The sequence below is a fragment of the Gilliamella mensalis genome, assembly GCF_900103085.1.
GTDB classification, from domain to species: Bacteria; Pseudomonadota; Gammaproteobacteria; order Enterobacterales; family Orbaceae; genus Gilliamella; species Gilliamella mensalis.
The window spans coordinates 57,672-115,342 of the sequence record NZ_FMWR01000012.1 but is presented as its reverse complement, the minus strand read 5'-3'; the positions used below and the strand labels follow the sequence as shown (position 1 = coordinate 115,342).

General features: G+C 35.6%; 42 protein-coding genes, 1 pseudogene, 1 CRISPR repeat array and 1 riboswitch (2 of these 45 cut by a window edge). Of the genes and pseudogenes, 19 read left to right on the top strand and 24 right to left on the bottom strand.

What is annotated here, in order from left to right; genetic code table 11:
- Positions 1–104 carry the 5' end (the start) of an outer membrane lipoprotein gene (locus tag BQ5209_RS06930; protein ID WP_085247812.1) on the bottom strand. Its footprint begins 397 nt before the window's first position, so 104 of the gene's 501 nt are visible here — the first part of the coding sequence; it begins with the start codon at positions 102–104; its stop codon lies off the left edge, out of view.
- A gap of 166 nt (positions 105–270) precedes the next feature.
- Between BQ5209_RS06930 and BQ5209_RS06925 the strand changes: the two genes are divergently transcribed.
- The 4 genes from BQ5209_RS06925 (at position 271) to yccS (ending at position 5,192) form a co-directional block, all read left to right on the top strand.
- A complete protein-coding gene (locus tag BQ5209_RS06925) occupies positions 271–456 on the top strand; it encodes a hypothetical protein (RefSeq protein ID WP_085247811.1) in 186 nt (61 codons plus the stop codon).
- A 22-nt stretch (positions 457–478) separates the two neighbouring features.
- A complete protein-coding gene (locus BQ5209_RS06920; RefSeq protein ID WP_085247810.1) occupies positions 479–982 on the top strand; it encodes a hypothetical protein in 504 nt (167 codons plus the stop codon).
- 102 nt (positions 983–1,084) lie between these two features.
- On the top strand, positions 1,085–2,722 hold the full coding sequence (pgm, locus tag BQ5209_RS06915) for a phosphoglucomutase (alpha-D-glucose-1,6-bisphosphate-dependent) (protein WP_085247809.1): 1,638 nt from the start codon (positions 1,085–1,087) through the stop codon (positions 2,720–2,722).
- Between the two features lie 328 nt (positions 2,723–3,050).
- Complete coding sequence (gene yccS, locus BQ5209_RS06910; RefSeq protein WP_208609977.1) at positions 3,051–5,192, top strand: YccS family putative transporter; 2,142 nt, start codon at positions 3,051–3,053, stop codon at positions 5,190–5,192.
- A 94-nt stretch (positions 5,193–5,286) separates the two neighbouring features.
- Here yccS and nfo read toward each other — a convergent pair whose 3' ends face one another.
- Together nfo and yejK are read right to left on the bottom strand one after the other, a co-directional pair.
- On the bottom strand, positions 5,287–6,132 hold the full coding sequence (gene nfo, locus BQ5209_RS06905; RefSeq protein ID WP_085247807.1) for a deoxyribonuclease IV: 846 nt from the start codon (positions 6,130–6,132) through the stop codon (positions 5,287–5,289).
- A 31-nt stretch (positions 6,133–6,163) separates the two neighbouring features.
- Complete coding sequence (yejK, locus tag BQ5209_RS06900; protein ID WP_085247806.1) at positions 6,164–7,168, bottom strand: nucleoid-associated protein YejK; 1,005 nt, start codon at positions 7,166–7,168, stop codon at positions 6,164–6,166.
- Positions 7,169–7,553: 385 nt separating this feature from the next.
- Here yejK and BQ5209_RS06895 point away from each other — a divergent pair, with 385 nt between their 5' ends.
- Positions 7,554–8,933, top strand: coding sequence for an MATE family efflux transporter (locus BQ5209_RS06895; protein ID WP_085247805.1), 1,380 nt, complete (start codon positions 7,554–7,556; stop codon positions 8,931–8,933).
- 328 nt (positions 8,934–9,261) lie between these two features.
- On the opposite strand, the gene BQ5209_RS06890 is transcribed toward BQ5209_RS06895, so the two are convergent.
- Positions 9,262–10,143, bottom strand: coding sequence for a DMT family transporter (locus BQ5209_RS06890; RefSeq protein ID WP_085247804.1), 882 nt, complete (start codon positions 10,141–10,143; stop codon positions 9,262–9,264).
- A gap of 11 nt (positions 10,144–10,154) precedes the next feature.
- Positions 10,155–11,021, bottom strand: a complete 867-nt coding sequence (locus BQ5209_RS06885; RefSeq protein WP_085247803.1) for a YicC/YloC family endoribonuclease — start codon at positions 11,019–11,021, stop codon at positions 10,155–10,157.
- A gap of 160 nt (positions 11,022–11,181) precedes the next feature.
- On the opposite strand from BQ5209_RS06885, the gene rph reads away from it, so the two are divergent.
- The 4 genes and pseudogenes from rph to BQ5209_RS06865 all read left to right on the top strand — a co-directional run.
- Positions 11,182–11,898, top strand: coding sequence for a ribonuclease PH (gene rph / locus BQ5209_RS06880; protein ID WP_085247802.1), 717 nt, complete (start codon positions 11,182–11,184; stop codon positions 11,896–11,898).
- 13 nt (positions 11,899–11,911) lie between these two features.
- Positions 11,912–12,562, top strand: coding sequence for an orotate phosphoribosyltransferase (pyrE, locus tag BQ5209_RS06875; protein WP_085247801.1), 651 nt, complete (start codon positions 11,912–11,914; stop codon positions 12,560–12,562).
- Between the two features lie 270 nt (positions 12,563–12,832).
- Positions 12,833–14,617, top strand: coding sequence for a DUF262 domain-containing protein (locus BQ5209_RS06870; protein WP_085247800.1), 1,785 nt, complete (start codon positions 12,833–12,835; stop codon positions 14,615–14,617).
- A gap of 371 nt (positions 14,618–14,988) precedes the next feature.
- Positions 14,989–15,976: a CRISPR direct-repeat array (repeat unit 28 nt; unit sequence TTTCTAAACTGCCTACACGGCATTGAAC).
- Between the two features lie 526 nt (positions 15,977–16,502).
- Positions 16,503–16,691, top strand: a pseudogene (locus BQ5209_RS06865) (type I restriction endonuclease subunit R, EcoR124 family); the annotation flags it as partial.
- A gap of 85 nt (positions 16,692–16,776) precedes the next feature.
- On the opposite strand, the gene BQ5209_RS06860 reads toward BQ5209_RS06865, so the two are convergent.
- The gene (locus BQ5209_RS06860; RefSeq protein ID WP_085247799.1) at positions 16,777–17,481 is read right to left on the bottom strand and encodes a GntR family transcriptional regulator; all 705 of its coding nucleotides are present in this window, start codon (positions 17,479–17,481) and stop codon (positions 16,777–16,779) included.
- A gap of 176 nt (positions 17,482–17,657) precedes the next feature.
- Between BQ5209_RS06860 and BQ5209_RS06855 the strand changes: the two genes are divergently transcribed.
- A complete protein-coding gene (locus BQ5209_RS06855; RefSeq protein WP_085247798.1) occupies positions 17,658–19,547 on the top strand; it encodes a glucose PTS transporter subunit IIA in 1,890 nt (629 codons plus the stop codon).
- A 13-nt stretch (positions 19,548–19,560) separates the two neighbouring features.
- Positions 19,561–21,000 (top strand): 6-phospho-beta-glucosidase, encoded by a 1,440-nt coding sequence (locus tag BQ5209_RS06850; protein WP_085247840.1) that lies wholly within the window; start codon positions 19,561–19,563, stop codon positions 20,998–21,000.
- 74 nt (positions 21,001–21,074) lie between these two features.
- On the opposite strand, the gene dinB is transcribed toward BQ5209_RS06850, so the two are convergent.
- Positions 21,075–22,130 carry a DNA polymerase IV gene (dinB, locus tag BQ5209_RS06845; RefSeq protein WP_085247797.1) on the bottom strand — a complete coding sequence of 352 codons (1,056 nt, stop codon included), beginning with the start codon at positions 22,128–22,130 and terminating at the stop codon, positions 21,075–21,077.
- Positions 22,131–22,529: 399 nt separating this feature from the next.
- Between dinB and BQ5209_RS06840 the strand changes: the two genes are divergently transcribed.
- A complete protein-coding gene (locus BQ5209_RS06840; RefSeq protein ID WP_085247796.1) occupies positions 22,530–27,467 on the top strand; it encodes a PDDEXK-like endonuclease domain-containing protein in 4,938 nt (1,645 codons plus the stop codon).
- 74 nt (positions 27,468–27,541) lie between these two features.
- Here BQ5209_RS06840 and thiQ read toward each other — a convergent pair whose 3' ends face one another.
- Genes thiQ through thiB form a run of 3 tightly spaced genes read right to left on the bottom strand, consistent with a single transcriptional unit; the run spans position 27,542 to position 30,823 of the window.
- The gene (thiQ, locus tag BQ5209_RS06835) at positions 27,542–28,258 is read right to left on the bottom strand and encodes a thiamine ABC transporter ATP-binding protein ThiQ (protein WP_085247795.1); all 717 of its coding nucleotides are present in this window, start codon (positions 28,256–28,258) and stop codon (positions 27,542–27,544) included.
- Positions 28,236–29,813: a thiamine/thiamine pyrophosphate ABC transporter permease gene (gene thiP / locus BQ5209_RS06830; RefSeq protein WP_085247794.1), complete on the bottom strand. Its 1,578-nt coding sequence runs from the start codon at positions 29,811–29,813 to the stop codon at positions 28,236–28,238. The genes thiQ and thiP overlap by 23 nt, the downstream gene beginning before the upstream one ends.
- A 14-nt stretch (positions 29,814–29,827) precedes the next feature.
- Positions 29,828–30,823, bottom strand: coding sequence for a thiamine ABC transporter substrate binding subunit (gene thiB, locus BQ5209_RS06825; protein ID WP_085247793.1), 996 nt, complete (start codon positions 30,821–30,823; stop codon positions 29,828–29,830).
- Between the two features lie 40 nt (positions 30,824–30,863).
- A riboswitch (TPP riboswitch) is annotated at positions 30,864–30,972 on the bottom strand.
- Positions 30,973–31,501: 529 nt separating this feature from the next.
- Between thiB and argS the strand changes: the two genes are divergently transcribed.
- The gene (gene argS, locus BQ5209_RS06820; protein ID WP_085247792.1) at positions 31,502–33,235 is read left to right on the top strand and encodes an arginine--tRNA ligase; all 1,734 of its coding nucleotides are present in this window, start codon (positions 31,502–31,504) and stop codon (positions 33,233–33,235) included.
- 71 nt (positions 33,236–33,306) lie between these two features.
- On the opposite strand, the gene BQ5209_RS06815 is transcribed toward argS, so the two are convergent.
- Positions 33,307–33,597 carry a putative quinol monooxygenase gene (locus BQ5209_RS06815; RefSeq protein WP_085247791.1) on the bottom strand — a complete coding sequence of 97 codons (291 nt, stop codon included), beginning with the start codon at positions 33,595–33,597 and terminating at the stop codon, positions 33,307–33,309.
- A gap of 457 nt (positions 33,598–34,054) precedes the next feature.
- On the opposite strand from BQ5209_RS06815, the gene BQ5209_RS06810 reads away from it, so the two are divergent.
- The gene (locus BQ5209_RS06810) at positions 34,055–35,071 is read left to right on the top strand and encodes an amidohydrolase family protein (protein ID WP_208609975.1); all 1,017 of its coding nucleotides are present in this window, start codon (positions 34,055–34,057) and stop codon (positions 35,069–35,071) included.
- A 129-nt stretch (positions 35,072–35,200) separates the two neighbouring features.
- Here the strand turns inward: BQ5209_RS06810 and BQ5209_RS06805 are convergent, their stop codons facing one another.
- The 4 genes from BQ5209_RS06805 to rnm all read right to left on the bottom strand — a co-directional run bounded on the left by BQ5209_RS06805 (position 35,201) and on the right by rnm (position 39,493).
- Positions 35,201–36,589, bottom strand: coding sequence for a hypothetical protein (locus tag BQ5209_RS06805; RefSeq protein ID WP_085247790.1), 1,389 nt, complete (start codon positions 36,587–36,589; stop codon positions 35,201–35,203).
- Positions 36,590–36,862: 273 nt separating this feature from the next.
- Positions 36,863–37,867 carry a 23S rRNA pseudouridine(2605) synthase RluB gene (gene rluB, locus BQ5209_RS06800; protein WP_085247789.1) on the bottom strand — a complete coding sequence of 335 codons (1,005 nt, stop codon included), beginning with the start codon at positions 37,865–37,867 and terminating at the stop codon, positions 36,863–36,865.
- Between the two features lie 81 nt (positions 37,868–37,948).
- Positions 37,949–38,569, bottom strand: a complete 621-nt coding sequence (locus BQ5209_RS06795) for an L-threonylcarbamoyladenylate synthase (RefSeq protein WP_085247788.1) — start codon at positions 38,567–38,569, stop codon at positions 37,949–37,951.
- A 90-nt stretch (positions 38,570–38,659) separates the two neighbouring features.
- Positions 38,660–39,493, bottom strand: a complete 834-nt coding sequence (gene rnm / locus BQ5209_RS06790) for an RNase RNM (protein ID WP_208609974.1) — start codon at positions 39,491–39,493, stop codon at positions 38,660–38,662.
- 70 nt (positions 39,494–39,563) lie between these two features.
- Here rnm and rraB point away from each other — a divergent pair, with 70 nt between their 5' ends.
- Entirely contained in the window at positions 39,564–39,959 is a 396-nt protein-coding gene (rraB, locus tag BQ5209_RS06785) for a ribonuclease E inhibitor RraB (protein WP_085247786.1), read from the top strand.
- 75 nt (positions 39,960–40,034) lie between these two features.
- Here the strand turns inward: rraB and BQ5209_RS06780 are convergent, their stop codons facing one another.
- The 5 genes from BQ5209_RS06780 to prfA all read right to left on the bottom strand — a co-directional run bounded on the left by BQ5209_RS06780 (position 40,035) and on the right by prfA (position 47,467).
- The gene (locus tag BQ5209_RS06780; protein ID WP_085247785.1) at positions 40,035–42,713 is read right to left on the bottom strand and encodes a beta-N-acetylhexosaminidase; all 2,679 of its coding nucleotides are present in this window, start codon (positions 42,711–42,713) and stop codon (positions 40,035–40,037) included.
- A gap of 9 nt (positions 42,714–42,722) precedes the next feature.
- Positions 42,723–44,063: an OprD family porin gene (locus BQ5209_RS06775; RefSeq protein WP_085247838.1), complete on the bottom strand. Its 1,341-nt coding sequence runs from the start codon at positions 44,061–44,063 to the stop codon at positions 42,723–42,725.
- A 614-nt stretch (positions 44,064–44,677) separates the two neighbouring features.
- Positions 44,678–45,532 carry a 3-deoxy-8-phosphooctulonate synthase gene (gene kdsA / locus BQ5209_RS06770; protein ID WP_085247784.1) on the bottom strand — a complete coding sequence of 285 codons (855 nt, stop codon included), beginning with the start codon at positions 45,530–45,532 and terminating at the stop codon, positions 44,678–44,680.
- A gap of 16 nt (positions 45,533–45,548) precedes the next feature.
- The gene (gene prmC / locus BQ5209_RS06765) at positions 45,549–46,385 is read right to left on the bottom strand and encodes a peptide chain release factor N(5)-glutamine methyltransferase (protein WP_085247783.1); all 837 of its coding nucleotides are present in this window, start codon (positions 46,383–46,385) and stop codon (positions 45,549–45,551) included.
- The gene (prfA, locus tag BQ5209_RS06760; protein ID WP_085247782.1) at positions 46,382–47,467 is read right to left on the bottom strand and encodes a peptide chain release factor 1; all 1,086 of its coding nucleotides are present in this window, start codon (positions 47,465–47,467) and stop codon (positions 46,382–46,384) included. Before prfA ends, prmC begins: the two co-directional genes overlap by 4 nt.
- Before the next feature lie 535 nt (positions 47,468–48,002).
- On the opposite strand from prfA, the gene BQ5209_RS06755 reads away from it, so the two are divergent.
- Positions 48,003–48,542, top strand: coding sequence for a guanyl-specific ribonuclease (locus BQ5209_RS06755; protein WP_167370324.1), 540 nt, complete (start codon positions 48,003–48,005; stop codon positions 48,540–48,542).
- 10 nt (positions 48,543–48,552) lie between these two features.
- Entirely contained in the window at positions 48,553–48,939 is a 387-nt protein-coding gene (locus BQ5209_RS06750; protein ID WP_208609972.1) for a barstar family protein, read from the top strand.
- 953 nt (positions 48,940–49,892) lie between these two features.
- Here BQ5209_RS06750 and lpdA read toward each other — a convergent pair.
- The 3 genes from lpdA to aceE are packed head-to-tail and all read right to left on the bottom strand — an operon-like array spanning position 49,893 to position 55,608.
- Positions 49,893–51,317 carry a dihydrolipoyl dehydrogenase gene (gene lpdA, locus BQ5209_RS06745; protein WP_085247779.1) on the bottom strand — a complete coding sequence of 475 codons (1,425 nt, stop codon included), beginning with the start codon at positions 51,315–51,317 and terminating at the stop codon, positions 49,893–49,895.
- Between the two features lie 16 nt (positions 51,318–51,333).
- The gene (aceF, locus tag BQ5209_RS06740; protein ID WP_085247778.1) at positions 51,334–52,929 is read right to left on the bottom strand and encodes a pyruvate dehydrogenase complex dihydrolipoyllysine-residue acetyltransferase; all 1,596 of its coding nucleotides are present in this window, start codon (positions 52,927–52,929) and stop codon (positions 51,334–51,336) included.
- Between the two features lie 12 nt (positions 52,930–52,941).
- A complete protein-coding gene (aceE, locus tag BQ5209_RS06735; protein ID WP_085247777.1) occupies positions 52,942–55,608 on the bottom strand; it encodes a pyruvate dehydrogenase (acetyl-transferring), homodimeric type in 2,667 nt (888 codons plus the stop codon).
- Between the two features lie 363 nt (positions 55,609–55,971).
- On the opposite strand from aceE, the gene lipB reads away from it, so the two are divergent.
- Both lipB and lipA read left to right on the top strand, forming a co-directional pair.
- A complete protein-coding gene (lipB, locus tag BQ5209_RS06730; RefSeq protein WP_143421867.1) occupies positions 55,972–56,592 on the top strand; it encodes a lipoyl(octanoyl) transferase LipB in 621 nt (206 codons plus the stop codon).
- Between the two features lie 10 nt (positions 56,593–56,602).
- Complete coding sequence (gene lipA / locus BQ5209_RS06725) at positions 56,603–57,562, top strand: lipoyl synthase (RefSeq protein ID WP_085247775.1); 960 nt, start codon at positions 56,603–56,605, stop codon at positions 57,560–57,562.
- A 38-nt stretch (positions 57,563–57,600) separates the two neighbouring features.
- Here the strand turns inward: lipA and BQ5209_RS06720 are convergent, their stop codons facing one another.
- Positions 57,601–57,671: the 3' portion of a DUF3413 domain-containing protein gene (locus BQ5209_RS06720; RefSeq protein ID WP_085247774.1), read on the bottom strand. 1,702 nt of this gene lie beyond the right edge of the window; only the last 71 of its 1,773 coding nucleotides appear in the window; its start codon lies off the right edge, out of view; its stop codon occupies positions 57,601–57,603.

Sequence of the window (57,671 nt, the reverse complement as noted above, 5' to 3'; positions counted from 1 at the left end):
TTTGCTTGATCCGCTGTATAGACATCACCTGAATAAAGATCACTATTGCTACACCCAGATAAAATTGCAGCCAATATAGTTAAGCTAAAGATTTTTTTCATAATTTATTCCTCATATAATATTTGCATAAACCTGTTATTCTTAGCTCAGAATAATATTGTTTCAAAAAAACGACAATACCATTTTCATTATTTTATCAATAGCCAATACAATTTATGCTTAAGTTGGGTTATACTCAGCTCAATAGTTTATCAAGCATATAATGAGTATATGAAACGGTTATTTTTTCAATTAATATTATCAGTTATGATAACTGCTTGTCATGATACAAATCAAACACGCCAAAAAACCGATAGCGTTGTCTTTAAGCAGTCATCAAATGATTGTTCAGATAACAAATCAGCTCATGATTCGCTTTTTGACAAAATTCCTGCTTTAGGATGTTCAATAAAATAATTTAATAGGCATATGTAACATAATGAAAACTATCGAAATCGACGAAGAATTATACCAATTTATTGCAGGCCAAACTAAACACATTGGCGAAGACGCATCAAGTATATTACGACGTTTATTGAATATAAACCAACCTACATTGGCAAAACAACAAACAGCCACACGAAAAGAAAATCATTATCCCCTTTTTAATGACTTATTAACTAGCGACACTTTCACACACGAAAAATCCATTATTAGTCGCTTCATACTATTGCTTAGTGCGCTGTATAACTATAACCCAGCACTTTTTGCTATTGCCGCTACATCATTACATGGCAGCAAACGACAATATTTAGCCAAAGATAAACAATTACTTGAAACATCGGGAAAAAATACCAAACCCCGCGAAATAATTGGTACACCTTATTGGGTGATTAGTAACACCAATACTGCCAGAAAGATGTATATTATTGAATCGATAATGAGTGATATGGGCATATCTGAAGCCATGATAAACCAAGTCACCAATGCTTTTTTACCGTAATGGTTAAATAAAAATAAATATAAAGGTAAAAATTTGATATTAACTCAGTCAATTCACGTTTTTAGCATATAAACAATATTATTTTATGAAAGAGGAGTAAAAATGGCCAAGCAAAACCGCTCAGGAATGTTAGCTCAACCATCGGATCTTATTAACGTTGAAACATTACGAAATAACTATTACCAAATCCAACCTGATACGGACAATGCTAGCCAATTAGTCATTTTTGGTACATCAGGTCATCGCGGAAGCTCTAATAAAGGTACATTTAATGAAGCACATATATTAGCCGTTGCCCAAGCGATTGCCGAATACCGCAAAACAAATAACATTACAGGCCCTTGCTTTATTGGTCAAGACACCCATGCCTTGTCAGAACTTGCACTAAAATCCGTACTTGAAGTGTTTGCTGCTAACGAACAAACAGTAGTGATGGCGCGTAATTGGGGCTATACACCAACGCCTGTCATTTCGCATGCTATTTTAACCTATAATCAAGGCAAACAATCACAACTTGCAGACGGCATTGTTATTACCCCATCGCACAATCCACCTGAAGATGGTGGCATAAAATATAATCCAATCAACGGCGGGCCTGCGGATACCGACATCACCAAACAAATTGAAAACCGTGCTAACGAACTACTAAAAAACAAACTCAATGGCGTAAAACGTATTACCTTAGATAAGGCTATAAATTCAAATTATATCCATACCAAAGAATACGAAACCGACTATATTAACGATCTTGAAAATATTTTAGATCTGTCACTAATCAAATCATCATCGCTTAAAATTGGTGTTGATCCTCTCGGAGGTGCAGGCATTACTTATTGGCCTCGGATTGCCGAAAAATATGGTATTAATCTTAATATTGTGAATAACAACGTCGATCCAACTTTCAGCTTTATGCATCTAGATCATGATGAGGTCATTCGCATGGACTGCTCAAGCCGTTGGGCTATGGCTGGGTTATTAACATTAAAAGACCAATTTGACTTAGCCTTTGGCAATGACACCGACTTTGACCGTCATGGCATTGTGACGCCAAAAGGACTAATGAACCCAAATGCCTACCTTTCCACCTGTGTTAATTACTTGTTCCAAAACCGCCCACAATGGCACAAAGATATCGCAATTGGTAAAACGCTAGTCACAAGCTCAATGATTGACCGAGTGGCAAATAGCTTAAACAAACAGTACTTAGAATATCCAGTTGGCTTTAAATGGTATGCCGATGGGCTTTACCACGGCAAACTAGGCTTTGCTGGAGAAGAAAGTGCTGGCGCATCGTTTTTAAGAACCAACGGCAAAGTGTGGACAACAGATAAAGACGGCATTATTTTATGCCTACTTGCTGCTGAAATGACGGCGAAACTAGACAAAAATCCGCAAGAGCAGTATCAACAACTCGAGGCTAAATTTGGTGGTTCTTATTACGGACGAATCCAAGCCCCCGCATCGTTTAGTGACAAACAAAAACTAGCTAAACTTGATGCAAGCCAATTGACTACTGACAAGTTAGCAGGCGAAAAGATCACCCAATGTTTAACCACAGCACCAGCTAATAATGCGCCAATTGGTGGACTTAAAGTGATCACTGAAAACGGTTGGTTTGCAGCTCGCCCTTCAGGAACAGAAGATGCCTATAAAATTTATGCTGAGAGCTTTATAAGCAACGAGCATTTAAATATACTTCAACAAGAAGCTCAACAAATTGTAACTAAAGCGATTAACTAGAATATTACTAAAAACAGCAGCTGTATGGCTGCTGTTAAAAGTCAGTGTCTCTTCAATAAAGATTATCGACATATATTATTAATTTTATTTCGCTATTTTCCATAAAATCAGCATGTTATATTATTGATTTGTGTTTATAACGTAGGTAGCTTTTGATTATCTTTAGCTTTGAATAAAAAGCTGAAATTTTGGTCACAAAGTGTGTAGAAATTATGAGCCTGAGTATAAATTGTTGATTGTTTATCTTTAAAAATCCTCTCTTCCCCAACGCCTCCCAATATAGTATTCTAATCGTTATCATATACACTCACAAAAAGCCCAATACACCGTGCACGCATCTATTTTGACTTTACGTAAAGTCTTTTACAGCAGTAATCTTCTTTTCAGTCTTCGAATGTTAATAAGTTTAACCGGTTCGACTTTGGTTCCTTGGTATTTGGGGCAAACATCGCTTGTGATTCCCCTTACACTTGGGGTGGTTGCGGCAGGATTGACCGAGATTGATACGCGTTTATTAAGTCGCTGTATTAATTTAGTCCTGACGTTGATCTGTTTTGCTATTGCGACTTTTTCAGTCGAGTTACTATTTGATTATCCACCTTTGTTTATTATTGGTTTAGTGTCTTCAACGTTTATTTTTATTATGCTTGGCTCGCTTGGGCAACGTTACGGGGTGATTGCTTTTGGGTCGCTTTTGATTGCGGCCTATACTATGCTTGGACACAATTTATATACCGATAATTATACGCTGCCTTGTTTTTTGCTGTTAGGTGCACTTTGGTATAATGTTGTTTCATTTGTTGAATCTATCATCCAGCCCATTCGCACAACCCAACAATCGTTATCAACCTGTTTTATTTATTTAGCACAATATCTTGACGCTAAGGCAGCAATGTTCGACCCAGATGAATCCAATGGTTTTAAAAAGCAAACTTTGCAATTAAACCATAGCAATAATCAACTCATTAGTGCTTTTAATCACACCAAACGTTCGCTATTTAATCGGCTAAAAAGCTATCGTGGACAGGCTTATATTAGGAAGATGCTAAGCGACTATTTTGTGGCACAAGATATCCACGAGCGCGCAAGTTCGGCACATGGGAATTATCAAGCACTGAGTGTGCATTTTAAACATAGTGATATCTTGTTTCGGTTTGCACGTATTTTAAATTTGCAAGCTAAAGCTTGTGCACAACTGGCAATGACAATTAAATTAAATCAGACTTATCATCATGACTCGCTATTTTCACGTTATTTTTCGTATCTTGAAGAGGCAATTAACCAGTATGATACTAGCGGTAAAGCCAATATGTTAATGGTTAAGGCGCTTAAAAGTTTGCATCAAAATTTGTTGTCTATCGATCTATTACTTGCCAATATTGATACTGAGCAGCATCTGTCAAAAGATCAAGAAGATAATCAGTTAATTGACGAGGAGTTAACCCGTTTTCATGATATTTTTATCAAAATCAAAGGAAATTTGACGGCTAAATCGGCTCTGTTTCGCCATGCAATCCGTATGTGTGTGGTATTTTTTGTGGGTTATATGGTTATTTGTTTTTCTGATTTACCACATGGATATTGGATTATTTTAACCAGCTTGTTTGTCTGCCAGCCTAACTACTCCACCACAAAACACCGCCTAAAATTGCGTGTAATGGGGACGATTTTGGGGATCATAGTGGGTATTCCATTAACGTTTTTATTTCCAAGCGTACCTGAACAGTTAGTGTTAATTATTATTACCGGTTGGCTATTTTTTCTATTTAAGAATTCGCAATATGCTTACGCGACAGCATTTATTACATTACTGGTGTTTTTTAGCTTTAGTCTGATTGGCGAAAGTAGCATTGCGGTGGCTGTTTCGCGCATTATTGCAACGTTGATTGGTTGTTTTATTGCTTGGTTTGCCGTTAGCTTTATTTGGCCTGACTGGCAGTTTAGAAATCTGCCTAAACTCGTTGATCGTGTTTGTCATGATGATAGTCACTATTTGGCGTTAATTGGACGCCAGTATTTGTCTGGCAAAACTAATGATCTACAATATCGATTAGCAAGACGAGCTACGCATGATAGTAATGCTGATTTATCGTCGTTAATTAGTTTGATGACCAAAGAGCCACATATGAATCCAGTGGTTATTGATCAGGGATTTCGTCTATTGACGCTTAATCATACGTTAATTAGTTATCTTTCAACTTTAGGCGCACATCGTGATAAATGTATCTCAAAACAGACGCTCGATCTGTTTGACGATTTGTCGGTCTATATTATTAATCTGTTAAGCGATAAAAAGATAGATGGCGAATACCAATCCATTAAGAAGTCTGTTATCGACTATATCGAGAAAATTTCGGTTATTTCAACTGATGATGACAAAGCCAATAATGATCTGCTTGTAATGCAACAATTGGCTTTAATTTTGGATATTTTGCCGGAAATAATTGAACTTGTAGCGCAATTGGAATAATGAAACATGTTTAAACATTTATGCAATGTTTAACCTAGTTTGTGGGTAAGCATTACCCACTTTGTTTATAGTCAAGTAGAAAATATAATAATTTTTATGCAGTTACCTGCTGCTTTAACCAGTTTATTTCTTGCGCCCAGATATCGGGATCAATGGTTTCTAAAATAAGGGGAATTTCATCAATTCTTGGATCTTGCATAATGTATTTAAAAGCTGCTTCGCCAATATTGCCTTTGCCTAGGCTATGATGACGATCGACATGGCTGGCAAATTCGCTTTTGGCATCGTTTAAGTGCATGCCTCGCAAGTATTGAAAACCTACAATTTTTTCAAATTCGGCAAAGGTTTCTTGGCAGGCTTTTTCAGTACGCAAGTCATAGCCAGCAGCAAAGGCGTGGCAAGTGTCAATACAAACGCCAACTCGGCTTTTGTCTTCAACTTGGTCAATGATCTGGGCAAGATGTTCAAATTTATAGCCTAAGTTAGATCCTTGTCCAGCAGTATTTTCAATAACGGCAACCACATTTTGTGTTTTATCAAGTGTGATATTAATCGATTCGGCAATACGTGCTAAACATTCATCAACTGAAATCTGTTTTAAGTCACTACCAGGGTGAAAGTTAAGTAATGTCAGCCCTAGCTGTTCGCACCGTTGCATTTCGTCTAAAAAGGCGGTACGTGATTTGTCGAGCTGTTCTCGATCTGGGTGACCTAAATTAATTAAATAACTATCGTGTGGTAAGATCTGTTTGCTAGTAAAGCCATATCTTTCGCAACGTTTTTTGAAGCTGTCGATAATTGTGGGCTCAAGCGGTTTGGCGTGCCATTGTCGTTGATTTTTGGTAAATAGCGCAAATGCGGTTGCGCCAATTTGATAAGCGTTAATTGGGGCATTGTCTACCCCACCTGCTGCACTTACATGTGCACCAATGTATTTCATGTTGTGTCCTAATAACGTTGTTGGTTGATAATTAGTTGGAACCGCTATTGCGTTGTAGCTGATCACGTAAATTAGGTGGAACCCCTTTAATCACTAGGGAGTCAGTTTGCGGATCCCACTTAATGCGTTCACCTAATAAATTCGAATCAAAGCTTAACGTTAATCCCCCACCACTACCGGAGAATTTTTTAAGCTGACGCAGTGCACTGCGATCAACGGGAAATGTTTCTTCTAAATCATATTCACTGTTTTTAATAAATTCAATAAAGTTATTGTCAACACTGGCAGGTAGTTCGTTGGCTAGATTTTTCAGTTCAATTTCTTCACCTGCTTGTAATTGGGCTTGGCAGTAGTTATAAACGTTTTCGCGTGCGCTGGTTTTATCTTGTTTGTCAAATTGCATTTCTTGGCAGTAATCATCAACCGCTTTAACCAGTGTTTTATTTTGCGCTTTTGCATCTAATCCTTCGCTAGCACCTAAATAGTCCATAAAAAAGTCAGATACTTTGCGCCCTACTCGTCCTTTTAAGAAAGTTAAATAACGTTTTGAGTCCGCTTGGGTTTCCCATTCGGTAATATCGATACGGGCAATAATATCAGCATGAGCAATGTCTAAATATTGTGTTTCACTGATATCTAAATCTTCATTCACTAGCATACTCAAACAACTATTTAATACGGCAATAATCAAGTACTCAACCGCCAAATAACGGTACTGACAAAATACAACCGTTCCCCCTTCAGCAAAAGGGTATTTAGCCAATTCGTTGCGCAGTTGTTTGGTCGATTCTTGGCTAAAATGTAAAAAGTCTTGATTGCCAAGGCGTAGTTCTTTTAGTGATTGTTCGAATAAGCTATCGCTATTAAATAGTCCATAGGCTTTACTTTTGTTGTTGTAGATGCGGTTGATATCTTCGATTAGATTAACAACGGCTTGTTCATTACCTAACATTGATTCGCGAAGTTGTAATTCGATTTCGGTGTCACTTTTTCTAATTAATTTATGCAGTATGATCTTTTCTATTTGTACGCTCATTGGTGAGGTTCCTATTGGATCGCAATAATCATTAAGGACGTTATTCTATCAAAGCACCAAAAAAGTGCTATTAACAATTTAACAGTCTGTTAAACTAGTACTGTTAAATTGCATCAAATTTATACTCAAACGCATGGTTACCTGAAACTTTTTGACAACATTCAACTGCATACAGTTATGGTAGAAAAGTTTAGATAATCACTATAAGTGATAATTATTAAAAATAAGTAAAAATAGTAAATCCAGTATATTATTTTGGTAATATATCCAACACGCAGCCATGAGCATATCATGGATAATTCAAATAATAATGATACTGTCTTATACTCAAACGTATAGCTACCTGAAACTTCTTTACAATATTTAGCAGCGGAAAAATAAAGCAATGGCTCACTCTCTTGATGTTTATAATGATTTTAAAAATAAAAAAATCAGTTCACTATTTTGGCAATATGCACTGCCTGCGGTAATTGGCACAATTGTAAATACGCTGTATAACATTATTGACGGTATTTTTATTGGCCATTGGATTGGTCGTGAAGCATTGAGTGGTGCAGGCATTATTTTGCCAGTTATGAACCTAACTGCAGGCATTGGTATGCTGGTAGGTATCGGCTCGGCGAGCCGGATTTCGATTTTTTTAGGTCGTGGCGAAAACGACAAAGCCGAAAAGGTCGCGGGCACATCGTTTATGTTAACGGCCGTTTTAAGTGGCTTAACTTTGGCGTTATTGCTCTATTTTGTCGATCCCGTTTTACATTTTGTCGGCTCTAGTGCGACTAATCATGTATATGCTCGAGAATTTTTAGAGGTTTATTTACCGGGTAGTATTTTTATTACGTTAACGTTTAATTATAACAATATGATGCGCGCCAGTGGTTATCCATTTAAAGCAATGGTTACCATGTTTATTAGTGTAATTGCCAATATTATTTTGGCACCGATTTTTATTATTGGTTTAGGCTGGGGAATGCGTGGAGCAGCTTTTGCAACCACGTTATCCATGTTTATTAGCTTCTTATTTGTTATGCAACACTTTATCAGCAAGCACAGTAATATTAAGCTATATTGGCGAAATTTCACCCTTAACTTGACTTATGTTAAATCAATTATATCAATCGGTATGTCGCCATTTGCCATGCAGGTTGCAGCCTCTATAGTGGTGGTTTTTATCAACTGGCAATTAGTACATTATGCACCACTGTCTAACGATTTAAGTGATGATGCCATTGCAGGCTATTCCAATGCCAACCGATTGATCACATTAGTGATTATGATTGTTATTGGGATTAATCAAGGTATGCAACCGATTATTGGTTATAATTACGGAGCAAAAAACTATTCGCGTGTCAAAACCACCTTTTTCTATGCCGTTAAAGTAGCGACCGTAATTACCAGTATTGGTTTTATTCTTGGATTTTTTATTCCGGATATTTTAGTTCGTGCATTTAGTGCTGACGAGGATTTAATCTCAATATCAGCCATTGCACTACGCTATACCACTCTTTCTTTTGCTTTTATTGGTTTTCAAATGGTGACCACAAGCTTTTTCCAATGCATTGGTATGGCAAAAGTATCGATTTTACTTAGCCTTTCTAGACAGATCCTCATTTTATTGCCAACACTCTATATTTTGCCATTATTCTTTGGGCTTGATGGCGTTTGGGCATCATCACCCATTGCGGATTTATTATCTGCAGGTATCGCGTTGACTGTACTTATTTGGTATTTTAAATCAATTAAAACTAGAACCCACGATAATTAATTACAATGATGGTTAATATAAGGGTGGCTAATATAAAATTTTAAAAAGGATGACTTCATCAGGTAGTAAATTTTTTAGTGAAGTTTTATCGATGTCAGCATTAACAAAGTAGCTAGAATAGAAATAATAAATCTGTGATTAATCACTTTTTCATATTTTTCTATTTGATCGTAATATTGATATCTTTATATTAACATTGTTGTTTTTTTTACTTAAAATTTTATCAATACTTGTTTAATTGACCAATCGATAGAGATTATTTTTAGTGATGAGTAATAAAAACCAAAAAGCATAATGCTACTTCTTGCTCTTCCTTACTTTTGATAACTTACTTAGTTATGTCAATTGTAATTAAAGTAAGACAAATAAGAATAAATAAAATACCGCTACACCCTATTACAGACAACCTTTCACCCACCACCAAAATAGCTAAAACTGCCGCTATTACAGGCTCAAGCAAAGTGATAGTTGTTGCAGTACTAGCAGATATTTTTGATAAACCAAATCCATAGCAAAGGTATCCCAAGAACATGGGAATTAATGCCATATAAACACAAACTGAAATATTCGTTAATGAATCAAACAAACCAGAACCTGTGAGCACCATGACCGGTATTAATAATATGCCACCACATCCAAAGGTTGCCCCCATGGCAGAAGTGGTTGATATTGTCTTTAACATTAATTGACGCGCTGACCATGAATATAAAGCATAGGTAAATCCAGCTATTAAACCAAGTAAAATGCCAAAAATAATATGATTATTTTCAATAGTTATTGAATGATTTTCTGAAAAAGACAATAGTATCATTCCCAAAATGCCAAACATTGCGCCAATGAACCATCGCCTAGTTAAACGAAAGTCACCTTTCACATATTCAATTATAGCCGAAAGAATCGGCGCCGAACCAATAGAGACAACTGTACCAATTGTCACACCCGATAATCGCATTGAAGAATAAAAAGCTAAGGGATAAATCATTACGGCAACGGCTCCAACAATAAGAAAAGAAATATGTTGAATTAACAAGTCACGCTCTTTGATAATTTGTGGGATAGCTAACACACACTGCAAAATCCCACCAATCCCCATTGCAACTGCACCAATAAACAAAGAAGAAAGTGAAGGGGCAAACGTGGCTACAGTGCCAGTTGTCCCCCACAAAATAGAAGCTAATACAACAGCTAGACTACCAAGATATCTACTCATTAATCAAGCCATTATTCAATATTTTGTACTTGCTCTCTAATCTGTTCAATAAGTACTTTAAGTTCGATTGCACTCGCTGTTACATCCGCATTAATTGATTTAGAGGCGATAGTATTCGATTCTCGATTAAATTCTTGCATCATAAAATCCAACCTGCGACCTATTGCTTCGTTTTTCTTTAAGATTGAGTAAGTTTCTTTAACATGCGTCATCAGGCGATCAAGCTCCTCGGCAACATCAATTCGCTGAGCAACCATTACTATCTCTTGTTCTAGGCGCGAATGATCAAGCTCAATATTAGCTTCAGCCAATTTGCTATTTAAGCGTTCTTTTTGCCATTCCAGTATTTGGGGCATCCAATTGCGAATCTTATCGACTTCTACAGTAATAGCTTCCAAGCGCTTAACAATTAAATCACTAAGTGCTTTACCCTCACGCTCGCGAACGGCTATAAACTCATCGATAGCGAAGTCAAGCAGGGTCAGGATTTCTTGTGATATGCTGTCAAGATTTTGTTCTTTAGCTGATAATACGCCCGGCCAACGCAGTACATCAATGGGATTGATTTGACCTGATTGATGCGTTGTTTGAATCCAGTTAGCAGCATTTAAAATTTGCTGGGCAAGCTCTTTATTTAACGACAGTTCTTGATTCTGTGCAGCTGGATCTAACTCAAAGCGTAAATTACATTCAATTTTACCACGAGTTAAACGTTTACGGAGTCGCTCACGTATCATCGGTTCAAGCGATCGGAACTGTTCCGGTAGGCGAATATAGGTTTCTAAATAGCGTTGGTTAACTGAACGAAGTTCCCATGAGGCCGTTCCCCACGGTTGATTTAACTCTTTTCTTGAATAGGCGGTCATACTGGAAATCATAATAGCGTCCTAAATTTGTAAAAAACTTGCTGGGCATTGTATCACATATTCTGTATAATACGCTCCTAGCTTAGGCTAAGCATCAACCTTACCTTATTGATGTCCTTCTAAATAATTATTTCACAAAGATATTTTTTAATTGTAACAATTGGAGAATTGCATGCGTCCGTCTGGTCGATCTGCGGAACAAGTCCGCCCTATAAAAATAACCCGTCATTATACTAAGCATGCAGAAGGTTCTGTATTAGTTGAATTTGGTGAAACTAAAGTACTTTGTAATGCCACTGTTGATGAAAGTGTACCGCGTTTTTTAAAAGGTCAAAATCAAGGTTGGGTAACGGCTGAATATGGCATGTTACCGCGTGCAACTAATTCACGTACCCAGCGCGAAGCGGCTAAAGGCAAACAAACTGGCCGCACCATGGAAATTCAACGCCTGATTGCCCGTTCATTACGTGCCATGATCGACCTTAAATTATTAGGCGAATACACTATCACGTTAGATTGCGATGTCATTCAAGCCGATGGTGGTACTCGAACTGCATCAATTACCGGTGCATGTGTGGCACTTAATGATGCAATAAACAAAATGGTTGTAGATGGTAAAATAAAGCAAAATCCAATTAAATCATTGGTCGCTGCTGTTTCTGTCGGTATTGTTGAAGGTGAAGCGCTTTGTGATTTGGAATATATAGAAGATTCAAACGCACAAACCGATATGAATGTTGTTATGACAGATGATGGACGAATCATCGAAATACAAGGTACCGCCGAAGGCGAACCATTTAGTCATGACGAATTATTAAAACTGTTAGAATTAGCAAAAAATGGCATCGCAACAATTATTGATGCGCAAAAACAGTCCTTAAAAGATTAATTGGAGAAAATCGATGAAATCATATAAAAGTGAATTTATTGAATTTGCTTTAAATAGACAAGCATTAAAATTTGGTGAATTTACCTTAAAATCGGGACGCAAAAGCCCCTATTTTTTTAATGCGGGACTGTTTAATACCGGTAAAGATCTGGCTTTATTAGGTCGTTTTTATGCTGCAGCACTCATGGATGCCAACTTAGAATACGACGTTATTTTTGGTCCAGCTTATAAAGGTATTCCTATTGTTTCATCAACCGTTGTTGCACTTTCTGAACATCATAATATTGATGTGCCTTATTGCTTTAATCGCAAAGAAGCCAAAGACCATGGTGAAGGGGGTAACTTAGTAGGTAGTTCGATCTATCAGCAACGCGTTATGCTGGTTGATGATGTTATTACTGCTGGTACCGCAATTCGGGAATCGATGAGAATATTAGAAGATAACCAATCTAAACTCGCTGGTGTACTCATCTGCCTAGACCGTCAAGAAAAAGGTCGTGGTGAACTATCTGCAATTCAAGAAATTAAACAAACCTATCATTGTGATGTTATTTCAATTATCACGCTTGATGATTTGATCCAATACCTTTACCAAGATCCATCACGAAAAGATCAAGTAGTACAAGTTGAGGCTTATCGGGCTGAATATGGGATAAAGTACTAGCAATCTACTATTCTATTTTATAAAAACTAAAGCATCGAAAGGTGCTTTTTATTTTCAACTTTTATCTAAAAACTATTTTTTATCATTAGTATATATTTCACAATAAAATAAAAATAAGTGATGTTATTCTTTTAGATTTAATAATCATATCAAGCCTTTTAAATATTATTAATCATGATATTTAATTTATATAAAACAAGTAAATTGCTAGAACAACTAATTATTAAATGTTTTTAAATTAAATAAACAGAAATATAAGTAGGTATAAATATGGAAGACTCTTTTAAACCCCGTAGTTTATCGATTAGTGAATTATTTGGTGATACAAAAAATCTTTATAAAATACCGAAGTATCAAAGACCTTATAAATGGGAAAGTGAGCAAGTTGAACAGTTATGGGACGATATTTTAGAATCATATGAAAATGATGTACCAAATTACTTTCTAGGCTCTGTTATTACAGCAAATTCTTATGATGAACCTAATTCCCCTTATATTGATGTTGTTGATGGGCAACAAAGATTAACAACTTTAATGATACTATTTTGCGTTATACGTGATTATTTTCCAAATCTTAATCTACATGATAATTTAAATCCCCTTTCTGTAAATATTGATATTATTCGTTCCGCAATAATTTTTAATAGCCGAGCTTCACGTTTAAGGTTACACACCCATAGCTCTCATCAATCTGATTTTGAAGCATATATTATAAACGATGGAGCAACAAAAATATTACCGCCTCCATATAAGTATCAAATTAAAAATGATCAAGAACCCAAATTTAAATTTATTAATACAGCACTAATTTTTAAAGAAAAATTAAATTGTTTACCTGAAAGTAAACTTGGTGAGTTAATTAATTACTTGTTTTACCAAGTTAAAATTATACGTATTGATTGTACCAGCCGTGATTTCGCTATTAAATTATTTCAGGTGCTCAATAATAGAGGTTTAGATCTAACTTCTGCTGACTTAATAAAAAGTTTTTTATTAGAAAAGCTTTATAAAAAATATAAAGATGATTTAGCTACTTCAGAATTAAAAGAAGATAGTTTTATGTCTGATTGGCGTGAAATGGAGCAGCTTATTAAACAATGTGATGATATAAGTTTAAATGATTTATTTATTATTTATGCACATTATTTATTAGGATCAAATCAAAAAAAATCATACACTGAAGAACTACAAAACTTATTCGAAAATCAAGATCCTAATCAAGTAATAGCCTCATTAAAACAATTTGTGATTAATTATTATGAAAAAATATATTGTTCAAAAGATAAAAACATTTATTCGTTCCAATATTTGAGATGGAGTAATTACTGGAAAGCGATATTAATGACAGCCATTACAACAGATTACAAAGATTTCTATGAATTAGTTTTTGAACTAAGACGTTTTTATTATTTATATTGGATTGCAGGAAAAACATTATCGCAAGTAAAGCAAACTTCTTTTAATATTATTAAAGCACTGAAAGAAAAAAAACATATCAATTATTTAAAAGCAATCTTTTCAAATAAATTAAATTCTGAAAAGATTTATGAATTAGCAATATCTCAACTAACCTCTAATATGGTTGATAAAGAAGCATGGATTAAACCTCTTTTGATTTTAATTGAGTATGATCTAACCGATCAATCTAATCCTATTTTATTAAAACTTAATAATGACTTACATCTTGAACATATATTACCCAAAAAATATAAAAATATTGCCGAATGGAGTCATATAACAGAAGAAGTAAAAAACAGATGGTTACATAGTATTGCTAATCTGACACTATTAAGTGGTAAAAAGAACATTGATGCTAGTAATAATCCTTTTAATGCCAAAATGATTGTATATCAGGGCACTCATACTAATAATACGACTGCTTTTCGCCTTTCTCAAAAAGTATTAGATGATTTTAATCAAAAAACGTTTAACCAACAATGGCATGAAGATGCATTAAAAGATCGGTATAATTGGATACTTGCACGATTAGAAAAATTATTAGCTATAGATTTTACATCAGTGAAACAGATAGATACTCTCAAAATGGCAAAATAGGGAGCAATCAGCTAATATAATGTGTAGAAATCACTCGCGTCGGTTACAGTAGTAAAAAAACGACTGTACTGAATATACATAAAACAAAATTATCGCCGTATCATCAACAAGTGCTATGGCGATAATACCCTAGAAAAAATAACCGTCATTGATTTGGCTAAACATGTTATGGTCAGTCATCCAACCATTGATAATACCCAAAAACCTAATTAAGCATTAACTAACATGATACCCATTGCATATACAACACAAAAACAAGCAGCGTAATTTTTTACTAAGTTGTATGCCCATTATGAAGTAGTTACACAAGTGTCACGTTTTAGGCTATATTTTTGTAAAAAATATTCAGGATTCTATACCGTTTCGTGATTAATTAAAACTGCCTACACGGCAGTGAACCAGGAGAACCAATCAAAAAATGCTCGGCAAGATTTCTAAACTGCCTACACGGCATTGAACATTTTTTGCCATTCCATTTACAGAATTCGAACTTTCTAAACTGCCTACACGGCATTGAACTGATTTTCACCGATCCGCCATTTGACATGAGTTTTCTAAACTGCCTACACGGCATTGAACTAAATTACGCCAATACGTGTTCATTGATGGAGTTTCTAAACTGCCTACACGGCATTGAACTGTTACACTATTGGATAGCTCAAATGGCGGCATTTCTAAACTGCCTACACGGCATTGAACAAATGCAACTAATGCCGAAGATACGCCAGCATTTTCTAAACTGCCTACACGGCATTGAACATGAACGGCAATGCGGCTGACATTGTCGTTAATTTCTAAACTGCCTACACGGCATTGAACGTTGAATCAAATCTTTTCTAGTATTTGAATACTTTCTAAACTGCCTACACGGCAGTGAACGTCATTAAGAAAAATACAAGTGTTTCTATAGGTTTCTAAACTGCCTACACGGCAGTGAACGTAATTGATGACAATTTTAATAATGGGTACGATTTCTAAACTGCCTACACGGCAGTGAACCATAGAATCAAGCGTTTCGTAATCCCCGCCTGTTTCTAAACTGCCTACACGGCAGTGAACACCGCATTTGCGTACAAATCACTCTGTTTCTTTTTCTAAACTGCCTACACGGCAGTGAACAATTTCTGTCAACTAAAAATCAATTTACAATTTTTCTAAACTGCCTACACGGCAGTGAACAAAAACTGCTCCGCTATTTTTTTTATGTACATTTTCTAAACTGCCTACACGGCAGTGAACTGATCGGTTATTGCACCCTTTTCTTTCAGGTTTTTCTAAACTGCCTACACGGCAGTGAACTCTTAGCCCAAAAATCGGCTTTCACTGATTCGTTTCTAAACTGCCTACACGGCAGTGAACTAGAAGTTAATATACTATCAATATTGTATGTAAAAAGGCAAATAGCTATTTAGACTTTAAAAACCCTTTTTTGAAGGACGTTTTTAATTATTTGATTTTATTTATTTTTAAAATATGGCAAAAAAAAGGGTTCTGGTTTTTAGTTTTTGGACTTTATTATGACGTAGTACAACCCAAACCTAAAACTCAAAAGACCAATTTGCTTAGATTTTTAATAAAAACCTTAAAAATAGCGTTAAGCGTTTTCGAATTTTATCTACCTATAAATAGAAAAATAGCCTATATCAATTAACTTTCTTTCTATTTTTCTTAAAAGATATTAAATAATGTTCATCAACAACTTTCAATCAGTAATAGAATCAAGGAGCGCGACCAGATCGATGTTTTTTTGATACGTGAAAAATGGAAGAAATTATTAACCTTAGATTTATTCAAAATAAAGCAATAAAAAAGCCCGCAGATAGAAAAATAACAACAAATCAGCTATGATATAGCACCTATAACGGTTAGCGATAAAATGACTAATGCTATCACAAAACGCTATATCACCTCGTCGTTAAAGCGAGAGTATGCAACTGAAAATGGCACTGAGCTGAACGAGATTCTACCTAAAATGAGTCCACTTAATCCTCAATATTTAATTAAAAAGAACCGTGTCTTTGAAAAAATCGCCGCACTGGTTGAAAAGTTTAAGGGTGTTGGTAGTGAAATTTAATTGTTAACAGTTAAATTCGCTAATAATTAAAGGAAGATGAATGATCGATTTCTTATTCATCTTCCTAATAACTCATCACTGAAACTTACTTTGAGTGATTTTGTATGCAAAATCTTGCATTTTCATAATGATAAATGATTTTTGAAAAATCAAAAGGTTCACCTGATGAAGTATAAAATATTTCTTCAACACAAAGTGCAGGCTCACCGGCTTGCAGCCCTAAATATTGCGCCATTTCAGCATCAAGCTTTATTACTTGCATATATTTATCAGAAAAACCAATATTAATATTATAATTTTCTTGAATATAATTAAAAATTGAATTTTCAACGATCTCTTTATTTAAATAACAGATGAGTTTTTTGCGATAGTATGACTGCTCTAAGCCATATAATTTGCCTTCAACGTAACGTAGTCGTTTAATAAAATAAACTTCTTCCTGATCATCGCATTGTAGATTCTCTTTCACTTTGGAACAAGGCTTGATAATATCGACATTAAAAACTGTCGATGAGCCATAAACATCTTCTAAATCAATGGTAAAACCATGACTTTGTAAAAAATTGAGGTAGCCTCTTTTTTTGCGTTCACGAACAAAAATACCACTGCCTTGCACTTGATAAATAACACCTTGTCGTTCCAGACAATTGAGCGCTTTAATAATTGTGCTACGACTTACCTGATACTGATTAATCAATCCTTCAATATTGGCAAGTTGAGTGCCTTTAGCTAATTGCTGCTTATAGATCATCTGTTTAATTTTTTTGGCAACATCTTGATATTTAATCATTTATATATCTTTTTATTGAGTAAGTAATTTAACTATTATTTTATACAGATTAGGTTAACTTTTAAATTAAATGATATAAAAAGTCGATCTAGATCACAAACAATATAATTGGTCATTAACAATTTTGAAATTGTCTATAAGATAACCATACTAAATTGCTTTTAGGAGTATTATGGATGTCATCAAAAATTAGAGATTATAACAAACTAGCCGTTGATATTTTAAATGAATTAGGCGGTGAAAAGAATATTGTCACCATTTCTCGCTGTGCAACGCGTCTTCGCCTTGTTACCCAACATACACCAGATCACGCAAAAGAGAACATTGCTAAATTGCCGGGTGTGATTACTGTTGTTGAAAAAGGCGGTCAAATCCAAGTGGTTATTGGTACGCATGTTGATAAAGTTTATAACGCTTTTACTCAACTAGTTAATATTGACAATAAAGTTGAAGCAGGAAATGATAGCAACATATTAAATCGCATCATTGCAACCATGTCTGCCGTATTTGCCCCTTTTGTTTATATTTTAGCGGCATCAGGGATTTTACAAGGCATCTTGATTTTACTTAAATTGGCATGCCCTGAATTAGAAAAAACTGGCACCTTTGAGGTATTCAATTTCATCTCTTGGGCCCCTTTTGTCTTTTTACCTATCTTTATTGCCATTACCGCTTCACAGCATTTCCGTTGCAACCTTTATATCGCAGTTGCTTGCTGTGCAGCGCTGTTATCGCCGACATGGACTGAGTTTGCAAAACTAATAAGCGAGGGGCAAGAAATTGATCTATTTGGCATTGCGCTATCGAAAACCACCTATGCCTCAACTGTTTTACCACCACTGTTTTTAGTTTGGTTACTCTCTTATTTAGAGCGTTTTTTAGAACCTCGCTTACACAGCATTATAAAACCGGTTCTATTGCCATTATTTAGTCTTGTCATTATGGTACCTTTAACATTACTTGTTGTTGGTCCATTAACCGCAAATGGTGCACAATACATTGCCAATGGCTATAATTGGTTTGTCAGTCTAGCACCTTCAATAGCTGGTGGGATTATCGGAGCCGTTTGGCAAGTCTTTGTTATTTTCGGCGTGCATTGGGGGATCACACCTGTTATCGTTGAAAACTTTAAACAGTATGGTCAAGACTCTTTCCAAGCATTTCAAACCATTGCCGTTATTGGTCAAGTCGGGGCAGCATTTGGTTTTTATTTAAAAACCAAAACACAAGAGATGAAAGGCGTTTCGTTATCCGCTTTTATCACTGGCTTATTTGGTATCACCGAACCTGCTATTTATGGCGTTAACCTACGTTTTAAAAAGCCATTTATTTATGGTTGTATCTCGGCTGCTTGTGGTGGTATTGTGGCTGGATTTTTTGCACCTCACTATGTTGCTTATGCAGGTTTGCCAGGTCCTTTAACTATCGTCAATGCGATTAGTCCTAATAATCCAGGGTCATTTATGGGTGTCTTAATTGGTGCGCTTATTGCTTTTTTTGGACCGGTAGTTTTAATCCAAATTCTGGGCACAGGCGAAACCTTACAAGATACAGTTAATAAACAAGAAAATATCAATATCGAAGATGATAACCCTAAAATTCTTCTTGATGAAGTTGACATTACAAGCCCAATGACAGGTCATGCTTTACCATTAAGTGAAGTGCCCGATCCTGCTTTTTCACAAAAACTCATGGGTGAAGGGATTGCAATTGAACCTACTGATAATCACGTTTATGCGCCTTTTGATGCCGAGGTAACTGCGGTATTTGAAAATTCTAAACATGCCATTGGATTAACATTAGATAACGGCGTTGAGTTACTAATTCATGTGGGGATTGATACGGTTAATTTAACCAATAATGAGTTTGCATATCACGTTGAGTTACACCAAAAAGTGAAAAAAGGTGATTTACTAATCAGCTTCAATCCTGAGGCAATCAAGCAAGCTGGTTACCCGTTAATTACCCCAATTATTATTGTTAATACCGATCAATACCAATTCATTTCATTAACCGATAAAACAGAAGTAACAGTTGATGATATCATATTTAAAATTAAGCAATAACAAGGAATCAAAAATGACTAAAAAACCATTTTTATGGGGCGGTGCTTTAGCCGCTCACCAATTTGAAGGTGGCTGGAACGAAGGCGGTAAAGGACCAAGCGTGGTTGATGTTATGACTGCAGGCGCTCATGGCGTTGCAAGACAAATCACCCAAGATATCGAAGCAGGTAAATTTTATCCAAATCATACTGCAATTGATTTTTATCATCACTATAAAGACGATATCAAACTATTTGCCGAATTAGGTCTTAAATGTTTACGTACCTCGATCGCCTGGACTCGAATTTTTCCAAAAGGTGATGAGCTTGAACCAAACGAAGAAGGACTTCGCTTTTATGATAACGTTTTTGATGAATTAATTGCTCACGGCATTGAACCTGTTATCACCTTATCGCATTTTGAAATGCCGTTACACATTGCACGCCAGTATGGTGGTTTTAGAAACCGTAAAACAGTCGAATTTTTTGAACGTTTTGCCACTGCATGTTTTGAGCGTTATAAAAATAAAGTCAAATACTGGATGACATTTAACGAAATCAACAATCAAATGGATACCAGTAACCCTATCTTCTTTTGGACTAACTCGGGCGTACAAGTTAAACCGGGCGAAAATCCGCAAGAAGTCCTGTACCAAGTTGCTCACTATGAACTATTAGCCAGTGCTAAGGCAGTGATTGCTGGTAAAAAAATCAATCCAGATTTTCAAATTGGTTGTATGGTGTCACATGTGCCAATTTATCCATATTCTTGTAACCCTGAAGATATGATGGCATCAGAAATTGCTATGCATCAACGCTTCTTCTTTCCTGATGTTCACGTTCGTGGTTATTACCCTGCTTATGCTTTAAAAGAGTTTGAACGTGAAGGCTATAAGCTAGATATCACCGATGAAGATCTGACTTACTTAAAACAAGGTACCGTTGATTACATTGGTTTTAGCTACTATATGTCAACGGTTGTAAAAGCGGATGCCAAAAATGATAATCGCGATAACATCGTTAACGGTGCACTACCCAATGCAGTTGAAAATCCTTATATTAAAAGCAGTGATTGGGGCTGGCCAATTGACCCTGAAGGTTTACGTTATACACTCAATCGTTTGTATGATCGTTATCAATTACCACTGTTTATTGTGGAAAATGGTTTTGGTGCAATTGATGAACTTGAAAATGGCAATCAAGTGCACGACAAACCACGTATTGAATATCTAGGTGCACACATTAAAGCCATGCAAACCGCGATGGATTATGATGGCGTTGATGTGATTGGCTATACCGCATGGGGAATTATTGATGTCGTATCATTCACCACTGGCGAAATGAAAAAACGTTATGGCGTGATTTATGTTGACCGTGACAATGCTGGTAACGGTAGCATGAAGCGTTATAAAAAAGATTCATTTGAGTGGTATAAACAAGTGATTAGCACTAACGGTGCAAATCTAAAGTCATAATTAACAATTAACAGTATATTAAAAGGATGCATTAAGGTTTTGCCTGCATCCTCATTTTTTATAATGAAAAAAAACTAAAACGGAAAAATTAACTGTTTTTCAACTTGTGGATCAATTAACGTTACATGAAAACCAATTAACCGAACACCACGACCATTACGTCGTTCTAACCAAACTTTATGCGCTTGTTCAATCAAATCGGCTTTATCTAATTTAGACCATACATGTTCTTGTGTTGTCAGCTGAAAATCGTCAAACTTAAATTTGACACCCTGCCGAGCGATCGACAAATCAGCACGCACTTTACTTAACCGTTTTTCTATCTCTTCAAATAATGGGTCAAACTGCAATAAACACTCATCCCAACTATGAATATCGTCAGTTAAGGTGCGCTCTACCCCAACCGATTTACGTTGCCTGTCGTTACACACTTCGCGCTCATCAATACCTTGACATCTTTCATATAATATTCGCCCAAACTTACCAAATTGAGTGAGTAATTTAGAAACATCATAATTAACAACATCATTACATGTAAATAGCCCTAATTGTGCTAGTTTTTTTTCAGTGACTTTACCCACTCCCGGAATTTTTTTTAAGGGAAGCCCCTCAATAAAGCCGTCTACTTCATCGGGAGTTATCACATATTGGCCATTAGGTTTGTTCATATCTGAAGCTATCTTGGCAAGAAACTTAAGTGGAGCAACACCAGCCGATGCGGTTAATTCAAGTTCGTTATAAATAGCTTGGCGGATATCTTGAGCAATCAAGGTAGCCGAACCATAACAAAGCTTGCAATCGGTCACATCAAGATAAGCCTCATCGAGCGATAGCGCCTCAATAGAGTCAGTATAACGCCTAAAAATTTGGTGGATCTGTTTTGACACTTCTTTATACACCGCATGCCTACCGGGTATAATTTTAAGATTAGGGCACAGTTTAATCGCTTGTGCCATTGACATAGCACTGTGTATACCATATTGACGAGCTAAATAATTGGCAGTGGCAACCACACCGCGTTTACGCGGATCGCCGCCTACTGCAATAGGCAGATTGCGATAACGGGGATTGTCTCTCATTTCAACGGCGGCATAAAAACAATCCATATCAACATGAATAATTTTTCGCATAAACGGATTTACGACACTTAAAATACAACTGTATAAATATACAATATCATACCTTAAACAGCTCTGTAAACAACCTGTGGCGATTACTTAGTAGTAAGAAAACACCGAGTTGTTTAAACTTCTAATAGACATAGGTTTTAAAATTTATTTATTATATTTTAAATATTGTATTTAATATTCAAAGATATCTCACAACCATTTACTTCAATTAAAATTTTTTTAAATTTCAATCTAAATAGGTTAAAGAACAAACTTTATTAACAGTAGTTATTAAGATAAAATACATTAATAAAAGTTCCATGCCGATCATTAATCAGTTATTTCCCTAATTATAAAAATTGCTTTTAATATAATTTTATAATTTATTAAAAAAGAGTAAACAACGTGGAAAAACCCAATATGAAACCAATAAACATTCAATATCAGCGCCTTTCCTCTTTGATTGAGTTTACCAAACAAACTGCCTTATTAGATAAATCACCTGTCAAGAATATTTCTCAGCACAAAAAAGAATTTTGTCTTCTGGAAGAAGAAATTAGAGGGCTGCCAGGAATAACTTTTAATTGTAATAAAGTTGAATGTGATGAAATTTGGTTTTGCATAGATAGATTACGAGAAACCCCGCCACCAATTCCCGAAAAAAAACTTCTTAAAATATGGATTGATCTATCTCAAGAACCCAACAAAGAACCATCTATAAAAGATCACGTTATACGCCAATCACTTATAGATATAGGCGCACTAACCATTACATCAAATAATCCGATTATAAATGATGAAACAGTCGAAGAAGATGTTAATTCTCATCCGATAAAATTTAAAGATTTTGATGATAAACAACTAGTTAAAGAACAATTTAAGTCATACATTGAAGAGAAATGGAAACCGTGGGCGACGAAAGAAAAAGAAAATAGAAAAAGCATAAAACTGTATTCAGAGCTATTTATGTTGTCCCAAAAAATACAAGATAATTTAGCTAATGCACAGCTGGAGTTGGTTTTAGGAGTAGGTATTGCTTTATGGAAGTTACCTACAGGGGATATTACATATCCTTTATTGACCCAATTAGTAGAAATTTCACTCAATAAAACAACAATGTCCTTAGAAATAAGACCCCGTTCATCAAAACCACAATTAGAAGTTGATATATATGAATCGATGTATAATCCCTCTATAGCTCAACTTTTAGAAGAAAGTAAAAAGTTTTTTGAGTCGACAGGTGGTATTCTTAATCCTTTTGATCCAAGTACCTTTAAGCCATTACTGAACTCTGCAGTCACGCATTTAGATTCATCTGGTACCTATTGGCCATCACAAACCACTGCAGATGATAGATCACTCCCAAAATTGACAGAAAATTTAGTAATTACTGATACTTGGGTTATATTAGCTCGTCCACGTACAAATAATATGCATATTCAAGATTTGGAACGCTTTGAAAACAAACTGAGTGACAATTCTTCAGAGTCTTTATCAGATGTTGTGTTATCATTGTTAACAGAGCCTTCATCCGAAAATAAAGAAGTAATTCTACCTCCATTTCGTGGTTTATCTATGGTTAGTGGTAGCATCGATTTCAATAAACTCGATACTGCTCATGTATCAGAGCTATATTTCCCAATGCCTTATAATGATGAACAAGTTAAAATTATTCAAATGCTAGAAGCTTATAATGGAGTAGTAGTACAAGGTCCCCCAGGAACAGGGAAAACACATACTATTGCCAACGTAATCTGTCATTATCTTGCATCTGGTAAACGGGTGTTAGTTACTTCAATGAAATCCCCTGCACTTACCGTTTTACAAGAAAAAATCCCTAAAGCCATTCGACCTCTGACAATCAGCTTACTGACCAGTGAAGCAGAGGATATAAAACAATTTGATTTTGCGATTGAAAAAATTTCCACAAAAATATCTCTAATTGATCCAAAAGATTATCGTAGAAAAATTGAAGATATTGACAAGCAAATTGATTCGCTACACGCACGCATTTCCAAAGTCGATAAAGAAATAGAAAATTGGGCAAATCTAAATCTCAATAATGTACAAATGGATGAAGAAACCATTACCCCTAATGACATTGCTAAAGAGGTTGCAGATAATCAAGATGAAATAAAATGGTTCACAGATATTCTAACCATTGAGCCTATTTACAAACCTCAATTTGGAAAAACTGAAATTACAAAATTACGTGAAGCTCGACAAGCTGTAAATGATGACTTAGCTTACCTAAGTAAACATATCCCCAACATTGATAACTTTCCCTCATCAGAAAAGCTATTGCAAATTCATCAAGATTTGGTACTTTTAAATGAATTAAAAGCTAAAGAGTCTGATGGTACTGTGCCAAACATAGATCGCTTTACTCCCGAGGCTATGAAATCAGTAGCTATAACAGTTGAAAAAATATCAAGTCTAAAACTGTTACTTCAAGAAATTGACAATGTTCAGCAAACATGGATTAGTGATTTGCAACGATATTTACGTTGTAACTCAAAAAATAAAATTTTAGATTTATTCCTAGAGCTTAGAAATGAAATCGTCACAATACTAGGCACACGTACGCAATTTTTACTTAGACCTGTAATATTAACAGAAAATTTTGAATCGAGTATTGAACTAGTAGAAGCCGTTAACAACTTATCTCAAGGTAAAAAACCATTCGGACTGATTGGTATGTTCAAAAAAACAGAACAAAAACGTATATTGAACAACATCATTCTTGTCGGTTCAAAGCCTTCTTCTACTGAGGACTGGAAACATATATTTAAATTTATTAAGTATAAAAAATCATGTAGAGAACTACTTATTCGATGGAATACATTAGCCAATGAACTTTTTCTACCTCAACTATCTCTCAATCCAGAAGATATAACTGAAGCAGAAAAAATTATCAAACTATACGATAAGATTTCTTTAATTATTGATCATGAATCACAAATAAAAAAACTATTGAATCATTTATTTTCTTCATGGACTAAAGCATCACAAATCCCTTATACCTACGAGATGATTAGCCATATTGAAATTGTATTTCAACACTATCTACAACAATACCGTCTTATAGAAACTCGGGGGGGGATAAAAGAATCTTTCTTAAACGCTATTATGGATTGTGAAGGTGAAATTACCGAACAGATTAGAGAATTTTTAAACAACTATCTAGGTAATTCTAAATACAATAATAATGACATTCAAGCAAAATGGTCTCTGCTAATGGAAAAACTCCGCAAGATCCATTCTTTCTCAGAGCATTTCAAGACAATTTCCAACGTAACTCAGATGATTGAAGCATCAGGGGCTAAAAAATGGGCTGAAAGACTACGCAATGAGCCCTATGCTGGGACTCATGAACAATTACTTCCAAATAATTGGCATAAAGTATGGCGTCTATGTCGTTTAGCTAATTTTATCGATAAAATTGATGCACGTAAGGATTTAAAGTGGCTATCAAAACTACGGGAGGAACTTGAACTTGATTTAGCAAATCTTTACAAAGATGCAGTAAATAAACGTACATGGCTAAAAATAGCAGAAAATGCCACACCTGATGTCCGTTCCGCGTTGGAAGCATATAGAGCAGCAGTCAATAAAATAGGAAAAGGTACTGGGGTTCGTGCAGTTCGATATCGTCGAGATGCACGAATAGCTGCCGAAAAAGCAAATAATGCTATTCCTTGTTGGATTATGCCACACTATCGCATTTGTGAATCATTGCCTTCTAATTTTGGGGAATTTGATTTGGTTATCATTGATGAAGCATCCCAATCAGACCTAATGGCATTATCTGCAATATTAAGGGCAAAAAAAATATTAGTAGTCGGAGACGATAAACAAGTTTCTCCTGAAGGTATTGGTTTAGAAGAAGAGAAAATTAAAAGTTTGATGACACGTTTTCTTTCAAATCAGGTGGATATCTATCGTTCTCAAATGACACCAGAGCGATCTATATATGATTTATTTAAGGTGGTTTTTGCCAAAAGTTCTGTAATGCTAAGAGAACATTTCCGTTGCGTATCACCAATTATCGAATACTCAAAACGTGAATTTTACAATAATGAACTAAAACCTTTACGTGTACCTAAAGTTTCAGAGCGTATTGACCCGCCACTTATTGATGTGTATGTAACCGACGGTTATCGTAAAAATAATATTAACCTACCTGAAGCTCAATTTATAGTTGATGAAATTCAAAAAATTGTAGAAATGCCTAACTTCAAAGGTAGAACTATCGGTATTGTATCACTTTTAGGTAATGATCAAGCATTGAAAATCATGCAAATGCTTAATGAACGATTAGAAGAAGAAGTGATCATGCAATACAAAATCACTTGTGGTGATGCTCGTACTTTTCAGGGAAAAGAAAGGGATATTATATTTTTATCAATGGTTGTTGTACCAGGTCAGGTTCAAGCACAAACAAAAAATACGTTTGCACAACGCTTTAACGTGGCAGCTTCTCGAGCTAGAGATCGTATGTATTTAGTGCGCAGTATTAATATTGATGAATTAAGCAAAGCAGATCAATTACGATCTAAACTGATACAACATTTCAAAACACCTTTTATCCAAGATGAAGAAAAATTAGAAAATTTTCGTGAACTTTGTGAATCCCCATTTGAAAGAGAAATGTTTGACATTTTGGTCTCGCATGGTTACCGTGTAATACCACAAGTCCGTGTTGGTACATATAGGATTGACATGGTTGTTGAAGGAGAATCCGATAGCCGTCTTGCAATTGAGTGCGATGGAGATAAATATCACGGCCCTGAACAATGGGCTAACGATATACGTCGACAAAGGATTTTGGAACGAGCAGGCTGGAAATTTTGGAGATGTTTTGCATCAACATTTAATCGTTATAAAAAAGATGTTATTAAAGATCTATTAGATACACTTACTGAATATAACATTTATCCCAGCAATACAAATATTCCAATTAACAATATCTATACTGAGTACAGAGAAGTAACTACATTATCTAATCAAAATAAAGGCAGTGAGATTACAGATACAATAGTCACAAAGCAAATAAAAGAACACAATCCAAGAGATATAAATGCAACAAATTTAGAAAAAAATAATCCAATTAATCTAACAACTGATGTTGTAGAAATCGGAGATTTGGTTCATTATATTGATGTTTCAAAACCTAATGATATTATCACGGTACAGATAATTAAAGGAGAAAATGATTTTTCCAATGGGGTTATCAATGAAAGTTGCCCATTGGCAAAGACACTACTTGAAGCTGGTGTTAACGATGAAAAAACTTTACATCTTCCAGGTAAAAAACCTAAAACTCTTAAAATTTTAGAGATTCATCGACCAAGTTAGTTCATTGATGTTAATTAAAATTTGTAAAAAAGTTTTAATTAGTAGATTTTTAAGGAGGAATATCAACTATAATTCTAATACTTATTTTTTTCGTTCTTTAAACCAATTAATTTTGCAAAAACATTATTTTTAGGTTGTAAAAGTTGTTTTGGCAGATCATTAAAAACAATCTGCCCATTATCCACGACCAAACAACGCGAAAAGTAACTGAGCGAATCATCAAGGTAATGCGATATCATCATTAATGTTAAATTAAACTTATCACAAATTTGATTAACTAGCGCTAGCATTTCATAACGTAAAGCTTGATCAAGCGCTGAAAAAGGCTCATCCAATAATAAAATAGGCCGATGCTGAATTAAACAACGCGCAAGTGCCACTCGCTGGCGTTGCCCACCTGATAACTGTTCTGGATATCGTTTGCCAAATCCATCCAGTCCCACTTGAATTAGAATGTCACAAATAGTCTGTTGCTCTGCTACTGTTAACTTTAAAGACGGCTTAAGCCCTAAAGCAATATTTTGTTCAACAGTTAAGTGACTAAATAAATTGTTATCTTGAAACAACATTGATACAGGGCGTTTGCCAGGAAGTAAGTTATTTGCGTATTGTTTATTAAGAATGATATCACCCGATTTTGGATGAATAAATCCAGCAATTAAATTTAATAAAGTACTTTTACCTGCACCACTAGGCCCAACAATAACCACACGTTCTTTTGCTGGTATATCAATATTAAAGTGTATTTTAAAATTATCATATTGATAATTAATGTGATTCAGCTCGATCATGATCTATTACAACCAGTAAACTAAAAGATAAGATTAACAATAATGCAGCCGTTACGGTGCTTTCTTGATAATAATAATGCGATATTTGTTCATATAAATAATAGGGTAACGTAGTCACGGACTGCCCACCAAATAACGCAATAATACCAAAATCACCCAACGATAATATTGCGGAAAAAGCAAAGCTCCGAACGATTAATTTTTTTAGCGCTTTGTATTCAATCAAATAAAAATGCAACAAACCATCAATATTGAGTGATTGAGTTAATTGCCAGTAGCGTGCGGTCACATCATACATTGGTGCGGCAAGATTTTTTAATACAAAAGGTAATGCCATTAAGCCATTACACAACATAATTAAGCCACACACAAATACAGAACTATACGCGTAGGGAAATAACAATAAAAACAGACCCGATGCCAGTGCCATGCTTGGAACAATTAAAATCAGCGATCCCACAAACATTAATCGATTGCTCCACTGTATTTGCTGATTAATCAATAATCGGCTATTGGTATAAAGTAATAATAAAGCAAGTAGCATACCAATTATTGCCGATCCGAAAGCAATTAATACTGAAAACATAACAGCTCGTTGAAAAGCCGCCGTAAAAAACGACCACTGAAAAAAATAAATGCCTTCAATAAGTATGGTGATGATGGGCAACACAATAAATAGCCCACCAATAACAATAATAACGATACTCAACAAAGTTAAGTGAAACGAAACAGGCACACAATAATTTTGCCTAACGTAATTCGCACTAAGTTTTTTGTTATAATTTGTTTTTTGCATCAACCGCATAAAACTAACACAACAAACTAACTGCAAACAGGCTAAAAATACAGCTTGTATCAAATCAAACTCACGAATAGATTGATAAATAGCCACTTCAATTGTGGTATATTTGGGCCCACCACCAAGCGTTAATACAATAGCAAAACTCGAAAAACAAAGCATAAAAATAAGCGATGCCATCGGGAACAATTGCCGACGTAGTAGTGGCCATTCAACCAATTTAAAATAAGTAAAACTCGAAAAATTTAACTGTGTCGCTAGCTGTTTGTGTGCGACAGGCACATTATTTAAGGTTTGGTAAAATAAACAACAAGCATACGGAAAATTAAGAAACACATGCGCAAGTAATATACCTTTTAAGCCATAAATAGAATCAATAAAAGGTAAATCCAAACAATCAAAAATCCAAGCCAATAAGCCATGTTTTCCGTAAATAGACAACAGCCCAGTTACCACAACAAGGGTGGGTAGAATAAAGGTAATAGGCATCATGCGTAACAATAACCGTTTACCAAAAAAATCGACCATTGATAAGGCTTTTGCCATTAGTATTGCCGATAAGACAGATAATAGTGTCGATAGCGTTGCTTGAAATACCGTTATCCAAATCACATGCATTAAATAACTATCAAAATAGACAGTTAAATTATTAGACTCGATAGCGACCAAGCCAAGGGCAAATAGCCCTGTGCCTAATACCATTAAGATGAAGCTTGCAGCGCTAAGACCTGGAAGTAATGTTCTTAATTTCAACATTAGGTTAAATAAAACTACTTACTAATAGTAGATTTCCATTCACGAACCCACGCTTTTTGATTCTGTTCAACCTGTTTAGAATCAAACTCTAGTGCTTTATTGACTGGTTTAATCTCTTTAAAAGCTTCGGATAATGGCGTATTGACTATAGGATACATGAAGTTTTTTTCAGCGATTTGGCGTTGAACATTCGGTGTTAATAAATATTTTAAAAAAGCACGTGCCAATTCTGGGTTCTGACTGTATTTGGTAATACCAGCAACTTCAACTTGTCGATAGTGACCTTCGTCAAAAATAGCCGCGGTATAACGATGATCATTATTATTCATAATATGAGCCACAGGTGAAGTGCTATAACTAAGCACAAAATCAGCTTCACCTTTTAAAAATAGACCGTAAGCTTCGCTCCAACCTTTGGTCACAGTCACAGTATTGTTAGCTATTTTTTGCCATGCAGATGCCGCATCATCACCATATATATTCTTTATCCAAAATAATAAACCTAAGCCAGGTGTACTGGTTCTTGGATCTTGATAAATAATCTTCCAATTGGCTTTATTATCAACTAATTCATGCATAGTGCGTGGCGGGTTACTAATCTTTTGCTGATCATAAATAAAGGCAAAATAACCAAAATCATAAGGCATAAAATTACTATCCCACCAGTCGGTATTTAAATTATTTGGCTTACTGATTTGATGAGGAATAACAATACCTGCCTGTTTGGCTTGATCTAAAAGGTTATTGTCTAACCCTAAGATCACATCGGCATTGGTTCTATTCCCTTCAAGGCGAATTCGATTTAAAACCGCCACCCCATCGCCTAATGCAACAATTTCAAGTTGGCAGTCGCACTGAGCTTCAAATCCTTTTTCAATCTCTTGCCCCGGTCCCCACTCTGAAATAAAAGAGTTATAAGTATAAACAGTTAATGTAGGTTTTACATTGGCAGCATTTGCCAAGAAAGGGACAGAAAACAATAAAGATAATAACAATTTTTTACAAAACATTTTGCCTCCAAAATAGCCAATAAAAGACAAAAGGTTTGAGCAAGTGGAATAACTCAAATCCCTCCGCTGGCATGATCCAGTTCAGGTTCGACGGGTTACGTTAGTCTATCTAACATTCTCAGCCCCACTGGGCACCCCGTTGAGAACATAAGTTAGTGTAGTGGTTAGTATGAGGATTGTAAATAACGAAACAGATAAAAGGTAATGAAAGCTTAAAAAAACATCATATTATTTTATAGATTTTATATTATTTTTAACAACAAATCCCCTTACCATACTAAATGCTTAAAAACAGACCGATATAAACTTGCCATTAAGCCTATCAATAACTTAATCTCAATTGTCTGTTGTCAGACATATTCCGACACAGAATAAATAACACTGTTAACGTTTAGGTATTGTGAAAAATCAGCGTGTTTTGCGTTATAAAAAATCTTAGGTATCAAATTGGTTTTATTGATATTTTTGTTTGATGATTTTGTTATGAAAGCAAGTGGCTTTCGGGCGAGAATTTAGTGTTTGATTAAAGTCTATTATCATTAAGCTAGCGTAGCAATTTTACTTAAATTTTATACATTCTTTTTTTATTAAAAAGAACCCTCCGCTTATACGAACAGTGACAATCCGACACTTTGTCGGTATTATATTGGCATTTTCTTACAATCAGTTAGGTTTAGTGTGAATATTCAACAATTATTAACGCAACGTGTTTCGCAAGCTATGATTATGGCAGGTGCAGATAAAAACTGCGACGCTCTAATTAAGCAATCAGCTAAAGTACAATTTGGTGATTATCAAGCGAATGGCATTATGTCTGTGGCTAAAAAAATGGGGATGCCCCCTCGAAATCTTGCTCAGGCGGTTTTACAACATCTTGATATTGATGATATTGCTGAAAAAATCGAAATTGCCGGTCCTGGCTTTATTAATATCTTTTTGAAAAATAGTTGGATTGCTGAACAAAACGAAGTTGCTATAAACAGTGATAAACTTAATATTACTTTACCTGCAAAATCACAAACAATTGTGGTTGATTATTCTGCGCCTAATGTTGCAAAAGAGATGCATGTTGGGCATTTGCGGTCAACCATTATTGGTGATGCTAGTGTCCGACTATTATCCTTTTTAGGGCATAACGTTATTCGTGCTAACCATGTTGGTGATTGGGGAACACAATTTGGTATGTTAATTGCGTATCTTGAAAAAATGCAAAATGAGCATGCCAATGATATGGCGCTATCTGATTTAGAATCCTTCTATCGCGCTGCCAAAAAACATTATGATGAAGACGAAGTGTTTGCCGAAAAAGCCCGTAATTATGTGGTCAAGCTGCAAGGCGGTGATGAGTATTGTCGTGATATGTGGCGAAAATTGGTTGATATTACCATGACGCAAAATATTGCCACTTATAAACGTTTAAATGTTACGTTAACAGTTGAAGACACCATGGGCGAAAGCATCTATAACAGTATGCTACCGGGTATTGTTGCCGATTTAAAACAAAAAGGGCTTGCCGTTGAAAGTGAAGGCGCAATAGTTGTGTTTTTAGATGAGTATAAAAACAAAGAAGGTGAACCGATGGGGGTTATCATCCAAAAGCGGGATGGTGGCTATCTTTATGCAACAACCGATATTGCTTGTGCAAAATACCGTTACGAAACATTACACGCTGATCGCATCCTTTATTATACGGATTCTCGCCAACATCAGCACTTGGAGCAAGTGTGGGCAATTATTCATAAAGCCGACTATGTGCCAGAATCTTTAAAACTTGAACACCATATGTTCGGTATGATGCTAGGTAAAGACGGTAAACCATTTAAAACACGTTCTGGCGATACCGTAAAATTAAATGATTTGCTAGATGAAGCTTGTGAACGTGCGACAACATTAATTCGTAGCAAAAATCCTGACGTAACTGAAAGCGAGCTTGCCGAAATCGTCGATGCAGTGGCTATTGGTGCAGTTAAATATGCCGATCTTTCTAAAAATCGTACCACCGATTATGTTTTTGATTGGGATAATATGCTGTCATTTGAAGGCAATACCGCACCTTATTTACAATATGCTTATACCAGAGTGTTATCAATATTTAAAAAATCGAATATTACCGAAGAAAGCTTAACAGGTAATATTAGTTTAGAAACCGATAAAGAGCGAGCCTTAGCAATTCGTTTAATTCAATTTGACGAAACTATTTCAACCGTGGCAAGAGAAGGTACACCACATGTTCTTTGTGCTTATCTTTATGACATTGCAACGCTGTTTTCAAGTTTTTATGAAAACTGCCCAATTTTAACGGCCGACAGCGAAAGCTTGAAGCAAAGCCGCTTGAAATTGGCTTGTTTAACAGCGAAAACACTGAAAATTGGTCTTGATATGTTAGGTATTAAGACGGTTGATAAAATGTAGTTAAACCGCCACCTATTGTGAATGCATAGGTGGCATTTTTGCTAATATATTTAGTATGTTAAACTTTCAAGTTACATGATTTGTTTAACAATATTAATCTCTAATCCATCAACATGATCTTTAGCAAAATTGGCAAATTCGATAAAATGAGGTGTTACATTATGAAAATCAATTGCCTGCTGTGAAGCCCATGTTTCGATCACAATAAAGATATTGGGGTTATCAATGCTTTGATTAAGTTCATAGCGTACACAACCTGTTTCGGCCCTGCTACCTGTGACTAATCGTTTAAATATCGGTTGAAATTCCTCATAAAATTCTGGTTTAATGGTAATTGTAGCTACAATATTTAATTGACTCATATTAACTCTCCTCTATTTCAAAATAATTGATTAGCACACTATACGCTTAGTATGACGAAGAATCTAAAATAGAATAATGAAATGAATAATCTCATTTTTGTGACGTTTAATTATTATTATTAAATAATAAGTTATCATTTAAATTCTTATTTTTATCGGTAATTAGCATTTTATAAAATGCTTTTATATAGTAGAAAATCTAAAAAATAATACTTTAACTATTTCATTTATTTATATATTTTATTAATTATAGTGCTTGCTATTATAAATATTTTGGTTAAAATTTTTGCAGTTTTTAATCGACAAGACGTAAGCACAATGAACACTTGTAAATCAATAATCCTAAACAATAAAATTATTGATATTTCTTTTATCCTCCTTTTTGGGGGATTTTTTTTGCCTACTCTGCTCGGTTTTATCCACTTTATTTAAAATGATTAAATTGTAGAGGCACATTATGATTGAACATAAAAATATGTTGTTAACCACAAGAGACCAAAGTTTAAAAGCCTATTTAATGAATAAAATTAAACAAAATGACGGATGGGTTAATGCACATATGCATGCCGATCGTGCTTTTACTATTTCGGTTGATAGTTTTGATGTTTATCAAAAACAGACCTTAATTGAAAAATGGGATACATTAGATAAAGTCAAAGCATCAATGAGCGAAGACGATTACTATCGTCATTTTAGTATGGCGGTTGAACGGATGATTGAGCAAGGCGTAAGTGCAATGGGATCGTTTGTTGATATTGACCCTATCGCTCAAGAACGAGCAATTAAAGGGGCGTTAAGAGCACGCGAAACCTATAAAAATGACATCACTATAAAATTAGTCAATCAAACACTCAAAGGCGTTATCGATAAACAGGCGCGTTATTGGTTCGATAAAGGTGCTGATTTAGTTGATATTATTGGCGGTTTACCACGTCGTGATGAGCGCGATCATGGTGAAGGAATGGGACTTAAACATCTTGATGTACTAATGCAAACAGGTAAATCATTAGGCAAAATGGTGCATGTACATGTTGACCAGTTTAATTCCCAAGATGAGATCGAAACGGAACAGCTTACCGATAAAACCCTTGAACATGGTATGCATGGTCGCGTTGTTGCTATTCATAGCATTTCGATCACAGCCCACAGTTTAGAATATCGCCAAAAACTCTATAAAAAAATGAAAGAAGCCAAAATGATGGTCATTGCCTGCCCTTTTGCTTGGATCGATAGCCCACGCCGCGAAGAACAAGGCCCTACTCGTAACTCACTCACCCCAGTTGATGAACTAGCTGCTGCTGGTATTCCTGTTGCCATTGGTACAGATAATGTTAGTGACTATATGTTGCCATTCTCAACTGGCAATATGTGGGAAGAGCTTAAATTGTTAGTGACCGGATGTCGTTATACTGATTTAGATAATGTAATTAATGTAGCAACCAAAAATGGACGAATGGTGCTTGGGCTTGAATAGCTAATCATCTTTATTAAATAAAAACCCCACAAACAAAATAATGTTGTTTGTGGGATGTTATTTTTCTTCGCATCACACAGATGTGATTAGATTATCTTTTCTAAAAATTTAAATATAAACTTCAATTAGTTATAAATATGAAAGATCTCTAATAATATCGTCAAACCGTGATTTTAGTTCGGTTAATTGCTGTTCTTTTGCTGCTTGAAGCAAGCTATCTTTAGTTTTCAACACTCCTTCACTATGGTTGCGCAAATTAGAGGGCACATTACCAGAATAGATATAATCATGTTTTGCCGATGTTTGAACAATGTCAAATTTTTTACTGTAACTATAGACGCCATGAACATCAATTTCAGTGGTCAAGGTTAATTTATTGCTATGTGTCACCGTTTTTAAATTAAATTGCTGATCTTTGTAGGTTTTAACTTGCTTTTTATTGCCGTTTTCGTCAGACACTTCAACAAATTTATCAAAGACTTGTTCGGTTTTGGTTTCATTATTAACTGATTGCCCAAGATCAGCAAATTCAACGTTTGTCGTAATTCGGATTGTAATATCTGCCTGACTTGGTTGATAAATAACAAATTCTATAAAGTCCTTACTTAAGATATCTAACACAAAAGATTTTAACTCTAAAGAATTATAATAAACTTTAATTTTTCCTTTTTTGGTATATTTATCTGCTTGTGAATTTGCATCACGAAATGATCCGTATTGACGATAAGTAGAAGCAGCCGAGGCGTAATATTTAGCAATTTCACGAAATTGATAACGATGCGTTGCAGTCTTTGCTAGTTGTTGTGCTTGTTCATAAGCAATCTCTGCTTGTTGAGTAGAGTATTTTCTATCATTATCTATAGAAAGTTTATCACTATCTTTGTACTTACCAAGCGGTTCATATACCGCCGATGCGTTATTAAATGCCTCGGCTGCCGCTTGATAATTACCTTGCCGTTCTAACATTTTGCCTTGATCATAATACTCTTTAGCCGCAAGTTGCATATATTTTGTATTGGCATTATTGTACAAACTTTCAATATTTTTATAGTTATATTGCTCAAGCCCTTTTCCATATAAATCGGCTCTTATTCTATAACTTTCACTGTCGGTGCCAGTGATTGAATTGCCATAATTGTAGTACTCTTTAGCAATATTTTGTTGTAATTGAGTAGTGTCATATTTGTTATCGAAAAAACTAATTTCTTGGCTATAAAAACGATCAGTTAATCGCATTTTCATGGCTAATAGGTTTTCGTAGCATTTTATTCGTGTGGCATAATCCGAGTTATTGGTGTTTAAAAGGCTTGTTTCATAATGTTGCATGACATTACTGACTATATTTTGCAGTCGTTGTATATCTTGTTTTCCAAATTCTGCAGGGTCTTTGTCCTCAATGCTGTCACCTAATAGGTTGATACTTTCTAAATATTTTCCTTCTTTATAAGCATCTTCTGCTGTACGTATATGGCAAGCAGTTAATAAAAACATAAAAAAAATAGCTATGATTATACGCATAATTTTCCTTTCAATTCATTTTAGTTTTGTGCTCGTTCATCTATTTATTTTGATGAAAACGCTATTAATTGAGCTTGATTAATTAATAAGCTAGTTAGTGAGTCTATTATAAATTCGCTCTAATTGATTAACTTTTTTTGCTAAAGTTGAGCAACAAATTAATTATCTTTATTAGTTAATGAGTGCGGTTATTTTGGGTATGAAAACAGATGAATTATACGTTATACAAGCACCCTTAAATAAGTTTTTTATTTAAGGGTGACAAAACGGAAGCTATTTTCGGGTTGTTTTTTGAGTTACTCGTTGGCGAGTAGTTCTAGCATTTTGATTGAATTTTACACGCTTAGGTCTTGCTATTCGTTTGTCAGAAGATGAACTTGTTGTAAAGCTTTTGGCTTCTGGTGGTAAACCGACTAGTTCACGTAAGTAATTGACTGAGTCAATGCCCAGTTCCATCCAAGTTCCACGCGATAATCCTTTGGGTAAAGTGATATTACCATAACGAATACGTAATAATCGGCTAACTTGCACCTCGATAGCTTCCCACATACGGCGCACTTCGCGATTACGTCCTTCGGTGATTACGACATTAAACCATTGGTTAAGCCCATCTCCGCCTTGTGCTTTTATCGATTGAAATGAGGCTGGACCATCTTCTAGTTGTATTCCTTTACGAAGCTGATTAATCTGCTGATCAGTCACATTACCAAATACACGCACAGCATATTCACGCTCAATTTCGTGCCTTGGATGCATTAAGCGATTAGCTAATTCACCATCTGTTGTAAATAATAATAAACCTGATGTATTAATATCAAGTCTACCAATATTGACCCAGCGAGCATTTTTTAACCTAGGCAAACGTTCAAAAACAGTGGCTCGACCTTGTGGATCATGACGTGAGCAAATTTCACCTTCCGGTTTGTAATAAGCGAGCACGCGACAAACTTCTTTCTCTTTGCTTCTAATCTGAACTAAATGCCCGTTGATACGTATTTTAGGGTTTGTATTCACATCTACGCGATCACCTAAAGTGGCAATTTTACCATCTACACTGATTTTACCCGCCATAATCATGGCTTCAATTTCGCGGCGCGATCCATTACCTAAATTGGCTAATATTTTTTGTAGTTTTTCAGTATTATCATGTACTGAAGTTTTTCGTGTCACAGTTGGTGCACTTGACGCTTTCGTTTTTTCATAAGATTGGCTTTCTTTAGCTTTAATGCTATTTTTCTTATTGCCCCGTTGTGGGTGTGTAGATCTGCTATTTTTCATATTATCCTCGCTGTTACCTTCTCAGGTATCATTTTTACTATTCACTCTATTGCCTAAATATCGACAATAAAAAATGGTCATTTATTCAAATGGCTTAGTGTCTCCACTTCCTTTACGAATAATTTCTGGATAGCTATTAGTTAAATCAATCACAGTCGTGGGTTGTTCTCCAATATAGCCTCCATGCACAATTGCATCAAGTTGGTGCCCTATTCTATCTTCTATTTCGTCGGGATCGGATTGCGCTTGGTCATCATTAGGTAAAATTAACGTCGTGCTCATTAATGGTTGCCCTAATAATTCAAGTAGGGCTAAATCAATTTTATTATCTGGTACACGTAATCCAATGGTTTTACGTTTTTCGTTCATTAATCGACGTGGCACCTCTTTACTAGCTTGTAAAATAAAGACATATTTTCCCGGTGTATTATTTTTTAATAATCGAAAAGTCGTATTATCAACAAAAGCATAGCAAGATAGCTCAGAAAGATCACGGCACATTAAAGTAAAATTGTGATGTTTATCCAGCTGACGAATTTGGCAGATGCGATCAACGCCATGTTTGTTATCCAGTAAGCAACCCAATGAATAGCCTGAATCGGTCGGAAAAGCGATAACACCACCGTCATTTAATATTTTAACAACTTGATCTAATAATCGGGTTTGAGGATTATCTGGGTGAATATAAAAAATTTGGCTCATAATTTATTCTATATCAATTTTTAGTGTTTAGTTCAATGCCATCAATATTTAGGCAAAACGTCAATATAAAGTCATTTAGTCTTAATTTATTTAGCATTTCCAATTATGCCAAATTGGCGTAACACTACCTGGCAATGGCATTGTTTTGCCTAAATCTAAATAATTAACTAAATCATGAAAATCCGAACCTTGCGATGCTAACATGTCGAATTCATTGGCTAATTTAGCTAGTTGATGTAAATCATCTTGCGTTTGCCTGCTTTGCGAAACCTCAATTGCATCACCACCACAGTCTTTAAATTCACTCAGTAATAATTTCAATTTAGTTAAGGTTAGATCATAACGACTTGGATGCGCAAGCACCGCTTGCCCTCCGGCCATGTGAATGGCATTAACCGCATCAGAAATGCTACACCATGTTGCAGGTACATAAGCATACCCCCCTTTACCTAGGTATTTTTTAAATGCGCGTTTGATGTCCTTAACATAACCATTAGCAACTAAAAATCTTGCAAAATGAGCTCGCGAAACAATGTCTCCTTTAGCAAATTGTTGTGCTTGTTGATAAGCATTTTCAATACTAACCTTAGCCAATTTTTGGCTTATTGCCAACGCTCGATTAATTCGTCCTTGCTCTTGTGATGATAACAGTGTCAATAATTGAGTATCCTCAATATCAATATTGAGTCCCACAATATGGATTTCGTTATTCTTCCAAGCCGTTGATATTTCAACACCACAAACTAATTTGATAGGCAAATTTTCACTAACAATTGTTTGTTGAGCTTCAAGTAAGCCTTTAACAGTGTCATGGTCGGTAATAGCCAAAATATCGATTTGGTTATCCACCGCTCTTTTGACAAGATCGCTTGGCGTTAAAACACCATCCGATGCCGTAGTATGAGAATGTAAATCAACGATCACTTTTTTCTCGAAAATTATTTTGAAACGTGTAATATACCACACAATTTGCATGACCACTAAAAGGTATATTATGAAAGATCAAATTATTCTTGCTCAGCAAGATACTAACGCTATTATTCAAGAATTGTTAGAAGATGGTAGCGATCCTCATGCGCTTTATATTATTGAACATCATGTTTCATCACAAAATTTTGATAAACTAGAAAAAATAGCAGTAGAAGCTTATAAGTTAGGTTATGAAGCAACCGATCCCGATGAAGATGTTGATGATGCTGGCAACGTTGTTATCGGTTTTGATATCATAGCCGAAAGCCCGCTTAATGCTGAATTAATCAATGCTCAAATTGCCGAAATCATTACCCTCACCGCCCAATTTGGCGTCAATTATGATGGTTGGGGCACTTATTTTGAAGATGGAAGTGATGACGATTTCGATGATAGTGAACTTATGGACACACTTCATTAACTTATTATCAATCTATTTTGTTATCAACTATTCTTATCCGTTAAACAACGGATAAGAATAGTTGATTAACTTAACCTATTTCAACTCTTCTATACGGCTCGTTCTTTTTTGATTTGGTGATACACTACGAACAGAGACTGTTTCGCCCTTCCTAATACCAACTGGTTCAGTGTAGAGATACCAATTTTTACCTTGATTGGTTGAATATTCAATGGTTAAACCAGGAAATACAATATTTGCTACTAATTTACCGTTTTCAATTTTAGCACCAGGAATGGGTAAGCGATAATCTATATTAGCTAAATCAAGTTTTTGTAGTTCACGCTGACCCACTAAATTTGCAAACCGAACCCAATCATTAAGTAGCTTTTGTTGATCAACATAATGCGTCGTTCCCTGAGCAAATTGACGATCTTTTTGGTAGCCAACTTCCCAATCAGCTTGATGCCAAGCTCTTTCGGCGACTGCTAACAAACGTGGAAACGTCATGTATTCCATTTTTTTATCTGTCCGAATATCTTCAGTCCAAATCTGAGCAGATATTCCATAGGCACCGGACCAATTCATTGTGCCTTTAGCCGTAAATGGATTACCATCTCGATCAACCGAGGTTTCTGCATTTTGTGGCAAATTATTTGGTGCAAAACTAAATATTTTACGTTCATCATTAAAGCGCGTTGCCCAATAGTAGCCACTCTCTTTTGGATTAACTTCATATGGCATATCTAAATAAACGTAATCAGGATTAGAAATGATCACTTGATAACCTTTATTGGACCACTCATTTGCAGAATCAAATCCCCCCCAATATAATGTATCCCAAAAGTTAACAGTCACCTTATCAACTGCAAAAGATTTTGCATTCTCAGCATATTTCATTCCATCTTGCCATGCCTGCATATGGTTAATGCCATGAGATTTTATTATCGAACTAACTTGTTGTGCAAAATAACTAGGTAAATGTTCAATATCTTTTACCTTTCCTTTTGACACAAAGGTTTGACAAGCTTGAGATTTTGCCCATGGATGATCTTCTATGCTTTGATCTATCGTTCCTTTAGCATCGATTTTATCTTTTACTTGTAGATCTTGATAACCTGCGCCTAAACGAATATTTTTAGCTTCATCGCCACCAAAATGCCAAGTGTGAAGCGGTTGACCTGCCTCAATATGCATTTTTGCTATTTCAGCAATAATTTTATTCACAAAACGTTTAGATGAATCAAGACAAGGATTTAAATAACTTAAGCGATTATAAAATTGTACTGTTGTGGTATTAGAGGTATCGGTTGGATCCACTAGTCGAAACTCATTAGCTTGTGCTTCTTTTCCATCTGCTACTAAACGTTTATAACGTGCCTCCATTGATACAATTGCGGCTCTGGCATGAGCGGGCATATCAATTTCAGGAATAACCTCGATAAAGCGTGCTTTCGCATATTTTACAATTTCTATATAATCTTGACGAGTTAAAAATCCTGATCCATTCGTATCACTTTCGGGACCCGAACCTAATTGCGGTAATAAACAATGTTGTTCAGTAAGATCATGGCAGCGTTTACTACCAATATCGGTTAGTTCAGGTAATCCTGGAATTTCAATTCGCCAACCTTCATCATCACTTAAGTGGAAATGAAACTTATTGAGTTTATATTTTGCCATTTGATCTAATAAACGTAATATGGCTTGTTTTGATTTAAAATTACGACCAATATCAAGCATAATGCCTCGATAAGCAAAACGCGGAAAGTCAACAGCATTTAGGGTTGGAATCAAATTAGAATGATTCACTTCAATGGTTGATAAAATAGATTGGATTGCATAAAAGATCCCTGCTTGGTCATAAGCGGTGATGACAGTATTATCATTTTTGATATTTAATTGATAAGCGCCCGATTGTCCTTTCTCAAATTTTTTAGGATTAATTGTGGCTTTTATTTTATAGCCTTGCCCCGTAACAGCGATATTTAACGCCTTAAATTGTGTTTGCAAAATAGCTAAACTATCTTTATTTAAGCCATCAAGGATCAAATTTACCCCATGATGATCAATGGAAACATCCTCTTTACCTATTGTCAGTTTGCTTGGCGTTGGTAAAATTTGTCCTCGTAGCGACTGGTAAGATAACTTATTAATACCATCATTATACTGAAAACGGCTAACAGGAGTCATGAGAATATTGTGATCATCTGTTGTTCTTTTCCACTGTTGTCTGATTGGCGCAACAAAAGCCGATAAATTGTCAGAACCAGTATTAGTATTATCAATGATTTTTGGTGTAGCATCACTTGATGTGATATACCAACGAGGCATGGCATCACTTTCACTTACCATCCAATATTCACCAATAACCGGAATATTTACCGTGGCATTAGCTGGAATCGAAGTGAATTTTTCTGTTGGCTCGATTTTATGAAGATCGCCAGTAATGTGGGTTATTTTGAACTGTTCATTATTTACCGCTAAAATCATACGAATGTTATTAAAATAGATAGCCCAATTTTTGTCCTTGATTGCCTGACCATTATTCTTTAACGAAATCAGCACTTTGTTACAAGCTGCCCAATCAGCACCTAAAGCTGAACAATTTACACCATGTGCTCCTGCTTGGTTGTCTATTACCTCATATTTCACATTGAGTTGTGAACTCATTGAGTCAACAATTTGTTGAGAAGCAAAAACAGATTGGGTTGCTCCCATACTTAACAAAGAAACAATTGAAGTAGCTAATATTGCTGTTTTTATCTTTTTCATCATTTTTACCTATTTTGGTTGAGCACTAAAAACAGTGAATGGAATTGTGACAATAAATTTAATATCTCGTTCATCTTGGAAGATATTACCGTATCCACCGCCCCAGCTTGGTATACTATTTGAGTGATTGTTATATTTGGTATAGTGCAATTGGAAAGCCGTATCTTTTGCCCAACTTTCTTGCACGGTATACCCTAAATCAAAGTTATATGCTGATTCAATCAAACGTTGTTTCTGATTGAATTGTCGATTAGTGCTTGGTTTTGCGTTCCAACCATAAGCATAAGAAGCACCTGTTTTCCAGCCTGCTAAATAGTAAGATAGATGGCTTAAATCATAAGTCACTTCAACAAACACTGCTTTTTCACCATTGGCATTAAAGTCGGAACGTGAATTCCACCATACATCTAAACGCCCATTTGATGAAGCATAATCAGGTGTCATACGTTGTAAAAAGAATCCTTGCTCACCTTCAGCTTTAACACAAACACCTTCAAGTCGAAGACCAACAGGACCAACTTGATAACCTAATGTCGCCGCTTGTAGCCATGCTAAACCATCATAAACATCCTTATCTTTATGAGACTGATCTGTAGCACCATAAAATTGATAACTCATGGTCAGAGGACGATCAAACACGTCCATTTTATAAGACACTTTACCAAAAAATTGGTTCATATAATTGTGCGCTTGACCAAATGCACTTTCTAGCACTAAATTATTTTTGAAGTCATACTTCAAGCCAGCAGAATGTAAATAATCAATTTTTTTACCCGCACCCCATTGTTTGAATTCATAGAGCTTTTTATACCATGGTGCTTTATATTTATCTGTCCACATGTAAGACATCGATAATACACCGGCTGTATCAAAATCAAGCGTGGAACCCAACTCGAATCCACGATAAGTGCCTGGTAATAAGCTCCAGTGTGGTGCCAGTAACGTTTGTCCCGAAGGTTGAATATAACCTGCTTTCAGCCAAAATAACTCATCGATTTTAAAATTCGCTTGTGCTTTATAAAAGCTAAGCCCACTAACGTCTTTCTTCCAATCTTCATCCCAACGAGTATGTGCACCACTAAATCCAATTTCATTTGGATGGCCGTTACCACCATTGCTTACTTCCCAAGCGCCATAACCACCGAGTTCAATTGCAAATCTATCAGCAATATAGCCTGATTTAAAATCTAAATTTGTATTGAACGAGGTGTGTCTTAGATTTTTTTCATACTTATGTGTATCAATATCTTTTCGTTCTCTATCTCGATTCCAAAAAAAGATATTACCCGTTAATGAAGCGTCATCTGTAAAATTGCTTTCATAAAGACCATAAACAGGCGTTACGCTCATTAACACAGAGACAGAAAAAATCAGTTTAGTTAAAAAATTAAATGATCGAGGTACTATTTGTGCATTATCGGTATTCATCGCTGTTTTCCTAAAATTATTCCGTTTAATTAACAATTGAATTGATCAACATTTCACTCACATCAGCAAGTGAAAGTACAAATTAATATTTAACTTAGAAGACACATTATTTTTTAGGCATATTTAAAACCAATTTAGGTCAATAAAAACCTCATCAATTGTGAAATAGGTTGTAAATATGTACCCTCATAATGCATAAACATATTTTATCTAGCAAATTAAACAATCTAAAATCGTGATCAAAATCACCAAAACAATCATTTTTCATACTGTTTTTAAGATAAAAATCACAACTTTTTTTATTTAGAAAAATAAAAAATATATTAGATTAATTGTTAAGACAATGCGAATATTGATATTAACCTTTAGGTTATAAAACAAGAATGGATTTAAATATGATAAATAAAATAAGAAAAGTAAAATAGTAGAGTGAAAAAAGAGGAATTGCTAAAGTTCCTCTTTTTATTGACATAAAAAAGAATAAGTCATTTACAATAAAATAGTATATTCTTTTAAATTAAAAAAACATGTTACCTTTAATTTTCAGTATCAATTTCATCAAAGCTTTTTACTAGTTCATCAATGGCTTTCATCTGTTTTAAGAAAGGCTCTAGTTTATTAAGTGGTAACGCGGATGGTCCATCACATTTTGCATGGCTTGGATCGGGGTGTGATTCTAAGAATAGTCCAGCAATACCAACAGCCATACCAGAACGAGCCAGTTCAGTTACTTGACCACGACGCCCGCCAGATGCAGCTCCCATTGGATCACGACATTGCAGTGCATGAGTAACATCAAAAATAACTGGTGAGCCTTTGCTTGCTTTTTTCATAATGTTAAAACCAAGCATATCAACTACTAAGTTGTCATAACCAAAACAACTACCACGATCACAAAGAATCACTTGGTTATTGCCCGCTTCTTCAAATTTTTCAACAATGTTACCCATTTGCCCTGGACTGACAAATTGTGGTTTTTTGACATTAATAACTGCACCTGTTTTCGCCATTGCAACAACTAAATCAGTTTGCCTTGCTAAAAAAGCCGGTAATTGAATCACATCAACCACATCAGCAACCGGTTGACATTGTGCTTCGGTATGGACATCAGTAATAATTTTAACGCCGAACTGTTGTTTAAGCTCTTGGAATATTTTAAGCCCTTCTTCTAAACCAGGTCCACGATAAGAATGGATTGATGAGCGATTCGCTTTATCAAAAGAAGCTTTAAAAATATAAGGAATATTCAGTTTATCAGTGACAGTGACATAATGCTCACAGATTTTCATTGCTAAATCACGAGATTCAAGTACATTCATACCACCAAATAGTACAAAGGGTAGATCATTGGCAACAGTAATGTCACCAACGTTTACTTTTTTTTGCTGCATAATAAAATTTTCCTAGTTAAGGTTTAAACCAGCGACCAAGTGTAACTCTATCATTACCACTATAGTCGGTGAAGGTTTCTACTAATTGAAATCCGTGTTGTTTAAAAATAGTTTGCACTGCCTCGCCTTGTTTCCAACCATGTTCTATCAATAACCAACCATATTGGTTTAAATGCTTAGTTGCACCTTGTACAATAAGTTTAATATCAGCTAAACCATCATCTTCAGAAACGAGTGCGCTTCTAGGTTCATAACGCACATCACCTTGTGATAAGTGAATATCGGTTGGTTCAATATAAGGAGGATTACTGATAATCATTGAAAATTTTCGATTTTTTATTGGTCTATACCAATTACCTTGTAAAAAATAGACATTATTTACCCCAATTTGCGTTGCATTTTGTTGAGCTAAAATTAACGCATCTTTATTCTTTTCAATTGCAGTAAATAAACAGTCTTGACGCTCAGTTGCCATAGCGATAACTATCGCACCGGTTCCGGTACCAAGATCCAATACTTCACAGGGCACTTTAGGTAAATACTCTAAACCTAATTCGACTAATTTTTCGGTATCAGGTCTAGGGATTAATGTAGCGTTAGAAACATTAAACTTTAAAGACCAAAACTCTTTTTCACCAGTAATATAAGCGATAGGTTCACCGTTTTGCCGGCGTTTTAAACATTCAGATAAAGCAATTAACTCACCATCAGTAAGCAATGTTTCGCTAAATGCCATTAAAAAGGTTCGCGTTTTTTGCGTAACAAAACTTAGCAAAATTTCAGCATCACGCTTTGGGCTTTCACTATCGGTTAACGTTTGAGATGCGCATTTAAGCCATTGTAAATAAGTCATTCATCTTGTTCCGATAAAGCGGCTAGTTGATCTGCTTGATATTCTTGTACAATTGGATCGATTAGCATCTCTAATTTCCCTGCCATCACTTCATCTAAACGATAAAGCGTTAGGTTAATTCGATGATCAGTAACTCGACCTTGTGGATAGTTATAGGTTCTAATCCTATCTGAACGATCGCCCGACCCTAATAAATTACGTCTTGTCGAGGCTTCTTCTTGTTGACGCTTGCGCAACTCTGCATCTTGAATGCGCGCAGCCAATACTGACATCGCTTTGGCTCTATTTTTATGTTGTGATCGCTCATCTTGACACTCAACCACAATACCTGTCGGTAGATGGGTAATACGAATAGCCGAATCAGTGGTATTAACATGCTGACCACCGGCTCCGGATGAACGGTACGTATCAATTTTTAAATCAGCTGGATTAATTTCAGGCATTTCGGCTTCAGGTACTTCAGGTAAAACAGCAACAGTACAAGCTGAAGTATGAATACGACCTTGCGATTCTGTTTCTGGCACACGTTGAACACGATGCCCACCCGATTCAAACTTCAAATGACCATAAACACCATCACCACTGACTAACATAATAACTTCTTTATAGCCACCATGCTCACCATCACTTGCGCTCATAATTTCAACGCGCCAATTGCGTGATTCAGCATAACGTGTATACATTCGGGCTAAGTCACCAGCAAAAATAGCTGCTTCATCGCCACCCGTTCCCGCTCTCACTTCGACAAAACAGTTATATTCGTCATTAGGATCTTTAGGAAGTAATAGCACTTGTAATTGCTTTTCTTGCACTTCAATTCGACTTAATGCTTCGTTTAATTCCTCTTGCGCCATTTCGCTCATTTCAGGATCGGATAGCATCATTTTAGCTGTCTCAATATCCTCTTGTGTTTGCTTCCAATCAGAAAAACACTTAACCACCCCAGTTAACTGTGAATATTCTTTAGAAAGTGTGCGAAAGCGATTTTGATCGGCAATAACCGAAGCATCAGACAACAATGCTTGAACTTCTTCATAACGCTCTTGTAGCGTTTCTAACTTACTGATAATTGAAGATTTCATAAAAATATATTTTAAATGATAGAAATTAATTAAATTTGTGGGGCATTATATACTCAATCTCCTTTAAAATACAGTTTGAGCTAGTTATCAGCCTTATATCGCATCATCACATAAACAATATATAGCAAATAGATGGAATAAATGAAATATTATATGTAATTAGCCAGTATATTAGAAACTTAATCTTAACTTCTTGAGTTTTAATTAGAACAATTTATACTATCTCCGTTTCTATTCTTATCAATTTCGTTAACTATAGTCTTTAGTTTTATCATCGGGCAGAGATTTTGTTCAGATGGATAATTAGTTACTGTTAGATCAAACTTAAACTAGCTTTATATTACTGTGAACAAAATTATTGACATCAGCAATACATCAGTTAGTTACTACCTAGATTTAATTAAAAAATGTATAACGCTAATATTTATAATTTAGAACTATCACTGTAGCATAAATAACATTGTACAAATAACAATTAACTAGGGTCATTCCGTTGAGGAATGATAAAATTAAAAACATGAAATAAGGATAAATGATGGCAAAGCAGATTAAAAAAAATGATATTTACTTAGCAATAGCTCTACTTATTATTATCTTTGGTGGATTTTTTCTTTTACAAGATGAACATAACATCGAGCAAACTCAAGAACATAACAATACAAACCATACTCAAGTTATACAAAATCAACATGATAGAATAGATGCAAATACAGCTCGATCGGTTGTTGATGCAACCAAACCTCAATACCCTATCCGTTTTATTGATAATACTACCATCTATGATATTAAAACAGGTCATATATATAAAGGAACTATAGATTTAGAACCAACCCTTGACAGAATTCAGAAAGGCGGTAAATATCCATATAGGAATGATGGTTCTGTTTTTAGAAATAGACCTGATGCATATACTGGGCAGCCTAGCTTACCAAAAAGATCGTCAGACTATTACCGAGAATATATTCATCCAACACAAAATGTTTCTGGACCAGGACCTCAACGAATTATCATTGGTCGAGGAGGTGAAATATATTACACCTTTGACCACTATGAAACATTTATTAGAATAAAGTAGGAATAATATAATGACAGATAACCAATTAGCATTTAAATTTATTAATGGTAAAGTCGCCTATAATACCGGTGAAGTTTTTTTTGCCAGAGTGAACCCTTCTATCGCTAATACCAAAGAGCTATTAACATCCCTTTACTATTTATTATGGTTTCCAGGATATTTTGGTTTTAATTGGAATGCTTTAGAAGATTGTTTAAATGATTTTGATTGGATTTGTCAAAAGAAGATTGTTATTGTACATGATATTATTCCTCAGCTTCCTGCTGAAGACTTAAAAATATATCTAGATATTTTAAATATAGCTATTTGCGATTGGCAAGAAGATGGAAAACATCAATTAGAAGTAGTATTTCAAGAAAAAGATAGGTCGATAATCAAAAAACTTTTATTATCGTAAGTATCAACACCAACAGAAAACGGATCTATTTTTTAGACCAATCACCTGTTGAATAATTGTTGTATACTTTTACTCCAATGGAACTCCCAAGTGTATTTTATCTTTTAATTGATTAATTATCGCTAAAATGATTAGCTACTCGCTAACAAACAGATGAGGTGACGGGTTAGCTAATCATTGATGCGTAGGTAAATCAACATTAGATCGATGCCTTAGAATGTTTTGATTAAACAAACCCAGCCATCAGCACTTTTAACCGAACAATAACGGACTATTGCGCTAGAAAAAATATAACGCTAAAAATGGTAAATAAAATACTAAACAAGTTGCATCTATCATTTATCAACACGCTAAGCCGATGCTGTAAACTTAAATAAAAAAACATTTAGCCAATTTTTCAATCGGTAAAGCTTGCGCATTAGTATCACAGTCTATCAGGTTATTATTCTGCCTAGCAGGAGCATCAGGCTAAACTGACATCACTGATAGAACGCATAAAAAAATACTATTGGTTCCATAAAGCACGTTTAGGTGCACCAATCTTGAAAGCTTTTTTACACGCTCAAAACCATATTATTTATGGCTGCTATTACCAATCACCGCTACAAGTCAATAAAGCGCTATTTGGCTATATTGAAACTTATTATAATTGCATTCACTAGTATGCCAATAATAGTTGGATATATGAACAATTGTATTACTAAGGCAAACAGTCTAGAGCGAATATTTTGGTGTAGACCCGTTGTTTGGAAGTTAACATAACCACTAACTTACCATGGTCTTTCTCTATTTAAGATCTGCACTTAATCGTTTAATTCAACTTCTTTTGTACTGAAACGCACTATTTCCTGAAAGTTTTTGACAAAAATAAATTAGCTTATTTTAAGACAAATAAAAATGCCGTTAGTTTGAGCTAACGGCATTTTATTAAGTAAATAAATGACTTGTTGTCACTACTTTTTCTTTGCCTTGGCATTAGGTAAATCGGTGACTGAGCCTTCATAAATTTCAGAAGCTAAGCCGATTGATTCATGCAATGTTGGGTGAGCATGGATAGTTAATGCAATATCTTCTGCATCACAGCCCATTTCAACAGCTAAAGTGATTTCACCTAGTAATTCACCGCCATTCACACCAACAACTGCACCACCTAGCAAGCGATTATCTGCTTTATTGAAGATCAGTTTTGTCATTCCTTCTGAACAATCTGAAGCAATAGCACGCCCTGATGCAGCCCATGGGAAGATTGACACTTCATAATCAATGCCTTTTTCTTTCGCTTCTTTTTCAGTTAAGCCCACCCAAGCCACTTCAGGTTCAGTATAAGCAATAGAAGGAATAGTTTTTGGATCGAAGAAGTGTTTTTTACCAGCAATCACTTCTGCTGCCACATGACCTTCGTGTACACCTTTGTGCGCAAGCATTGGTTGCCCCACAATATCACCAATGGCATAAATGTGTGGTACGTTGGTGCGCATCTGTTTATCCACTTCGATAAATCCACGATCCGTGACATTAACGCCAGCTTTTTCTGCACTAATTAACTTACCATTTGGTGTACGACCAATCGCCACTAATACCGCATCATAAGTATGGGTTTCGGTGCTGCCGTCTTTCTTTTCCATGGTGACGTAAATTGCATCATGTTTGGCTTCAACGGTGGTCACTTTGGTTTCAAGTCGTAAAGTGAATTTCTTTTGGATCTGCTTAGTAAAGACTTTAATCACATCTTTATCAGCAGCTGGGATCACTTGGTCAAACATTTCAACCACATCCACTTCTGAACCTAATGCATGGTATACAGTACCCATTTCAAGACCAATAATTCCGCCACCCATTAATAATAATTTTTTAGGAATGGTAGTTAGCGCTAAGGCATCTGTTGAATCCCAAATACGCGGATCATCATGTGGAATAAAAGGTAACTTAATTGGACGAGAACCCGCCGCAATAATGGCATTATCAAAGGTAATTTTAGTGATGCCTTTTGAAGAGGTCACATCCATGGTATGGCTACCTGTAAACTGCGCTTCACCTTGAATCACATTAACTTTGCGCATTTTTGCCATGCCAGCAAGCCCGTTAGTCAACTGGCTAATGACTTTTTCTTTCCAGCCACGCACTTTGTCTAATTCAAGTCTCGGAGCACCAAAATGGATACCATGTTCAGTTAATGATTTTGCTTCATCCATTACTTTTGCAACATGCAGTAATGCTTTTGATGGAATACAGCCTACATTTAAACAAACACCACCAAGTGTTGAATAACGTTCAACAAGGGTAACATCTAATCCAAGGTCTGCCGCGCGGAACGCAGCGGAATAACCCGCTGGTCCTGCCCCTAAAACCACAACTTGTGTTTTAACATCTTGACTCATAATTTGATCTCCTTAATTACATCACTAAACGACGTAAGTCGGATAAGACGTTAACAATATGGCTTAAGAAGCGCGCACCATCCGCACCATCAATCACTCGGTGATCAAAGGATAATGATAAAGGTAACATTAAGCGTGGCGTAAACTCTTTACCATTCCAAACTGGTTTCATGCTAGAACGAGATACACCTAAAATACCCACTTCTGGCGCATTAACAATTGGAGTAAACGAGGTTGTACCAATACCACCAAGGCTAGAAATAGTGAAACAGCCACCTTGCATATCGCTACCAGTCAATTTACCTTCACGCGCTTTTTTAGAAATTGCCGCAAGTTCTCGAGAAAGTTCAACAATGCCTTTTTTATCAACATCTTTAAACACTGGTACAACAAGACCATTTGGAGTATCAACAGCAACACCAATATTAATGTATTTTTTGATAATCAAGGTTTGAGCATCTTCAGATAATGAGCTATTAAAGCGTGGATACGCTGCTAATGCGCTAGCTACCGCTTTCATGATAAACACTAAAGGTGTGATCTTAAGGTCGAGCTTCTTCTTATCAGCTTCTGCATTTTGTTGCTTACGGAATGCTTCTAAATCAGTAATATCGGTTTCATCAAACTCCGTCACATGCGGAATCATGACCCAGTTACGGTGTAAATTTGCACCTGATACTTTTTGAATTTTAGTTAATGGTAGGCTTTCAACTTCACCAAATTTGCTAAAATCAACTTTTGGCCATGGTAATAAACCTGGCAATGCACCACCTGCAGCGCCACTTTCAACTTGCTTAACTGCATTTTTAACGTACGCTTGAATGTCTTCACGTAAAATACGGTTTTTAGGACCTGTCGCGGTAACTTTAGCGAGATTTACGCCAAATTCACGCGCTAAACGGCGCACTGATGGTGTTGCATGCGCATAAGCATCATTTTCAACAAAGTCATTACCCGATGATACAGGCGCTGATTTTGTAGTAGCAGGTGCTGCTGGTGTAGGTGCTGGTGCGGCTTTTTCAGCAACAGGTGCTGAAGCTGCTGGTGCTGTTTGGGTAGCAGGCGCTGCACTAGTTGTGGTTTCAAATTCCATAATTTTGGAACCTGTTTTTACTTTATCACCCACTTTTACTGTGATACTTTTAACTGTGCCAGCAATGCTTGCGGGTACTTCCATTGACGCTTTATCACCTTCAACGGTAATTAACGAGTCATCAACAGATATAGTATCGCCAACTTTTACTAAAAGTTCGGTGACTTCAACTTCATCGCCACCGATATCAGGTACATTGACATCAACAGTCTGACTTGTGGCAGCAGCCGTTGGTGCGACTTCAACTTTTGGTGCTTCTGGTGCTTGAGCTGCAGGCGCTGCACCACCTTGTTCATCAAATACCATAATGTCTACACCGGTTTGGACTTTATCGCCAATTTTTACCGAAATAGATTTAACAATACCTGCTTGTGGTGCTGGAATTTCCATTGATGCTTTATCACCTTCAACAGTCATAATTGACTGATCAGCTTCAACTTTGTCACCAACATTAACCAGAATTTCGGTCACTTCGACTTCATCACCGCCAATATCGGGTAATTTAATTTGAATACTCATTATAACAACCTCTTATGCAATTCGTGGATTAAGTTTATCAGCATTGATTTCGAATTTTTTGATCGCTTCTTCAACAACGCTAACTTCGATATCACCACGTTTAGCAAGTTCACCCAATGCTGCAACTACAACATAAGATGCATCAACTTCAAAGTGATGGCGTAAATTTTCACGGCTATCACTGCGACCAAAGCCGTCAGTACCAAGCACTCGATAACTTTCAGCAGGTACAAATCCACGAATTTGCTCAGCAAAAATTTTCATATAATCAGTTGAAACTACTGCTGGATTGTTATTCATAATTTGTGCAACATAAGGCACTTTTGGTGTTTCACTCGGATGTAGCATATTGTATCGTTCACAATCTTGTCCATCACGAGCAAGTTCAGTAAATGATGTTACGCTATAAACTTCAGAACTAATGCCATAGTTTTTAGCTAAGATGTCAGCCGCATCACGTACATGACGTAAAATCGAACCAGAACCTAATAACTGAACAGTCGGTTTACCTTTTTGACCTTCAACAGTATCAAGTTTATAAATACCACGACGAATGCCTTCTTCTGCACCTTCTGGCATTGCAGGTTGTGCATAGTTTTCATTGAGTGTTGTAATATAGTAGTAAACGTTTTCTTGTTCGCCATACATACGACGTAAACCGTCTTGCATAATAACCGCAACTTCATAAGCATAAGCAGGATCATATGAGATACAGTTAGGTATGGTTAATGATTGAATGTGGCTATGACCATCTTGGTGTTGTAAGCCTTCACCATTTAATGTTGTACGACCAGATGTACCACCGATCATAAATCCGCGTGCTTGCTGATCGCCAGCTGCCCACATTAAATCGCCAATACGTTGGAAACCAAACATAGAATAGTAAATGTAGAATGGAATCATTGGGAAATCATTGGTACTATACGATGTTGCAGCAGCTAACCATGAAGCCGTTGCGCCACATTCATTAATCCCTTCTTGTAAAATTTGACCTTTTTCATCTTCACGATAATAAGCAACTTGCTCTTTATCTTGAGGCGTATATTGCTGTCCATGTGGGTTATAAATCCCAATTTGACGGAATAAGCCTTCCATACCAAAAGTACGCGCTTCATCAGCCAAAATTGGTACTAAGCGTGGTGCTAATTCTTTATCCTTAAGCATAATGTTAAGAGCACGGACAAACGCAATTGTTGTTGAGATTTCTTTTGATTGTGCTTCAAGTAGTGATGAGAATTCACTTAATGCTGGAATAGAAACAGTACCAGAGAATTTGGTTAATCTTGATGGAACATAGCCGTGTAATGCATTACGACGTTCATGAATATATTTGTATTCTGGCGTGTGCTCTTCAAATTTGATATAAGGTAATTTTTCAAGTGCTTCATCTGTTACAGGAATATTGAAGAAATCACGCACATGACGCACTCCATCCATATTCATTTTTTTCACTTGGTGAGCAATATTTTTCGCTTCAGCAGCAGCACCCATACCATAACCTTTAATGGTGTGAGCAAGAATAACAGTTGGGCGATCTTTGGTTTCTTTTGCACGCTGGAATGCAGCAAACATTTTAGCAGGATCTTGACCACCGCGATTTAATCTAAAGATTTCTTCATCAGACATATCTTTAACTAATTCAGCAGTTTCTGGATATTTGCCAAAGAAATGCTCACGTACATATGCACCATCTTTTGATTTTAATGTTTGATAATCGCCATCAAGTGTTTCATTCATTAGACGAATTAATTTACCTGATTTGTCTTTTTGTAGTAATTTATCCCAACGATCACCCCAAAGAACTTTAATCACATTCCAGCCTGCGCCAGCAAATACGCCTTCAAGTTCATTAATAATTTTACCATTACCGGTCACTGGACCATCTAATCGTTGTAAATTACAGTTGATAACAAATACCAAATTATCTAATTTTTCACGCGTTGCAACGGTGATTGCGCCTTTTGATTCAGGCTCATCCATCTCTCCATCACCTAAGAAAGCATAGACGGTTTGTTCAGATGTATCTTTCAGTCCACGATTTTCTAAATATTTTAAAAAACGTGCTTGATAAATAGCACTAATAGGACCAAGCCCCATTGATACTGTTGGGAATTGCCAAAATTCAGGTAATAATTTAGGGTGAGGGTAAGAAGGTAGTCCTTTACCATGCACTTCTTGACGGAAATTATCTAGTTGTTCTTCGGTTAAACGTCCTTCAATAAATGCGCGTGAATAAACACCTGGTGAAATATGCCCTTGGAAATAAACCAGATCACCACCATCTTTTTCGTTGCGTGCACGGAAAAAATGGTTAAAGCAAACTTCATAAAATGTAGCAGCAGACTGGAATGATGCCATGTGACCACCTAGTTCCAGATCTTTTTTTGATGCTCTTAGCACCATCATAATTGCATTCCAGCGAACAATTGAACGAATACGGCGTTCTATTTCCCAATCGCCAGGATAAGCCGGTTGTTCTTCTACTGGGATAGTATTAATATAATTACTTGTTGATGAACCAAAAAGTAATGGCACACCACCATCTCTTGCTTTATTGACTATCTGTTCAATAATATATTGTGCACGTTCTATACCTTCTTCGCGAATAATTGAATCAAGACTTTTGAGCCAATCTTGTGTTTCAATGGGATCGATATCATTCACTTGCATATCCGACATATAAAATCCTCTTTTTTGTTAAAAAAAATGCAGTATTTGCTATCCTTAGCTATAAAAACTATATAAATTACAACTCTGCATTATGGATGTTTCACCTGCATAAGTCTGCCATTTTCATAAAAAAAGTAAAGCAAACCAAAGCTTAGAAAAGCATGTTAATTCCTATCAAATTAATCAACTATTTCAATGGTATTATTTAAAACAGTGTTAGTTATTTGATAAAAACCAAATTTTACTAATGAATAAATACAAAAAAATAGCTAGAATGTCTATACCGAAATCATCTACAAGTTGTCAAATTGTAGTAAAATCTGATATATATTTATAAAATTTTTGTTAATACCAATGACAATAAGCAATACTATGAGCATGAATAATGTCATCATCCAAGACCTACATATTGTTCCCTATATGCAAACTTATCAAGCTATGCATGACTTTACCCAAAATCGTCATGAACAAACAGTTGATGAAATTTGGTTAGTAGAACATCAACCTGTATTTACCCAAGGTAAAGTGGGTAAAGCGGAACATTTATTAAATCATACCGATATTCCAGTTATTCAAACTGATCGCGGCGGTCAAATTACTTATCATGCCCCCGGTCAACAAATCATGTATATCCTAATTGATTTAAGAAGACGCCATATTGGTATTCGCGATATAGTGAGCTTTTTAGAAAATAGTGTCATCCAAACTTTAGCACACTATGGTATCATAGCTTACACAAAAGCAGACGCTCCAGGTGTGTATATTGATCATAAAAAAATTTGTTCGCTTGGTTTACATATAAATCGAGGTTGCACCCTACATGGACTAGCCTTAAATATTGATATGGATCTTGCCCCGTTCAATAACATTAACCCTTGTGGTTATGCTGGATTACAAATGACACAATTAAAAGACTATGTCTTAAACATTGATCGTAACGAAATCAAACAACTATTAACCGATAATTTTATTAATCATCTACCTACGTATTAAGATACCAAATATGCAAAATAATGAAACAATAATCAGAAGCTCAAAATATCGTGATGCAGATAAAACACGCTTAATCCCAACAATCACATTAGAAGATGCAGCGCCACTTAAAAAACCTGAATGGATGCGAATTAAATTATCTGCTCACTCTGATAATATTGCGCATATCAAAAACACCATGCGTAAACATGGCTTGCATTCAGTTTGTGAAGAAGCCTCTTGTCCCAATTTAGCTGAATGCTTTAACCATGGTACAGCCACTTTTATGATTTTAGGCGATATTTGTACTCGCCGTTGTCCATTTTGTGATGTTGCGCATGGCAGACCATTACCACCCGATCGAGAAGAACCCATAAAACTAGCTAAAACAATTCAAGAGATGAAGTTACGCTATGTTGTTATTACTTCTGTAGATAGGGATGATTTAAAAGACGGTGGTGCCAGTCATTTTGCCTCTTGTACTCAAGAAATCCGCACCTTAAACCCCAATATAAAAGTTGAGACACTCACTCCCGACTTTCGTGGCTGTATTGATGAAGCAATTGAAGTGTTAAGTGCTAATCCACCTGATGTGTTTAATCATAACTTAGAAAATATCCCACGTTTATATAAAAAGATCCGCCCTGGAGCTAACTATGAAGGATCACTCAAATTACTGGCAGCGTTTAAAGCTCGACACCCTCAAATTCCTACAAAATCCGGATTGATGGTTGGGCTAGGTGAAACAAACGAAGAGTTAATTCAAGTATTAAAAGATTTACGTAGTCATGGTGTAACTATGTTGACGCTAGGTCAATATTTGCAACCAAGTAAATATCATTTACCGGTTGAACGTTATGTGTCACCACAAGAATTTGAAGAATTGAAGCAAACAGCATTAAATATGGGCTTTACCCATGCAGCTTGTGGACCATTTGTACGTTCATCTTATCATGCTGATTTACAGGCAATGGGTAAAGAGGTGAAGTAATCTTCACCTCTTTTTTATTGTTCTACTCAAAAGCTAAATCAATTATCTACGACCATAAAACGGCGATTTTCAGTGACTATTTGTAAAAAGACCGGCAAGCTGATTTTTT

Coding starts and splice junctions, on each gene's coding strand:
- BQ5209_RS06775 (WP_085247838.1), bottom strand. CDS start 44,063: ATGAGCGTAACGCCTGTTTATGGTCTTTATGAAAGCAATTTTACAGAT.
- BQ5209_RS06750 (WP_208609972.1), top strand. CDS start 48,553: ATGACAGATAACCAATTAGCATTTAAATTTATTAATGGTAAAGTCGCC.
- BQ5209_RS06780 (WP_085247785.1), bottom strand. CDS start 42,713: ATGAAAAAGATAAAAACAGCAATATTAGCTACTTCAATTGTTTCTTTG.
- lipA (WP_085247775.1), top strand. CDS start 56,603: ATGCAAAATAATGAAACAATAATCAGAAGCTCAAAATATCGTGATGCA.
- BQ5209_RS06755 (WP_167370324.1), top strand. CDS start 48,003: ATGGCAAAGCAGATTAAAAAAAATGATATTTACTTAGCAATAGCTCTA.
- BQ5209_RS06870 (WP_085247800.1), top strand. CDS start 12,833: ATGGAAGACTCTTTTAAACCCCGTAGTTTATCGATTAGTGAATTATTT.
- BQ5209_RS06815 (WP_085247791.1), bottom strand. CDS start 33,597: ATGAGTCAATTAAATATTGTAGCTACAATTACCATTAAACCAGAATTT.
- rluB (WP_085247789.1), bottom strand. CDS start 37,867: ATGAAAAATAGCAGATCTACACACCCACAACGGGGCAATAAGAAAAAT.
- rph (WP_085247802.1), top strand. CDS start 11,182: ATGCGTCCGTCTGGTCGATCTGCGGAACAAGTCCGCCCTATAAAAATA.
- pgm (WP_085247809.1), top strand. CDS start 1,085: ATGGCCAAGCAAAACCGCTCAGGAATGTTAGCTCAACCATCGGATCTT.
- thiP (WP_085247794.1), bottom strand. CDS start 29,813: ATGTTGAAATTAAGAACATTACTTCCAGGTCTTAGCGCTGCAAGCTTC.
- kdsA (WP_085247784.1), bottom strand. CDS start 45,532: ATGCAGCAAAAAAAAGTAAACGTTGGTGACATTACTGTTGCCAATGAT.
- BQ5209_RS06855 (WP_085247798.1), top strand. CDS start 17,658: ATGTCATCAAAAATTAGAGATTATAACAAACTAGCCGTTGATATTTTA.
- nfo (WP_085247807.1), bottom strand. CDS start 6,132: ATGAAATACATTGGTGCACATGTAAGTGCAGCAGGTGGGGTAGACAAT.
- prmC (WP_085247783.1), bottom strand. CDS start 46,385: ATGACTTATTTACAATGGCTTAAATGCGCATCTCAAACGTTAACCGAT.
- thiB (WP_085247793.1), bottom strand. CDS start 30,823: ATGTTTTGTAAAAAATTGTTATTATCTTTATTGTTTTCTGTCCCTTTC.
- BQ5209_RS06860 (WP_085247799.1), bottom strand. CDS start 17,481: ATGATTAAATATCAAGATGTTGCCAAAAAAATTAAACAGATGATCTAT.
- BQ5209_RS06885 (WP_085247803.1), bottom strand. CDS start 11,021: ATGATTTCCAGTATGACCGCCTATTCAAGAAAAGAGTTAAATCAACCG.
- BQ5209_RS06805 (WP_085247790.1), bottom strand. CDS start 36,589: ATGCGTATAATCATAGCTATTTTTTTTATGTTTTTATTAACTGCTTGC.
- BQ5209_RS06895 (WP_085247805.1), top strand. CDS start 7,554: ATGGCTCACTCTCTTGATGTTTATAATGATTTTAAAAATAAAAAAATC.
- yejK (WP_085247806.1), bottom strand. CDS start 7,168: ATGAGCGTACAAATAGAAAAGATCATACTGCATAAATTAATTAGAAAA.
- aceE (WP_085247777.1), bottom strand. CDS start 55,608: ATGTCGGATATGCAAGTGAATGATATCGATCCCATTGAAACACAAGAT.
- rraB (WP_085247786.1), top strand. CDS start 39,564: ATGAAAGATCAAATTATTCTTGCTCAGCAAGATACTAACGCTATTATT.
- BQ5209_RS06850 (WP_085247840.1), top strand. CDS start 19,561: ATGACTAAAAAACCATTTTTATGGGGCGGTGCTTTAGCCGCTCACCAA.
- lipB (WP_143421867.1), top strand. CDS start 55,972: ATGAGCATGAATAATGTCATCATCCAAGACCTACATATTGTTCCCTAT.
- aceF (WP_085247778.1), bottom strand. CDS start 52,929: ATGAGTATTCAAATTAAATTACCCGATATTGGCGGTGATGAAGTCGAA.
- thiQ (WP_085247795.1), bottom strand. CDS start 28,258: ATGATCGAGCTGAATCACATTAATTATCAATATGATAATTTTAAAATA.
- BQ5209_RS06840 (WP_085247796.1), top strand. CDS start 22,530: ATGAAACCAATAAACATTCAATATCAGCGCCTTTCCTCTTTGATTGAG.
- BQ5209_RS06795 (WP_085247788.1), bottom strand. CDS start 38,569: ATGAGCCAAATTTTTTATATTCACCCAGATAATCCTCAAACCCGATTA.
- dinB (WP_085247797.1), bottom strand. CDS start 22,130: ATGCGAAAAATTATTCATGTTGATATGGATTGTTTTTATGCCGCCGTT.
- pyrE (WP_085247801.1), top strand. CDS start 11,912: ATGAAATCATATAAAAGTGAATTTATTGAATTTGCTTTAAATAGACAA.
- BQ5209_RS06810 (WP_208609975.1), top strand. CDS start 34,055: ATGATTGAACATAAAAATATGTTGTTAACCACAAGAGACCAAAGTTTA.
- BQ5209_RS06920 (WP_085247810.1), top strand. CDS start 479: ATGAAAACTATCGAAATCGACGAAGAATTATACCAATTTATTGCAGGC.
- BQ5209_RS06925 (WP_085247811.1), top strand. CDS start 271: ATGAAACGGTTATTTTTTCAATTAATATTATCAGTTATGATAACTGCT.
- prfA (WP_085247782.1), bottom strand. CDS start 47,467: ATGAAATCTTCAATTATCAGTAAGTTAGAAACGCTACAAGAGCGTTAT.
- BQ5209_RS06890 (WP_085247804.1), bottom strand. CDS start 10,143: ATGAGTAGATATCTTGGTAGTCTAGCTGTTGTATTAGCTTCTATTTTG.
- lpdA (WP_085247779.1), bottom strand. CDS start 51,317: ATGAGTCAAGATGTTAAAACACAAGTTGTGGTTTTAGGGGCAGGACCA.